Below are 51,286 nucleotides of genomic sequence, written 5' to 3'. Positions count from 1 at the left end.
CAGCCAGGGTCCGCTGAACGCAGGCGCCCTGCTGCTTCAACCGCTGACCTTCAACAATGAGTGAACACAGAAACAGAGAAAGATGCGACATCTGTAAATGGCTGGCAGGACGACATCTGTATCTGGCGGGGACATTCGATGTTACGGCTTTTTTGAAATGTCGTGTTCGGTCGCGCGGCCGAACGTCTGGGTCTGACCGTGCGACAGATAGAACGGCTTGTGATCCGGTACCGGGAATCCGGCGTGTCGTGTTGACCAGCAGCTGCGCGGCCGTCTACGGCGACAACGCCGATCTCAACACTTCACCAAACGGCGTGTTCACCGAGGCGATCTGGAATAACAGTTCCTCTCTGGTGTTGGGCGACGCATGTCGAACCTTCGACGAGCGCGTCGTGAAGGCGCTCCAGGTGGACACAACACGACTTGCAACAAACGTCGAAAACGCACTGTTGTCGGTTACGGCGCTCAATCCCGTGCTTGGCTATGATGCCGTCGCGCGGATAACGAGGCTCGCGCTACAGGAAGGCATTACGCCGCGCGCAGCGGCGTTGTCGCTAGGCCTCATCGACGCGGACCAGTACGACAGGATCGTCGATCCCGCGCGTTTGGCGGGTGTATGGAATGCCTCCGCGGATGCCGGCTCGATTTGACAGGAACTTATCCGAAGTGTCGATACTAGGCGGGTACGACCGCTGTGGCCGCATCGCTTGTTGCGGCTTTCAGATAGTTGTAGAGGCACTCCACCGCAACGGGAAACTCCGTACGTCCCCTTAAAAGAACAAGGTCAAACTTCGGTAGTTTCGGAAAACCCTCCTCCTCGCCAAGAGTCCTCCACCCTGCGGGAATCATATTGTCGGCGACCACTGTCACCGCAAGCCCCGCCGACACCGCTATCTCTCCACCCGCGTAACCTGGCCCACAGTACGCGACCCGTCACTTTTTCCCGATAGCCGAAAGCGCACGTAGCGCCTGCTCGCGAAACACGAACCCAACCGGGAAAAGCGCAAGGGGAAGTGGATCTTCAAGATAGGCGTAACGATCTCTCGCACAGACCCAGACTAGTGGTATCGACGACACCACATCCCGGAAGCCAAGACTTAGGCAAAGACGAAGTACTTGCGCACCGTCTCCACCACTTCCCAGGTACCCTTCATGCCCGGTTCAATAACGAACACATCGCCGGCCTTCAGGTGCACGGCCTGCTCGCCTTCCGGAGTGATGATGCAGTAGCCGTCGAGAAAGTGGCAGAACTCCCATTTCTCGTAGTTCACCTCGAACTTGCCCGGGGTGCAGATCCAGGTGCCCATGATCTTGCTGCCGTCCGTGGAAAGGTAAGCGTTGAGGTTCACGGTGTGAGGGTCGCCGCCGATGCGCTTCCACTTTGTGGCATCAACGACTGGAGTCGGGCAGGTTTCGCGCAAAACGGTGATGAAGTCGGACATTTCAGCTCCAAACGATCTAATAGAAACCGGGGGCTTTCCCAGTGATCAGGTGAGACTCGCGCTCTATTGCGGAAGGCTCAATGTGGCCGTCCGGCCGCCGTCAACCGTCCATACCTGCTCGGTGATGAAGCTTGATTCACCGGACGCATGCAACGAGACTGGCAACCCGTGCCCCATCTGCCGCTTGAGCAACGCCAAAGGACGTTAGTAAGTTTCATTGCGCGGCGTTGCCGCCTAACGAGATTGCTCAACAGTTAACCAGAGCCAGGAATCCGCTGATAGAACAAAAGCGGCATCGCCATAGGACACCTTCGCCGAAAGGACCGGCGTTGCGAACGTATCTCAGGCCTGCGATACGCCTGATGAAGGGCTCGTCTCGAAGCGGAGGCGTCGCGAAATTGCCACTGCGCTCGCGTCCCTTAAGGAACGCGTAAGCGCGCTGGAAGTACTGTACGCGCCGTACAAACCTACCCTGCATCGAAGCAATGAATCGAACTATGAAGCGATCAGCGTTGCTCGCCATCGTCAGATCCGGGCTTTCCTTATGTGACAACTTGAGCCTTCGGGACGCGAAGATCATCGTCACGGCAGGACTTGGTAAATTTTCACTACAATAATAAGGATTACATATTAAAATGTCGATAATTATATCTATGTCAATTCAGGCGCGAAAATAATAGCCCGCACGCGGCGGGCCTTGTTCTTGACTCCAGAGGCGGGGCGCCATCGAGGCCAGAGCTCGGTGGACATTCAGCAGTTGAGCTAACCGGTCCCTTCTTTCAACCCAATTAGATGTTCCCAAAACAGACGTATTTCGGCTCCAGGTATTCTTCCACTCCTGAATGCGCTCCCTCACGGCCGATTCCCGATTCCTTTATCCCACCAAAGGGGGCGACTTCGTTGAAGACCAGACTGTCGTTTACACCCACAACGCCACATTCAAGTGCCTCAGTGACCCGGAATGCCCGCCGGATATCCGTTGTATAAAAATACGCAGCAAGGCCCGTCCGAGTATCGTTTGCAAGGGCGATCGCCTCGTCATCATCTCTAAACTGAAGCACGCTCGCGAGCGGCCCCAGGACTTCATCTCCGCACACTCCCATCTCCGGACGGACGTTAGTCAGTACAGTCGGTTGAAAGAAGTTGGACCCGATAGTCAGGCGGAAACCACCAAGGGCAACAGTTGCCCCAGCTTGCACCGCATCGTCCACCAGCCTTTCAAGCCGCGCAACTGCTGACTCACTGATGAGCGGGCCGATCTGTGCTCCCTCGGCCATCCCGTCACCAAGCTTGAGCGCTGAGACCTTCTCCACGAGTCGACTTACAAAGCGCTCGTAGACGTCCGCGTGTACGAGGAACCGGTTTGCGCACATGGCTGCCTGCCCGGAATGTCGAAAACGCGCGTCGATGGCGCCTTTGACCGCCAGGTCAATGTCTGCATCGCCGAAAACGATGAATGGGCAGTTGGCGCCCAGTTCGAGCGAGACCTTTTTGACCGTGGCAGAACATAGCGCCATCTGCCTTTTGCCTTCCTCTATGGAGCCCGTGAAGGATACCTTCCTGATGCCCGGATGTGAGACCAGAGCGGACCTTATCGAATCGCTTTCCCCTGTCAGAACTGATAGCGCTCCGCGCGGCAGCCCGGCAGCCTCCCCAAGGACACAAAGCGCCAGCGCCGAAAAAGGGGTCTGCGGATCAGGATGCAGTATCACAGTGCACCCCGCAGCCAGAGCCGCCCCGATTCGCCTTGCCACCATGGACGACGGAAAGGTCCAGGTGGTCATCGCCGCACAAACGCCGACGGGTTGATGCAGCACCCGGATTCTCTGGTTACGTCGAGGCGCCGGAATATTGTCGCCATAAATCCTTCGCGCCTCTTCGGCGAACCAGTCAAGGTAATTTGCGGCTTGCGTGATTTCCGCGCGAGCCTCGTGGAGTGGCTTCCCCTGTTCACTGCACAAAACAAGGGCAAGGTCGTCGCGATGGGTTTCGACCAGGCGCCCCCATTCCCGCAGTACGAGCGCACGCTCGCGGCCGCTCCATTCGCTCCAGTCGTTGAAGGCTCTCGTTGCACAGACGACCGCCTCATCGACTTGCTGGGCCGTCACGTTGGGCACCGAGCCAACAACCTCGTGAGTCGATGGATTACTGACCTGTATCCTCGGCAATGACGTGTTGTCGACCCACGCGCCACCAACATATGCTGATTGTTCGAAAAGACTCGGACACTGTAGTTTCACGACTGACCCTCTGTATTAAGCGCTAACAATGCTTCGAAGGGGTGGGACAAACTCATCAGGTTCGAAAGCCGGCACGGTTAGTTCGAGTATTCCAAATATCAATCGCGCCTCAGATCTTGGTACTCGATCCCCGGTGCATACAACATGTAAAGAACTACTCGCCGCGCACGCGAAGAAATACCTCGTCAACAGCGTACAAACAGTGCAGCTTAACCTATCACACGGGATGAACAGATCTTCCCTATGACCGGTGTCGCGTGATATCTGTGAGGCACGCGAGCGCCGGACTGTGAAAGCCACGCTGTTCACGTAGTCCGCGTCCGGTCCTCGCCGAGGATCGACGGGCATAGTGGCTCAGCCGGCGCTGGAACTTGGCCGATCGGTAGAACCGGTTGGCGTGCTTTTGCCTCTCATGCGCTCGTGCGTGAGTTCGGCATGCAGCCTTTCGTGAATCGAAGCGAAATCGCCTTTTATCAGACCACCCGGCGAAGAAATTTACGATTCACTCAAGGGCAGCTCACGCGACCAACACTCCAGGTTCTCTTCAAGTCGAAACACAACGCCGCTAGAAAGTTCAGCGTTCTTATCTAACGTGCATCGCTTCGATTTTTTTTTCGAGGACAACGCATTTTTTTCTGGTAGAAAGCTATATGTAAGGAACGAGCGGCGCCGCCGCTCGAATGGAGCCACGACCCATGAATCTTCCGAAACGTATGCTCGTAGCCAATGTCGCCTGGGCTCAGGAAATCGCCCGCCGCGATCCGCAGTTCTTCAGCGCGCTTGCCGCCGGGCAGAAGCCGCAGGTGCTCTGGATCGGCTGCTCCGACAGCCGCGTGCCAGCCGAAAGTGTCACGCACTGTGCGCCTGGCGACTTGTTCGTTCACCGCAACATCGCCAACCTGTTTCACCCCGACGACGACAACACCATGAGCGTGCTCGAATACGCCGTGCGTGTGCTGCGGGTCGCGCACATCATCGTATGCGGGCACTACGGCTGCGGCGGCGTGCGAGCCTCGCTACTGCCGCCCGCCGACGCGCTGCCCCACGTGAACCGCCGCATCGCGCCACTCTGCGCGCTCGCGCACCAGCATCGCGCAGCGCTTGAGCGCCTGCCTTCGGAAGAGGCGCGTGTGAACCGCGTTGCCGAACTCAGCGTGATCGAGCAGGTGCGTCTGCTGCGCGAGCATCCGCTCGTGCGCGAGAGCGCGCCCGCGCCGCTCGTGCACGGATGGATCTTTTCGCTCGGCGACGGCCAGTTACGCGAACTCGCGTCGGGCTACGACGCGCAAACCACGGTGGCCATCGCCGCGGCCTGAGCCATCCGTTGTCAATTGCCTGGCACACGTATGCCGTGCGGCGCAGAGCGCCGTTCGCGCATACGCTGCCGTCGAATCCTCTACCCTTCTTTCTCTACGTGCTTTCGTCATGACTTCGAGAACTTCTCTGTCCGCGCTTGCGCGTGACCTCTGCGCTGGTACCGTCGTCTTTCTCGTCGCCCTGCCCTTGTGCCTCGGCATTGCCAGAGCATCCGGTGCCGAGCCGCTGGCCGGGCTCGTCTCCGGTATTGTCGGTGGCATCGTCGTGGCCGCGCTCAGCGGCTCGCGCCTGAGTGTGAGTGGTCCCGCCGCGGGACTCGTTGTGATCGTCGTGGATGGCATCGCGCGTCTCGGCAGTTTCTCAGCATTCCTCATTGCCGTGCTGCTGTCGGGCGTTCTGCAGTTCGGCTTCGGCATGCTGAAGGCCGGGCGGCTCGCCTCGTATGTGCCCACGCCCGTTATCAAGGGCATGCTCGCGGCCATCGGCCTGCTGCTGGTCATCAAGCAGGTGCCGCTCGCGCTCGGGCTGGGCTCGGGCAACTACACCGAATCGTTGACGAGCGCGCTTGCCTCGATCTCGCCCGTCGTCTGGGCCGTTGCCGCGCTCTCGCTCGCGATTCTCGCGGGTTGGGAAACACGTGCATTGAGGCGCTTCGCGCTCGTGCGGCTCGTGCCCGCGCCGCTTGTCGTCGTGGTTGCAGGCGTAGGCGCAACGCTGGTTTGCGGCGCGCTTGGCCCCGTGTTGGCGTTGCCGGTCGAACAACGCGTGGCGCTGCCTGCCATCGAATCGTTCGCGGCGCTCGGTGCCGCCTTGCAATTCGGCGAGTTCGAGCTGAGCCTCGCGCGTTTTGCCGATCCGGATATCTGGATCGTGGCGTTGACGCTCGCCGTCGTCGCCAGCCTCGAGACGCTGCTGAGTCTCGAAGCCGTCGAACAGATCGACCCGCAGCGGCGCGCAGCGCCACCGAATCGCGAACTCAAGGCGCAAGGCGTCGGCAATATCGTGGCGGGCGCCATCGGCGGGCTGCCCATCACGTCGGTCATCGTGCGCAGCTCGGCGAACGTGCACGCAGGCGCGCAAAGCCGGCTCTCTGCGATCGTGCACGGCGTGCTGTTGCTGGTTAGCGTCTTCGCGCTCACCGACGTGATCAACCTGATTCCGCTTGCCAGTCTTGCGGCCATCCTCATTCACACCGGCATCAAGCTTGCCAAACCCTCGTTGTTCATCGCGCTCGCGAAACAGGGCGCGGCGCCGTTCGCGCCATTCATCGTCACCATCGCCGGCGTGCTCGCGACCGATCTGCTCACCGGCATCGTGCTCGGCGTGCTGTGCAGCGCGGGGCTCGCGCTGTGGGCGAATCTGCATCGGCCGATCGCGCTCGCGCGCCACGACGACCATTTCCTGGTGTCGTTTCGCAAGGATGTGTCGTTTCTCGGCAAGGTGCCGCTCAAGCAGATGCTCGCCCATATTCCGGACCGCGCGACGGTGATCGTCGACACCACGCGCGCCGACTTCATCGATCACGACGTGCGCGAATTGCTGGACCGTTTCGTTGCGGATGCGCCGCTTCGCTCGATCGCGGTGGAAGTGCGCCATGCCGCAGGCGTCCTTCCGCCCGCAACGCGTTCAGGCGCCTAAGAGCGTCAACGCTACCGAAGTATCGCGGGGAACTTCGCAACACTGTCTCTCGCTCGTCCGTCAGCCATAGCTGGCGCGGAGCAAACGTGGAGGTGATTTGAACGCGGCCGCAAATGGGCAGAGGGACTGCAAGCCACTCGGGAAATTCGCACAGAACGCGTGGTTTAGATAATTCTTATTATCACAACATGTCGATCTATTAACTAAACATCAAGACGCAACAATCGCCCTCACGCTTAACGCCGCCAGTACACTCGGCGATCAACATCTCTGCGCATCGCTCGAAGTGTGCGCAAGGCCTGGGCACTCAACCCTGCCCAGGCCGTCCACACCTCAGTGCATATCGCCAACGGTAACGCGTGCAGACAACGCATTCGTATCACGCGAGGACGACGCTGCGCGGATCTCGTAGCTTCCGCCATGCACTTGCCACTTGTGCGTCGTGACGTTCCATGTCGCGAGGCGGCGCGCCGGGATGACGACATTCACCTGCTGCGACTGTCCAGGCCGCAAGGCGACCTTCGCCCAGCCGACCAGGCGTTGCGGCGGCTCGCCCAGACCCGGCGGCAGCGTCGCGTACACCTGAGCAACTTCGGCCCCGGCACGCGAGCCTGTGTTGGCGACGGTGAAACTGGCGATCACGTTGCCTCCCTGATCGGTACGCGTCCTGAGGCCCGAGTACGAGTACGTCGTATAGGAAAGACCGAAGCCGAACGGGAACAAGGGATCGATGTTCTTCGCGTCGTACCAGCGGTATCCCATCAGGAGTCCTTCGCTATAGACAACGTTGAGATTGTTGGGGTCGATGGTCGGTTGCGGCAGATCGGCTTCCTGTCGGGGGAACGTGATCGGCAGCTTGGCGGACGGATTCGCATCGCCGAACAGAATGTCCGCAATCGCCTGGCCGCCTTGCACACCCGGATACCACGCTTCCACTACGCCGTGAACGCTGCTGAGCCACGGCATCGTGACGGGACTCCCGTTCTCCAGCACGACGATGATCCGCTTGGCCTTCGCGGCCACCGCGTTGATCAGCGCATTCTGGTCGTAGAGCTGATTGCTCGGGTCCGCCTTGTTGTCCGGCAAGGACAAGTTCGCCAGGTCCGTGCCCTCGCTCTCCCACTGCGTGGCGAAGACGATCGCCACATCGGCGGTAGCGGCTGCGCTAGCCGCCGCCGAAGCGTTCGTGCCGTCAACGTACGTCACCGTGGCTTGCGGCGCCTTGGCCTTGATCGCGTTGTACGGCGAAGACTTGTACCACGTCGCGCAACTCGAAAGCAGTGGGTTGCCGGACTGGCATCCCGACACCGCATTGCCGTCCGCCGCGGGCACGCCTCCCGACCCGCCTCCGGACAGCACGCCAACATCGGCATGTCCTCCAATCACGACGATCGAATGCAGGCCGCTAGCCGCGAGCGGAAGAACCGGCTGATTGCTGCCAGATGCCGCGCCGTTCTTTAGCAGAACGATCGACTCGTGCGCCACAGCCAGGGCGTCACGGTTGCCTGCCGTCTGGTCGACTGAGCCGCCGGGAGTGGGCGGGTTGTCCATAACGCCAAGGGCGATCATGGTGCGAAGCTTGCGAAAGACCATGTCGTTCAGACGCGAAACCGGCACGCTGCCGGCCTGGACCGCGGCCTTGAGCGCGCTGCTGAAATAGGACTGAATGCCGAAGCCCGCGCCTGCCGCCCCGAGATCGCCCGGCTGCTCCTCGTCGAGACCCGCCATCGCAGACGCGACGGTGCTATGGTTAGCCGTCCAGTCCGACTGGACTTTGCCCTTGAATCCCCACTCGTTCTTCAGGATGGTTGTGAGGAGTTCCGGATTCTGGCAGGCGTACACGCCGTTGACCAGGTTGTACGAGCACATCACATTGCCAGGATGCCCCTCGCGCACGGCAATCTCGAATGCGAGCAACTCCGTTTCCCGCATTGTCCTTTCATCGACCACCGAATTGCTCGTCATCCGGTTCGTTTCCTGGTCGTTCATCGCATAGTGCTTCACCGTTGCGATCACGTTCTGCGACTGCGTTCCCATGGTACGCGCGGCGCTCATCGTGCCGGTCAGGACGGGATCTTCGCCCATGTACTCGAACGTGCGGCCATCGCGCGGTTCACGTGCGAGATTCACGCCGCCGCCCAGTCCTTCCGCGTAGCCGAGCACGCGAAGCTCACGTGCAATACGCGCCCCGTAAGCACCCGCGAGGGCGACGTTCCAGCTCGAGGCGAGCCCAATCGGTGCAGGAAAAGCCGTGGCATGGGCGTTCTGCACATTCACGCCGCCAGCCGAATCCGCTGTAGCCAACGGGGGAATGCCCAGACGGCTGACACCGGGGATGTAACCGGCGCCCTGCACCCACGAAGGAAACGGGCCACCGAGACCGACTGTGGGGATGCCCGTTCCGTGCACCAGCTGGATCTTTTCGTCGAGCGTCAGTTGCGATACCAGCACTGCCGCGCGCCTGTCGGCCTGGTCGCCCTTCTCTTGCCAGTCGACGGCTGGCTGTGACGCAGCCGAAGCATGGGAAAAGAACTGCGACACAATCGAAAATGGGCTGTCGCCCCATGTGTTGCTGGTGGCGGCTTGATCCGCGTACGCCACGGAGCCGGCACACAATGCGCCGGCGACCGCAACCGCTATTTGTTTCGCATTCCTCACGGTGTCTCTCCTGTTTTGCCGATTGCTTGAGCGATGACCCGCAGGATTGCGGGGCCGTAATCGGACTACATTTTTCTTCTTCTTTTATGTTGAATTACCCTACGTAGCGAGATGACGATATCACCCGGAGAAACGTTTGCGCTTATCGTGCCGTCGCAGAACTTAACCCTACGTCTCGCCATCAGGGTTTGCCTTAACACCGCGTTCTCTGCCATTGCGCCGTTACCTTGCGAGCAGATTACGGTTTCGGTGCACGGGCTCGGGCATATGCGCATCGGATCATGCCGATTCGATATTCGAACGCATCAGGCCGTTTGAGGTTTGAAGCAAGGATGCTAAAGTCACCTGCTACAAGCGGTTAGCCGAGGCGACGTTTCCCCGTTCCATGGTGTCTCCCATGACGATCGATCAAAAGACCGTTTCAAACGTCCTTGCCCAACTTTCGCTCAAGTCCGCTGTTGAACACGGCATGTCGCCGCACGATTTCACGCGCCTCACCGGCATCACCGAGGCCGAACTCGCGCATCCGGACGGACGCATACCCGCTCACAAGCACATTGCCATGCTCAATCTGCTCGAACCTGGCTACCAGGCTTCGGAGCGGCTGGAAATTTTCTCGAGTTATTCATTTCGCGCGCCCATTAGCACGTTATTGGCGATCGTGACGAATAGCCCGACGTTGACGAAGGCCTTTGACCAGTTCCTGCGCTACCGGGTTTTGATCGGCAATGTCGACACCGTGAAGGCCAGGCGCGCTGGGCAGACCTTCGAATTCGAATACGTTCTGGACGGTGCGGGCAGGAGTTCTTCGAGCGCTTTCTATAACTTTCTGCTGCTCATTCGCCTGGCCGATCAGTACAACGACAATGAACCGTATCCCACCCAGATCGAGCTGACCGGAGAATCGTTTGCGCCCGTCTCCCAGCTATCGCACCTGTGCGGCGCGACGGTGAAATTCAGGCAAAACCGCAATCGAATGGTGATGAAAACGGGGGCGCCGGACACGCCGTATTGCAAGTACAACGAGATCACCGAAAACATTCTCTGCGGGCAGGCCGATGCCGACATCAGCCGCTTTCTTCTCGGCCATTCCTTCTCTTCGAGGATCGAAGAATTCGTGACGAAGCTGATTCGCGAGGCGCATGCCGGCCTGCCGTTTTCGAATCCCATGGAGGAAGTCTGCGGTCGCCTTGGCATTTCACGCTCGACCCTGCACCGGCGCTTGCAAAGTGAAGGGACGAACTTCCAGGCAATCCTGTCCCATGCGCGGCTCGAGGAGGCGAGGCGCTTGCTGCCTCTCGCCGATTATTCGGTTGCCGCGGTGAGCGATCTCCTCGGCTTCTCTTCTCCTTCCGCGTTCTCGCGTTTCTTTCTTGAGAATAGCGGCAAGTCCCCTTCGCGCTACAAGCTCGAAAATTGCAGGTTCTAGTGAGCTTTCCGGACAGACTGTGCTTGCGCTGTCCGCCCTCGAACCGCTAACCGGAGGGCGGGATCGATGCGCGGTCTACGATCGCACTCTCCGGGACAATCATAAAAAAATGCCACGCGTTTATCTGGAGCCTACGAGGCAATGAGTACTTTCCCCTTCGCTCCCCTTTCCGGCGAAAAAGCGGGCTACGACGCGCTCATTGGCGAGGCGCCGGCGTTTCGCCAGCTGATCAGGATGATCGATCGCGTCGCGCCCACCGATCACACGTTGCTCATCATCGGGCCAACCGGGTCGGGCAAGGAACTCGTTGCGCGCCGCGTGCACACGCGCAGCCTGCGCCGCGATCAACCGTTCGTCGACGTCAACTGCGGTGCGATTCCCGAACATCTTGTCGAAGCGGAACTGTTCGGCCACGTCAAAGGCGCGTTCACTGGCGCCGGCGAGACCCGTCCGGGGCTCCTGCAGCAGGTTGGCAAAGGCACGCTGCTGCTCGACGAAATCGGCGAGCTGCCGCTCGCGCTGCAGCCCAAGCTCCTGCGCGCACTCGAAACGCGGACGTTCCGGCCGGTCGGCGCCTCGTCGAGCCTGCGCTTCGAGGGGCGCGTCGTCGCCTCGACACATCGCGATCTACGCGAACTGGCGCACCAAGGGCTGTTTCGCGAGGACCTGTTCTACCGGCTCGCGGTTTTCGTGCTGGCCGTGCCCGGACTCGAGCAGCGCGCGGAGGACATTCCCGCGCTCGCCGCCCATTTCGCCTCGCAGCAGGAGCGTCGCATCGAGTTCGAGCCGGCTGCACTGCGGCGGCTCGGCCGGCATGCGTGGCCGGGGCACATCCGGCAATTGCGCAACCTGATCAGCCAGTTGAGCGTGCTCGCCGAAAGGCCGCTGATCGATGAGGACACGCTCGAGCCATTTCTCCTGAGCGAAACGGCCGGATCGGTTTCGCGCGCCACGCTCGCGGACATGCTGCTGCAACTCGAGGGACGCGACAAGCTCGCTGCCGCCGAGGATCTCCTCATCGATCGCGCGCTGGAACGCACCGCCGGAAACAAGAGCGCCGCCGCCAGCTTGCTCGGCGTCGGGCGCAAAACAGTCGAGCGCCGTCTGAAGTCGCGCGAGGAACACCATCGCGAAGCGCACAAGAGTCTCGAACACGCGAGCGCGCTGATCGATGCGTCGCGCTTCGCCGATGCCATTCCGCATTTGCGGCGTTGCCTCGACGCGCTGCAAACAAGCCGTGACGAAGCCAGCGCGCGGCGCACCCAGTTCGACGCCTACCGGCTGCTCGGCATGAGCCTGCGCAGCGTGCACGGCTGGCTGTACGCAGAGGCCACGGCCTGTTATGCGGCGGCGCTCGAAATCGGGGAAGGGATTTGCGAGCCCGGCGAAATCGCGGCGATCCAGTTCGGCATCTGGACCACCCAGTTGACGACGCTCCAGCTCAAGCAGGCGCGCGGCACCGCACAGGAGATGCTGCTGCGCGCGCAGAACAGCGGGGACCGCGTGTCGCTCGACGAGGCGCACGTCGCCATGGCCAACACCCTGTACTGGCTCGGCGACAGCGAAGAAGCACTGGCCTGCCTCGCGCGCGGCAATCTGCTCGGCGTGACGAGAGACGATGTGCGCACGGGCTCGCAGGGAATCGATCTGGCGAGTCTCGCGTTGACGTTCGAAGGCCTGGCCGCCTACCAGATCGGCGAGTTCGCGCAAGCCCGGCGTGCAATGGAAATGCTGATCCTGCGCGCCAGCGAGCCGGGACCGCACGCCCTGGCGCACGCCGTCAATCTGCAGGGCGCCGCGTGGCTCGCCAGCCTTTTCGACGATTCGGCGCGGCGCGGGCCGCTCGCAAGCGAACTCGAATCGGTGTCGATCGCCAACGGCTTCGCTTTCTATCGCGGCATGGGCCAGATATTCCGCGGCGTCCATCTCAGCGCGCAAGGCCTGAACGCGGAAGCCGAAGCCATCATGCTCGAAGGTTACGACAACCACGTGGTCTGCAACGGCGGCGCGCTGTTCTATTCCTTCAAGATGTGGGAGCACGGCGAACTGCTGCTGCGATCCGGCCGCGCGGAACAATGCGAAGCGATGCTGGCCGCCGCGGTCGACGAAACCCTCGCCCGCCAGGAGCGCGCCCACCTAGGCGAACTGCTGGTGACCCGCGCGCGTGCGCAATGGGCGCTCGGCGACCTGATCTCTGCCGAGCAGGGATTGCGAACCGCCCTTTCAACGGCGCTCGCGTTCGGTTCGGTGCCCGCCCGCGTGGATGCCGCGCGTTATCTCGCGGACCTCTTGCGCTCCACGGGGCGCCGCGCCGAAGCGATCGATACGCTTGCTCGCGCGTTGCGGGACCAATCGGCCGAATCGACCAGCCGCATTGCGGGCGCAATGGCGTTGCTCGCCGAACTGCGCCACGAAGCTTCTCCCGGAGCGGGCGGCCAGGGGGCCGCCTTAGGCCGCTAAGGCCGCCAAGGCCGTTATCAGCCACGCCAGCAAGCCTTGCCGGGAATTGGACGAAATCGTCCACTCCCGGCCTTATCTCCGGACGAAAACGTCCTGCGCCGCCCTCTCACACGCTGCCATAGCCCACCACCACGGGGCCGCGCGGCGCTGGCACGATCGCTGCTTACTCTCCGATATTCGAGGCCGGAAAGAAAAGCAACACGCGCACCGAAATCACGACGGGGTCGCGATGCAAATCGCAAAACGCAAATAGCCATTCGCGCGCGTGGCAGACAATATTCGAAGGCAAGGCAAAATAATGATAATTGCAATTGAACAAGAAACATTCGAGCGGCCGAAGCGCGCCAATCAGGGCACGTTGCGTGCAATGACACGCCAGGACGCTAAAACCGGCGCTCGGGGCGAAAGCGCCTATACGGCGAAGAATCTCGATGGCGCCATCACGCACCTCGAAATCGCCATTGCCGTCGATGACAACATCGACGTGTTCGGTCCGCGCTATTGGCTCGATCGCGTACAGCGCGTTGCGGCCACCCCGGAAATCATGCCTGCCCAGGCCCGACGACTTCGGCATTTGCTGGACCGACTCACGAACGCATGAGGGCCCGCCGCGACGAAGGCGTCAGTGCGCAGGGCCAAAGAAAGCCTGCGCACCTTCCGATGGCGACAATCCGGCCGCGAAATAACCTTCGAGTCGCTCGGCCTTGGCGTCGTCGAGCAAAAACGGCGGACGCACGAGCCCTTGCGCCACGGCGTGGTCGTACCACCGGCTCATCCAGTCGCGTAGCTTCGTCTCGTAGTGGGACGGCACCTCGTCCGGCGCGATCTCTTCCATGTGCAATCTCCGCTCGCGGCCGACCTGCCGCTAAATTCCTGTTACTACGCGAGCCGCACCCATCGAAGGACGCAGGATGTCGGGGGGAAACACTTGCCATCCACGGTCGGGATGGCGGAAGAAAAACAAGGCGCGCGGTCCGTCCGCTGTCTGCGCCTCGATGAACACACTCGCTATCCGCCCGGACGGAGCGCGATGCACCGTCACGACCCGCACTGTCTGCCTGCTGGTGGGGTTCAGCCACTTCACGACTGCTGCCCCTAACGACTGCCGCACCGCCATCGCCGCCCCCCACGCTTCACGTGAAAGCATCGTAGGCAGCCGTAAAAACGGCCGCCATCGGGACGGGTAGATAGTTCCCTCGGGAATGGCTGCTTCGCGTGTCAGGATTTCCTTCACCCCGCGCGCGGCCGCCCTTCACTCGCCCACCAGGCCATGCCGGATCGCATAACGGATCACCTCGGCGTTATTGCCCAGCCCGAGCTTTTGCATCAGCCGCATCTTGTGCGTGCTGATCGTCTTGGCGCTGAGCGCGCACGCATCGGCGATATCGTTGATGCTCTTGCCCGACGCGAGCATCTGCAGCACCTGGAACTCGCGGTCCGAGAGCACCTCGTGCGGCGGGACATCGCCCGAATGCTTCTCGAACACCATGGCGTCGACGAGCTTCGGGTCGATGAAGCGGCCGCCGTCCGCGAGCTTGCGAATCGCGGCCAGCAGCACCTCCGGATCGCTGTCCTTCGTCACATAGCCCGTGGCGCCGGCCCGCAGCGCGCGCGACGCGACCTGCGCCTCGTTGTGGATGCTGAGCACCAGCACCGGCAACGCGGGCTCCTCGGCGCGCACGCGGCGGATGAGATCGACGCCGCTGATACCCGGCATCGTCATGTCCAGCAGCAACAGGTCGACTTCGCAGGTCCTCAGCTTTTCGATCACCTCCGAACCTTGGCCCGCCTCCGCCGTCACGACCATGTCGGCCGTCGTCGCGAGGATCTGCTTGAGTCCGCCACGCACGATGGCATGGTCATCGGCGATGAGTATCCTGATCATGGGTGTCTTCTAGCGGAACATGGATCGAAATCGTGGTGCCGGACGCAATGCCGATGGTGGGATCTTTGCAAGGCTGACTGTCGATTCTCAACGTACCACCAATCAGCCTTGCTCGCTCGGTCATGCCAAGCAGACCGTATGCGTACTTTGCGTGCGCGCCAGCCACGTCGAATCCGCGGCCGTCGTCGCGAACACGCAGGTCGAGCGAGCGCGGCCCGGTGGTGAGCACGACCTCGACGCTCTGCGCCGCCGCGTGGCGCGCGACGTTCGTCAACGCAGCCTCCACGATGCGAAAGAGCGCCGTGGCCTGCATGTCGGACAACGCGGGCTCGCCGTTTGCAATGTGCAGTTCGCACGGAATGGCGTTGTGCCGGCTCCATTGACCGGTCAGCCACTCGAGCGCCGAAACGAGGCCGAAGTTGAGCGCGGCGGGCCGCAGATGGCTCGCCACGTTGCGCACCATCCAGATCGTGCCTTCGACCAGTTCGCGCATGTCGTCGGCTCGCCCGATCGCCTCGGGGTCGTCGGTAAGCCGCATCCTCAGCAGCGAGACATCCATTTTCAGCGCAGTCAGCAACTGGCCCAGTTCGTCCTGGATCTCCAGCGCGCTGCGCTTGCGCTCGTCTTCCCTGATCCCTTCCAGGTAAGCCGACAAGGCGCGCTGCTGCTCGCGCGAGCGCACGAGTTCATCCTCCACGCGCTTGCGGCCGGAGATATCATGCAGGCCCACGTAAATGGCGGGCGCGCCGTCATAGTTCGACAACCGCGCGGTCGCCATGGCCCAGAACTGCGTCCCGTCCGGCCGGCGCAGTTTCACCTCGGCGTCGCCGAAGCTGCCTTGCGCAGCGAGACAACGCACCAGTCGCTCGCGCTCCATCGGATCGACGTAAAAGTCGACAATATCGACGTCCATGCACGCCGCTTCATCGAGCCGAAACAGTTCGCGAAACCGCGCGTTGGAATAAAGAAGACGGCCGTCGGGCATCGAGGTGATGCCCATTGCCACCGGACCCGACTCGACGATCGCGCGAAAGCGCGTTTCGCACGCGTTCAGGCTGCCCTGTTGCGTGGCTAGCCGCCGGTACGCCGATCGCAACGCGACGTGCGTCCGCACTCTGACCATCAACTCCGCCAGTTGCACGGGCTTGCGCACATGGTCGGCCGCGCCGGCCCTGAAACCATCGGCCAGGTGCCGATGATTGCCTGCGGGCATCATGAGCACCACCGGAATATCGCGCGTGCGCTCGTCTGACTTCAGGCTACGACAGGTGGCGAACGCACCCACGCTGGCGGCCTCCGCGTCCAGCAGAATCAGTTCCGGCTGAGAGAGGCACGCGCGCTCCAGCACTTCGCGGCTGTTGTTCGCGGCGAGCACCTGAAAGCCTTCCCATACGAGGTGGTCGGCGATCAACCGGGTCTCGTTCGGCGTGCCGCCTGCGACCAGAATCGTGCAGGGGATCGTTGCCGCGGCCTGCGAGTCAATCATCATGCCCATGGTTGCTCCGGCCCTGGTTCCTTTGTTTTGTCCTTGTTGCCAAAGCCATGGCCCTTCGGCCACCCGTTATCACGTATGCGGGTAATACGGATTCGCGCGCCCCCGTTAGCCCTGCGTGCGCTGCATGGCGAACGACTGCCTCGCGGGCGTGTACGCACGGTCGATCAGTTCATCGAGACTGCGCGCGAGTTCGCCGAGCGCCGATAGCGCGTACAGATCGAGTTTGTCGGCGTGGTTGCGGCGCAAGTCTTTCATGCTTTCCTGCAAACGCCGTATCGTGCCCGCGCGGCCGTCCGATAGCGGCCAGCAGTGCATCAAATAAGCGAGCGGCGTGACGTTGCGGGATTCGCACCACGTATCGAACAGCCGCATGCAGATCGTATTCACGTGCTGAACGCGCGCCAGACCTTCGCCCCACTCGGAAATCATCGCGCGTCGCCTCTGAAGCGTCGAAGTTTTGCTGACGTCATGATGATCCCGCCAAAGTTCGCGTGCAGTCGTCTTCGACTGCAAACGGTAAAGGGGAATCCTGAATTTCGTGTCAGGAAATCCTGAATTCCGGGCTTCGATCGGCAATCGCACCCTTGAATTCCAGCTTGAATGACTCTCCTCGCCCGAAGTAACGCCGATTGTCGGCGAGATTACGTCGCGTTATGCTGCGCGCGACTGCCCCTTCGGTTCCACACAATGCCCCGCGTGGCATACGCTGATTTCGTATGAACAGAAGACAGATGATCGCGCATTGCGTCGGCATAGGCGCGAGCCTCGTGACGATGCGGGCGACCATGGCGTTGCCGCTCAGCCGCCCGCCAGCGAGCGTCGTGTTTCTGAATCCGGGCGAAAGCGTCGAACACGATACGGGCCAACACTGGCAACTCGTTTCGCGCTTCATGGCCACGACAGCGAGACGTTTCGGCATGCGGCTCGAGGTGCTCTATGCGGAACGCGATCATCTGCTGATGCTGCGCCAGGCCGAATCTGTGGCCGTGCGCGCGGAGCCGCCCGACTACGTGGTGATCGTCAATGAAAAGATGGCCGCGCCCCAGATGCTGCAAACGCTGGCGCGCTCGCCTGCCAAGGTGCTGCTGATCCACAACGATCTGACCGAGGCCGAGCGGACGCAAACGGGCAACGAGCGCGGCCGGATCGCGAACTGGATCGGCACCGTCACCGCCGATGCCGGGCGCGGAAGCTTTCGTCTCATGGACTACCTGAGCCGTTTGAACGGCAGTGGGCCCGCACGCGTGATCGGCATTACCGGCGACCCCGCCACGCCGGTTTCGGCGGAGCGCGCCGCCGGGGTGCAGGCCGCGCTGGCGCGCCGGCCGCAGGACCGTATCGATCAGCTCGTGTATGGCGACTGGAGCTTTTCCGACGGCCGCGACAAGGCACGCGTGCTGCTCTCGCGGTATCCCGATGCGAATATCCTTTGGGCTGCCAACGATTCGATGACGCTTGGCGCATTGAGCGCAGTGCAGGAACGGCATCTGTCCACCATCGTTGGCGGTCTCGGTGCGCTGCCCGAAGCAGTGGCTTCGGTCATTCGCGGCGAACTGGCTGCGATCGTGGCCGGCGACCAGTTCATCGGCGCCTGCGCGATGGTCCTCCTTCACGACTACCACTATGGCGCGGACTTTGCGCAAGTCGGCGGACCGCGCCAGCGGCTCGACTACCTGAAAGTGCTCGACGGCAGCGACGCCGGGCGTTACGCCGAGGTTGCATTTGAAGGCCGCACGTCCCCCGACTTCAGCGGCTTCTCGCGCATTCAAAGCCGGCGCGCAGGCGCTTATTCCTTCAATCTCGACGCCCTGCTCAATTCCGCTTCGAAGGCCGCGTGATGTTGCAAACCCCGTTGCATTTCCTTTCGCGCGCCCGCTTCCCACGCAGCCTGCATGCGCAGCTCATGCTCTCGCTGCTGGTGCTCTGTACGCTGGTGGCGGGCACGTCGGCATTCTTTCTGCTGGAGCATGCGCGCGAACGCCGGATCACGGAACTCGACGACCGGGCGAACCGCATTGCCGATCTGCTGAGCCAGTCGCTTGCGCAGCCGCTCTGGAATGTCGATCGCGAGGCGATTGCGCGGCAACTGAATGTGCTGAAGCCGAATCCGGAGGTGGTGAGCTTCACCGTGACCGCGACCAATTATGGCGTGCTCGCCGACGCGAGCAATGCGCCCATGCCCGACCCGCAGGCGCGCGTGGTTCGCGTGCGGCCGATAGAATTCACGCCACCCGGCAATGCACCCCCCGAAAAGATCGGCGAGGTCCGCGTGGTATTGACGAGAGCCGCTGCCGACCGGGGCTTCGAGGCCGCGCGCGCAGCGGTGCTGGGGACACTGGCGCTGGTGCTCGCCGTGGTGTACGTCACGACCTTTCTGCTCATCAAACATCTGGTGCGCGAACCCATACGACGCCTGGAGGAAATGGTCGACCGCATCGCATCCGGCGATCTGGACAGCCGGTGCGCCATCGAATCCAGTGTCGAACTCGGCCGCCTCGCCGCGCGCGTCAACGTGATGGCGGAGCGGCTGAGCGACTCGACGGCGTCGCTCAGGGAGAGCGAGCGCAAATACCGCAGCATCATCGAAAATTCACTCGAAGGATTCTTCGTACTCGATCGCAACGGCAGACTCTGCGACGCCAACCCCGCGATGGCCCAACTGCTCGGCTATCGCGACGTTCAAAGCATGATGTCGGTGCTTCGCGATAGCGCGCGCGCAGTTCAGGCTCCGCCACCGCCATTCTCCAGCGGGCATACGGCGCAATTGTTCGCGATGCTGCAACTGGCGGGCAAGATCGCAGGCCTGGAAATCGAGCTGACTCGTACCGACGGCAGCGCGGTATGGTGCCAGCTCAACGCCCGCGGCATACGCTACGACGGCGCAGGCGCCCAATGCCTCGAAGGACAGTTGACCGATATCTCCGGCCGCAAGCAAGCGATGGAGATACTCACACGCCATCGCGATCAACTCGAGGAGGAAGTCCGCGAACGTACACGAACCGAGCAGTTGCTTCGGCATTCGCGCGAACAGTTGCGGCAGCTTTCGTCGCACCAGGAATCGATCCGGGAAGAAGAGCGGCGGCAGATCGCGATGACGATCCACGACGAACTGGGCCAACTGCTCACCGCAATCAAGATCAACGTTTCCCTGCTCAGGCTCGCGCTGAACCAGGGCGCCGAGTGGCAACAAAAGGTCGGCGACATCGGAAGTCTGGCCGAACGCACCATCGACATCGTGCGCAACGTCGCGAGTCATCTGCGGCCGGCGGCGCTGAATTTCGGCCTCCTTTCCGCGCTCGAATGGCTCGTTCAGGACTTCACGCGGCACAACGCGACGGTTTGCACGTTCCGGCTCGAAGGCCGTGAGCCTTCATTGAGCGACGATCGCGCGACGGCTGTTTTCCGCATCGTACAAGAGGCGCTCACCAACATCAGCCGGCACGCGCAGGCCTCGCATGCTGAAGTCGTCCTGCGTTGCATCCACAACCATTTCGAACTCGAAGTCCATGACGATGGAAGCGGGTTCGATGTGGCGAAAGCGATTCGTGGCAATTCGTATGGACTGCAGGGCATGCAGGAGCGCGCGCGCATGATCGGCGCGCAGTTTCATATCGAAAGCCGGGGCGGCCCGGGATCGACGGTTCGCATCGTGTTCAGCGAATCGCCCGAATGCGTCAACCGGGCGCTGCCCGCCGACAACGCGCTCAGGTAGTCATTCCTCATCCGCCTGGCGCTTTTCGAGCGCGCGCAGCATTTCGTTGGTCTTGTCGAGAAAGGCGGCGTGATAGGCGCCAGGCAGCGTGACGTCGTCCATGACCGACATGACGTCTTCCAGCACTTGCCTGAGCGACCCATGAATCTCGCCGCATTGCGCGGGCGTGAGTTTCGGCAACGCCAACTCGATGAACTTCTGCATGACCAGCGACCTTGCCGCGAGATGCGAAATCCTGGTGGTCGTTTCCGCTACTTGTGACTTGAGCACGCTCAGCAGGTCTTTACTGTCCGTCATGATCGCGCGTGTTCCGGGTGCATGGCATGGGTACGCATTCGCGTCGTTCGTTCGTTTGCATCATGACTGGCATAACGGCACGAGTACGGCGCGGCTACATACGATTAAGCCGTAAATTGGCGCGCGGGTTTGCTGAATTTTGGGTCAGGAAATCCTGATTTGCCTGGCCGGCCTCATGTCCCGGCGCCCTAATCCGGCTGCGCGAGCCGCCACGCAAGATTGGCGCGCGCGGCTGCCTCGCAATGTGAGTGAAAGAAGTCGGTCAGGTAGATGCGTGGCCGTGCGAGCATGCCTTGCAGCATCTTTCGCTCCTGCATGGCGTACGCATGGTCGTCGAGGTCCGGGCGTTCGGCTCTCAGGCGTATGCCGTTGTCGCGAAACTGGCGGCGCGGTGCGCCGAGCGATGCCAGATCGATGTCGCAAGCGAAGCGCGCATCGAGGTCGTCGGGAATGTGGGTGTGCCGGGTCGCGAGAATCGCTTCGCATATGCGCTCGCATGTGGCGATGCGATCGTCTGCGCAACGCCGCAGCCAGTCCGCACTGCGCTGTTCGTTATCTCTCGCGCCGGGCACATAGATCACGTCGTGGCACCACAACGCCAGTTCCACGAGATCGCCATGCGCAATCGCCCCGCGCGCCAGGTCGAAATCGCGCAGGCAGCGGCGCACGTGGCGCAACGTGTGATAGTGCCGCCCCGGTTCCGCATAGTGACGCGCGAGATCGGCATAGACAGCCTCGCCGCGCGCGCCCCCGTTGCGCGACCATAACTCGACGAAGCGCCCCTGCGTGCGATTCACCGCTCTCTCCTTTGCGCCCTGCGCGATGCTCAGAGAAATTCCTCGCGAATATCGATGCTCGAGCGCTCACCGATATCCGCATAATGCTGCGTGAGCCAGGCATCGGCTTCCTTGCGGCCGTTGTCGCGCAGTTCGCACAGGAATTCCCAATCCGCGTTGTACTTGCTCGACACGCTGAGCGCGCACATGGCGGCGTCGGATCGGATCGAATGGATCAGCATTTCCTTCATCTCGTCGCGAGCGAGCTTGCCTTGCTGGATCAGTTCGGTGACGAAGGCAATGGCGCGCATTTCACGCATGAGCGACGAGTTGAAGCTGATCTCGCTGACGCGGTTCAGAATGTCCGCCGCCGTGACCGGGACGCCTGGGCGCACGAGCGGGTTGATGTGGACGATCACCACATCGCGCGACTTGCAGTGATAGATCAGCGGATAAATGGCCGGGTTGCCCATATAGCCGCCGTCCCAGTAGTGCTCGCCTGCAATCGTGACGGCATGGAACAGCGTGGGCACGCAGGCGGAGGCGAGCACGGCGTCCGCGCAGACGTCCTCGCCCGTGAATATCCGTATTTTTCCCGTCTCCACGTTGGTCGCGCACAGGTACAGCAGAATTGGGCATGCCTTGCGCAACGCGGCAAAGTCGACCTGACTTTCGAGCACCTGGCGCAGCGGGTTCACGTTGCCCGGATTGAACTGGTAAGGCGAGAACACGCGCAGCATGATGTCGGCGACCGCATAGAGCGGCGAATGATCGAGCCCGAAGCTGTGCGAGCCCTTGAGCCACGGCACCCAGCGCAGGGGGTTGTGGCGCTCGGCCGAGTCGGCCACCGCCAGCCAGAAGTCGTGCAACGCCTGGCGCGCACCGCCCACGCCGCCGTTCATCAGCCCGTACGCGAGCACTGCGCCGTTCATCGCGCCGGCGCTGGTCGCGCTCACGCCTTCGATCGCGAGCCTCTCGTCTTCGAGCAGGCGGTCGAGCACACCCCATGTGAACGCGCCGTGCATCCCGCCCCCCTGCAACGCCAGCGCGATCTGCCTGGGCGCCGCGGGATCGTGATCGGTTTTCTGGCTTCTTGTTCGCTTCGTCGTCATGAGTCGCCTCCTCGGGCGGTACGCTCATTCACGCACGTTGTCGATCGCTCACGCATCTTCCATGCGCCTTTTTTACGCGCCGTTTTCACGCTTCACTCGATGCGAGTGCGTCCAGCAATGTCCTGGCCTCTTGCAGGTCCGCGGTGTCGAAACCCTCCGTGAACGTGTCGAAGACTTCGGATAGCACTTGCCTCGCCTCGTCTGCCCGACCTGCACGCTGCAACAGCCTCGCCAGACTCGACGCCGCGCGCAACGCCAGCGACCTGGCGCCCTGCGCGCGAGCCACCGCAATCGCTTTAAGAAAACACGCTTGCGCCTCCTCGCTCGACGCGCCCAGCAGCATGACGCCCTTGAGCCGATGCAATTCGGCCTCGTAGAAGCGCTCGCCGATTGCGTCCACGATCGCCATGGCTTGTTCCAGCGTGAGCAGGGCGCCTTCCACGTCGCCGGCGCGCCACTGGCAGTCGGCGAGCATGGCCAGAAAGTATGAGCGATGTTCCGCGCCGCCAGCGGACTGTTCGACGTGCAAGCCTTCGCGCAACTGGGCGATCCCGTCCTGCAGACTTCCCGGTTCGGTGCGCGCCCAGCCCGACAAAATGATTCCCCAGGCGAGCCAGTACGGCAAACCGTGTTCGTTCGAGACGGCGACGGTCGCTTCGGCGCGTTCCCGAACCAGCGGCACCTCGCGCCGCCACTGATGCAGTTCGGCCGCGTAAGCCAGCGAGAAGGCGAGCGTCGGCCCGTAGCCGAGCTTGTGCGCGAGTTCAAGCGCTTCCCTGCTGCGCTCGCGCGCCTGATCGGGATAGCCCTGAAGCCAACGGATCAAGCTCAGGAAGTTGAGCGCCCGGCTGCCGGGATCCACACCGTGAGCGAACACATGGGCCTGGTGCCGCTCGGGATCATAGAGCGCGAGCGCCTGTGCCTCGTGCGCGGCGGCCTCGTCCAGTTCGCCCTGCAGGAAGAGGCACGCACCGAGTGCGCCGTGGGCCTCCAGGAGCCAGTCCAGATCCTTCGCATCCTGCGCCATGCGCAGCATGCGCTCACCCAGTTCGCGCGCAACCGCGTACTGCGCGCGCGTCATGTTGTGGATTCTCAGCCCGAGCAGCGCCGCAAATAGCTGCGACGTCTCGCCGAGCTGCTCGCCCAATTGCCGCGCGCGCGTGTAGGTCGCCGCGACTTCGGGCGCGCCATAGCCGCGCACGTTCATCAAGGCCGGACCGAGCGTCAGCAGCAAGGTCAGCTCGCGCGACGCGCGCGCGGGCGTATCGGGCAATCGCTCGAGCAGACCCAGGGCGGCGCCGAGGTGATGCATCGCGTCAGGATCGGCGCCATGCCGCAGCGCCTGCTGCCCGGCGCGGTGCAGGTATTCCACCGCCTTGGGAATATTGCCGCTCAGGCTGTAGTGATGCGCCAGCTCACTGCAGTAATCCGCGATACGTGTGGGGAACAAGGCCTCGATCGCCTTCGCGGTGCGCTCGTGCAAGGCGCTGCGCCGCTCCGTGAGCAGCGAATAGCCCGCCACTTCCTGCGTCAGCGCGTGCTTGAACGAGTACTCGACCTCCGGGTAGGCGGGCCGCTCGTAGATAAACTCCGCGGCGCCAAGGTGCGCGAGCAACTCGCGCAGATCGTCGTCGGTGCGCGCGAGCTGGCCGCCGCAAATGCGCTGGATCAGGCTGAACGGGAACTCCTTGCCGATGACCGCGAGCGATTGCAGCAACTCCTTCTGCGCGAGCGGGAGCCGGTCGATACGCGCGGCGAGCACGCCCTGCACCGTGGTCGGAATGTGCAGCGCGGCCGGTGTCCGCTCGAGCCGGTAGCGGCCCGGCTCGCCGACGAGCGAGCGCTCCTCCGCGAGCGTCTGCACCACTTCCTCCATGAAGAAGGGATTGCCCTCCGTCTTTTCGAGGACGCGCTGCTTGAGCGGCAACAGCGAGGCATCGTCGCCGAGCAGAACCGTCAGGAGTCCCTGGGCCTCTGCCGGACCGAGCGCTTCGAGCCGCAGCTGGCTGCATTCCCATACAGGCCGATACTCCGGCCGGAAGTTCACGAGCAGCAGGATACGGGTTTCAGGCACGCGCTCGACGAGATAGACGAGGAACGCCTCGGTCTCGCGGTCCAGCCATTGCAGGTCTTCGAACAGCAGCTCGATTGGCTGGCTTTGGCTCTCGCGCGTCAGAAGTTGCGTGATCGCGTCGAAGGTCCGCTCGCGGCGAACCTTCGGGTCCATGTCCGCCAGCGCTGGAACGGAGTCGCCGGTGCCGAGCAGATAGAGCAGGTACGGCACGAGGTCCTCGAAACTGCGTTCGAGCGTCAACACCTTGCCGACGACTTTTTCACGGCAACGCCGCTCATCGTCTCGCGCGGTGATCTGAAAATAGCTCTTCAAGAGCTCGATCAGCGGCAAATTGGCAAACGCCTTGCCGTGCGAGACCGAAAACGTTTCCAGCACCAGGCACCCTCGCCGGGAACGCTCCTTGAATTCGTGAAAGAGCCGCGACTTCCCGACACCGGCTTCGCCGACCACGCCGACGACCTGTCCGCGCCCCGCCCGCACTATTTCCAGCGCCTCGTGCAGGTGGGCCATTTCCGTCTCGCGCCCGACGAAGCGCGCGAGGCCGCGATGTGCAGCCAGTTGCAATCGCGTACGCAGCGCACCGGGGCCCAGCACCTCGTACACCTGGAGCGGGTCGGGCAGGCCCTTGACCTGAGCGGCTCCCAACGCCTTGAAATCGAAGTAGCCTTCGGCCAGCTTGTGAGTCGATTCGCTCACCAGGATCGACGTGGGCGTGGCGATGCCCTCCATGCGCGACGCAATATGGATCGTGTGGCCAACCGGGTCGTAATCGGTGTGCAGGTCGTCGGTGCGGATCGAGCGCACGACGACCTCGCCGGTGTGCACGCCCACGCGAATCTGCAGGGGAATGCCTTTCTCCAGGCGGATGCGGTCGCCGTGCCAGCGCATGGCCTGCTGCATGCGCAGCGCCGCGAACAGCGCGCGTTGCGGATGGTCTTCGTGGGCGATCGGCGCGCCAAACAGCGCGAGGATGCCGTCACCCAGCGACTTGGCGACGTAGCCCTCGTAATAGTGGACGGCTTCCATCATCAGCGCGACGACGGGTTCGATCAGGTGATGCGCCTCTTCCGGGTCGAGTCCGTGAATCAGGGCCGTGGAGCCGGCCATGTCCGCGAAGAGCGCGGTGACGGTCTTGCGCTCGCCCGCGGTCTCGCCTCTTGCCTCCATGGCGACGTGCTCGGCGCGGATGCGCTCGGCGAGGTGATGCGGCGTGTAATGAATTGGCGCGGGCGCAGGCTCCGGCGCGGATCGCGCAGGCTCCGGGACCTCGTCGAGTTGCGCCCCGCACTCGTTGCAGAATCGGGCGGCTGCCGCAGCCTCATGCCCGCAGCGGGGACACGCGCGCGTCAGCAGGGTCCCGCATGCTTCGCAGAATCTGGCCTTGCTGAGATTCTCGAATCCGCAGTTTGTGCAGCGCATACAACCTCGTCGCGGCCAGGGGCCAACATGGGCTCATTATGCGCCGCATGCCCAGCGGGAACAGCCCCGATATTCACCTGGCATGGCGTTAGAAAATCGATGCAAACGTATACTCCCTAGCAGTATTCGCCTATACTGCCCCACAGTATCCTCAATCGACGCTGTCATGCCTCATTCCCCCGAAGAAAAGAAGCGCGTGCTCACGCGAGTTCGCAAGGTTCGCGGCCAGCTGGACGCGCTCGAGCGCGCGCTGGAGGAAGGCGCAGACTGCGCGCCGGTGCTTCAGCAACTGGCGGCGATTCGCGGCGCGATCAACGGCGTGATGGCCGGTGTGCTCGAAAGCCACCTGCGCGAAGAATTCACCCACCTTGCAGGATCGTCGGAATCCCCGGGATCGATCGATGATGTCGTGACCCTCGTTCGAACCTATTTACGCTAGCTCGCCGCGGGATTTCCCGCCCCGATCTGGCTGAACCCCTTTTTAACAGGACTACTATGAAATCGCGTGCTGCAGTTGCGTTTGCGCCGGGCAAGCCCCTCGAGATCGTCGAGATCGACGTCGAACCGCCCCGCAAGGGCGAGGTCCTGGTGAAGATCACGCATACCGGCGTTTGCCACACCGACGCCTTCACGCTTTCGGGTGACGACCCCGAAGGCCTCTTCCCCGTCGTGCTCGGCCACGAGGGCGCGGGGATCGTCGTGGAAGTGGGCGAAGGCGTGACGAGCGTGAAGCCCGGCGATCATGTCATCCCGCTCTACACCGCCGAATGCGGCGAGTGCCTGTTCTGCAAGAGCGGCAAGACCAATCTGTGCGTGTCCGTGCGCGCCACCCAGGGCAAGGGCGTGATGCCCGACGGCACGAGCCGCTTCAGCTACAACGGCCAGCCGCTCTACCACTACATGGGCTGCTCCACGTTCAGCGAGTACACCGTGGTGGCCGAAGTCTCGCTCGCCAAGATCAATCCGCAAGCCAATCCCGAGCAGGTGTGCCTGCTGGGCTGCGGCGTGACCACGGGCCTCGGCGCCGTGAAGAACACGGCCAAGGTGCAGGAAGGCGATAGCGTCGCCGTATTTGGCCTCGGCGGCATCGGTCTCGCCGTGATCCAGGGCGCGAAGCTCGCCAAAGCGGGCCGCATCATCGCTGTCGACACCAATCCGGGCAAGTTCGACCTGGCGCGCGCCTTTGGCGCCACCGACTGTGTGAATCCAAAGGATCATGAAAAGCCCATTCAGCAGGTGATCGTCGACATGACGGGCTGGGGCGTGGACCACAGCTTCGAATGTATCGGCAACGTCAACGTGATGCGCGCGGCGCTCGAATGCGCGCACCGCGGCTGGGGCCAGTCGGTCGTCATCGGCGTGGCCGGCGCGGGTCAGGAAATCTCCACGCGCCCGTTCCAGCTCGTGACCGGCCGCCGCTGGTTGGGCACAGCCTTCGGCGGCGTGAAGGGCCGCTCGCAGTTGCCGGGCATGGTCGAAGACGCGATGGAGGGCAAGATCCAGCTCGCGCCGTTCGTCACCCACACGATGCCGCTCACGGGCATCAACGAAGCCTTCGACCTGATGCATGAAGGCAAATCGATCCGGAGCGTCGTTCACTACTGACACTGAACTGACACAGAAGGAAGGAGAGAGACCATGGCCTCAGCCATTCACCCCACGGTTGACCGCGGCATCCAGAAAGGCGCGGAGAACTTCGCAGGCGGCACGCTGCGCTGCCAGTGCGCGCAAGACCCCGTCGAAGTGCGCATCGATTCGCAGGTCTTGTTCAACCACGCCTGCGGATGTACGCAGTGCTGGAAGCCCACAGGCGCGCTGTTTTCTGTGGTGGGTGTCGTGCCACGCGACAAGGTGACGGTCACGGCGCACGGTGAAAAGCTGAAGGTCGTGGACGACAAGGCCACGATCCTGCGCCACGCCTGCACGGCCTGCGGCACGCACCTTTATGGCCGCATCGAGAAGAAGGACCACGCGTTCTACGGCCTCGATTTCATTCACACGGAGCTTTCGAAGGATGCGGGCTGGGACGGCCCAGGCTTTGCGGCCTTCGTCTCCTCGATCATCGAAAGCGGCACGCCGCCTTCGGCCATGGCAGACGTGCGCCAGACGCTGCGCGACAAAGGCCTCGAGCCGTACGACTGCCTGAGCCCGGTGCTCATGGACCTTCTCTCCACCCAGGCCGCCAAGGCCAAAGGCACTTACCGGGAGGCCTGAAACGCTTATGGAGCGCATTGAAAAACACGTCAGTCACGGCGGCAGCCAGGAGGTGTGGAAGCACGCCTCCTCCACCGTTGGCGGCGAAATGAAGTTTGGCATCTACCTGCCCGAGGCTGCGTTGCGCGGGCAGAAATGTCCCGTGCTGTACTGGCTTTCGGGCCTGACCTGCACCGAGCAGAACTTCATCACCAAGGCGGGCGTGCAACGCTACGCGGCGGAACACGGGATCATCGTCGTTGCGCCGGACACCAGTCCGCGCGGCAGCGATGTGGCCGATTCGCCCGACTACGATCTCGGCCAGGGCGCGGGCTTCTACGTGAACGCCACGCGTGAGCCGTGGGCGAAGCATTTCCGTATGTACGACTACGTGGTTTCCGAGTTGCCGGCCGTCGTCGAGGCCGGTTTTGCGGCGAGCGAGGCGCGCTCGATCAGCGGGCATTCGATGGGCGGGCACGGCGCGCTGGTCGTTGCGCTGCGCAATCCGGGCCGTTATCGCAGCGTTTCCGCGTTCTCACCAATCGTCGCGCCGAGCCAGGTGCCGTGGGGCGAGAAGGCGCTCACGGCCTATCTCGGCGATGACCGCGAAACGTGGAAGCAGTATGACGCGGTAGCGCTGGTCGCTAATGCTGGCAAAAGCGCGAGCGAAAAGTTGCCGCTACTCGTGGACCAGGGCGGCGGCGACGACTTCCTGAACACGCAACTACGGCCGGAACTGCTGCAGGCGGCCTGCGAAAAAGCAGGGCAACCGCTGGAGCTCAAAATTCGCGAAGGCTACGACCACAGCTACTACTTCATCGCCAGCTTTATCGGCGAACACATGGCCTTTCACGCGAAAGCGTTGGCTTGACGTCGCGTACGGTGCCCGGCTGCTTGTTTTAGCGGCCGGGCCCGTTGTTCATACTCGAGGTGCCGACGCCTCGCTCAACAATTTGCCCTTGGTCTCCGGCGCCAATACGAGAGAAACGATTCCGCCGACGAGGCTGATGGCTGCGGCAATCAAAAGCGCTGCGCCAATTCCAAGCGAAGCGATAGCCACCGGCAACAGGAAGGTCCCCATCGCGGCGCCCACGCGGGAAACGGCGGTCGCGAAGCCAACAGCCACGCCACGGATTTCGGTCGGAAACACTTCACCGGGATACACGCCCGTCAGCGCCGTGGAAACGGCGTTGAACAACGAGAATGTGAAGAACGAGACGAGGATGATCGCGGACGAAACGTGCGCGAACACCGCGACACACGTCAGCGCAATCGTGGAAATAAAGAACGGCGGAATTGCCAGCTTGCGGCGCCCCACCCGCTCGATAAACGCCACGGCGACGATCGTCCCCAGTACGGCGAATGCGTTCAGCACCAGACCGCCGGTCAATCCCTCCTTGAGCCCGAGCTTCTCGAGTACGATTGGCGCGAATGCACCAATCGCAAAGTACGGCGTCACATTGCAGACCCAAAACACGGAAACGAAGACCGTCGTTTTGAGGTAGCCCGGCGAAAAGAGGCTGCGAAAACCGAGCTTTTCCTTCGACGCGGGCGTTTGCAGATCGCGCTGTTCTTCGTACCCCATGTATTGCGCAGCGAGCGCGTTGGCCTCGGTCACGCGTCCCTTGCTCATGAGCCAGCGCGGCGACTCGGGCGTACCCAGCCGCAGGAGAAAGACGATGGCGGACGGCACCGTACTCAGGCCGAGGATGACGTGCCAGCCCGCCGTAGCGGAGACGGTCAGGCCCCAGCCAACCGCATAGGAAACGAGGTAGCCGACATACCAGACCACTTCGATCATGGCGAGCAGCTTGCCGCGCATGCGCGCCGGTGCGAATTCGGCGAGCAACGGCCAGCCGATCGAATAGTCGGCGCCGATCGCCACGCCCATCAACACGCGGACAACGAAGAGTTGCCACGCCTCGGTCACGAAGAACTGCGCAGCGGAGCCCACGAGAAACACGGCGAGGTCCACGGTGAACATCGGCCGGCGGCCCACCTTGTCGGCCAGCCATCCGCCCAGCGGGCCGCCGATGAAGATTCCGATGAGCGCAGACGCCCCAATCAAACCCTGCCACGTCAGCGAGAGCTGCAGGTCCTGCGTGATGGCCGGCATGACGATGCCGATGCAGCCCAGAATCAAGCCATCGATAAACATGCCGCCGGAAATCACGCCGGTGAGCTTCACGATGAACCGGCGTTGTTTGCTGGACAGCGCGGCCGCGGAAACGTCGGGCGTAGCAGCGGTCTGCGAGAAAGCCTTTGACATGGTGATGTCCTGAATGGGCGCCGCCTGGGGTGCGCCATCCACACCGGCGCGCCCTTTGAGCGCGTATCTCGACTATAGAGTGTTATGCCCGAAGCGCGCGCGGTCTTGAACCGCGCACGCCGGTCAAGTATGCGCGCCGCCGCGCTTCATGAACAATTGCGGATAGCCCGGGAATTCGGGCCATCCGCACCTGACTGCGCCACCTTTCGGCGCTTCAGATTCCGTGCGCCTTTAAACGCGACGCGTACCAGCCAACGAACTGGTCGACATAGGTTTCCGTGAACGGCGAATACGGCCCGGGAATGTAGCCGGGGTCTTGCGCGCCCCGGTGATTGATCGCGACGAGACTGGCGTCCTGCGCGTTGGTGGCGACCCAGACTTCGGTCAGCTTGTTGACGTCGTAATCCACGCCTTCGACGGCATCGGCGTGGACGAGCCACTTCGTGCGCACCAGCGTCTTTTCCGGGGAGAGCGGAATGATGTACGAGATCATGGCGTGGTCGCTCATCACGTGGGTCCATGAGTTGTGGGTCCACATGTGCGTATCGCCCAGGTCGCGCCGTGACGAAACGCCCAGCAGTTTCCGGCACGCCACCTTCGTGTCCATGGTCTGCGATTCGCCGCACCCGGCAATGACGAGGCGTTGCGTGCGGAACTGCGTGGCCACGTCGCCATCCAGTTCCTCCACCGGCGAGCACAGCAAGCCGTCTTTCTCCCAACCCGCCTGGCTGGCGGCATTGCGCTCGTGGTAGTCGTCGAGCGCGCGCAGTGATTCCTCAGTCATTTCGTCGGTGCTGAAACCGAAGTCCTCCGGCAGAAAGGAGACCGTCAGCTCCGGGTGCCCCGCTTCGCAGTGATAGCACTCGCGGTTGTTTTCCATGACGAGTTTCCAGTTGCCGTTTTCGATGATTTCGGCTTCGTGTGCGATCTTCGTGTTGCGCAAATCGTACGGGGCAAAACGCGGCGTCATGGTCGCTTCAAGCCTCGCGATATCGGCGGGCGGTTCGTCAGCGAGACAGATGAACACGTGAGTCGCGACCACTCTGACATGCACCGGCAGCAAGTTGCGGCACGTCGCGTCGAAATGCTTACCCATGTGCTTCGTATGGCACAGGCTTCCGTCGAGGTCATACGTCCACTGATGGTAGGGACAAACGAGCTTGCCGACCGTCGACTTCCCTGCGTCCTTCAAGCGCGCGCCACGGTGACGGCATACGTTGCGGAAGGCGCGAATGTCTTCGTCGTCGTCCCGCACGAGAATGACCGATGCCTTGCCGATATCGACGACGGAAACGTCGCCCGGCTCTGGAATGTCAGCCGTCACGCCGACCAGAATCCAATGCTTCTGGAAGAAAACATCAACGTCGGTTTCAAATACATCCTGCCGGATGAAAACCTCGCCGGGCAATCCGCACCCTTGCTCACGGCTGCGGATCAGCTCGCCAAGGGTCTTCAACTGAACTTCAGACATTGCCTCTCTCCAACGTTGATGGGGATTGCGGGATTTCGAATGTTTCCGCTTGAATGGCAGTATTGAAGTGCCAAAAAACAGCGTCAATGCGCTTTATTTTCGCGCACGCATAACTTCAGATTATGGATTGTGTTTCTCTGTTTTCGGATCTCACGTCATCCTTACTACCTGCGCACGACGACGTGCCTCCCGCAGCGCTTCTCAGCAACTCCATGAGCGTTTGAATGGTCGGCGTGACAGTTCGCCCGTGAGGGACGACCAGGTAATAGGCGTCGCGCAGCGGCAGCGAAGCGTTCGTGAGGCGGACAAGCTCGCCGGATGCCAGATGCTCGTGGAGCAGCCTTCCCCAACCAAGCGCGACGCCCTGCCCCAACCGTGCTGCCTGAATGGCATCCGTGTAAAGACAGGTGCGCACGCCATAATTGAGTCTGGCTGGCTGCGCGCCAATCGCCCTGAACCATTCCGCCCAGGTTAGCCAGCCCTCCGACGTTGGGTCGTCAGCAATGAGCGGCATGTTCGCCAACTCATCGATCGATTCCGGCACGCCGTACTCGTCTTTCCACGCAGGCGAACACACTGGAAAAACGTACTCATCGAACAACAGATACGAGGTCCCATCGCTCCATTTTCCGTTGCCCCAGCGCACCTCGGCATCGACTTCGTTGTGACGAAGGTCGCCTGTGAACATCGTCGTGGTGAGGCGAAGACGCAGTTTCGGTTGCAGGCGTCTCAGTCGCGCAAGACTGGGCATCAAACGGAAATGCGAGAACGCAGCGGTCGTTGCGAGCACAAGTTCCTCGTTGCCCTCGACGCCGGTCGAGAGGCGGTCGAACATGCCCGCGATCTTCCCCATCGCTTCCGAGACGACTGCGTACAACGCCTCGCCCTCGCTGGTGGGCAAAGTCGTGCGGTGCAGCCTGTCCAGCAAGCGCACGCCGAGCAACTCCTCGAGCAGCCTGATCTGCCGGCTCACGGCGGCCTGCGTCACACCGAGCTCCGAGGCCGCATGCGTGAAACTTCTCAGGCGCGCGACCGCTTCGAATTCGACAAGCGCCGTGAGCGAAGGAATGAGCCGCCGATAGCCCTTCGCACGCTCCACCGTAGTTTTCATCGTGAGATCCTGTCGCTCGCGAACGGCTTTACAGCGATGCCTTGATTTTCTCGGCCGCGGCCGGCGTGACCCACTTTGTCCAGACATCCTGCTTCTCTTTGAGGAAGCGTTTCGCGCCGTCCTCGCCGGTGGCCTGGTTGTCGGTCATCCACACCATGATTGCCTGAAGATCGGCGGTCTTGAAGGTGCGCGTGTCGAGATACTTCATGACTTCCGGGCTCGCGTGGTCGGCGAACGGCTTCGCCACCAACGTGTACAACTGCCCAACCGGCCATGCCGTCGGCTTCGGGTCAGGGCAGCTTGCTACTGTCGTGCACCGCTTCCATTCGGCCTCGTCGACAGGAACGCCGGCTTCGAGCTTCACCATCTTGTACTTGCCAAGAAGTGAGGTCGGCGACCAGTACACGCCCAACCACCCCTGCTTGCGTTCGTAAGCCTTGGCAATCGACCCATCCAGTCCGGCAGCAGAGCCCGTGTCGATGACCCGGAACCCGTCGCTGGCGGCGTTGTACGCCTTGAACAGTTGCGCGGTGTTGACCGTCATGCCCCAACCCTGCGGGCCGTTATAGATCGCGCCTTTGCCGGGATTCTCCGGATCCGGGAAAAGCTCCGGGTGTTTCAGAGCATCGGGAATCGTTTTGATTTCGGGGTGCGCATCTGCAACATACTTGGGTATGTACCACCCATAGACCGCGCCTTCCTGAATGGTCTTCGCCCCCTTGACGATCTTCTTTTCGTCGAGCCCTCGCTGCACGATTGCGGGCAGCAAGGCGATGGCGCCTTCCGAAACGATGTCGGGCTTACCCTTGTCGACCATGGAAGTGATCGTCGGAACCGTGTCTCCTATGACCATATTCACTTGACAGTCGTAGCCCTCCTGCAGGATCACCTTGTCCACTGCGGATTCGAGTTCGGCGCTTTGCCAGTTCATGCTGGCGATCGTTACGCCTGCGCAACCAGCGGCATTCGCTTGCGAGATGCCGCAGAACATGCCGACTGCCACAAGCGTTACTGGAAAGTTCAGTTTCATTGCAGTTCCCTAAAGAGTTGCCGGACTTTATCCGGTACGCGTCGGCATGAGCGCCGTCCATCTTCCAATTTATATCGGATATCTAACTATTTCTTACGGTGACTAACATCCACGCGTGCAACCACGATGCCTTAGAGGTAAACCGGGAAACGCTTCGTCAGCTCGGCGACCTGCGCACGCGCGCGCTCGATCGTGGCCGCGTCTTCCGGATTGTCGAGCACGTCGGCAATCAGGTTGCCCACCTGCTCGGCTTCCTTCACGCCAAAGCCGCGCGTCGTCATCGCCGGCGAACCGAGGCGAATACCGCTCGTCACGAACGGCTTTTCCGGATCGTTCGGAATCGCGTTCTTGTTCACCGTGATGTGCGCGGCGCCCAGCACGGCCTCAGCCGCCTTGCCGGTGATGTTCTTGGCTCGCAGGTCCACCAGCATCACATGGCTTTCCGTGCGGCCCGAGACGATGCGCAGACCGCGCTTGACCAGCGTTTCGGCCAGCACGCGCGCGTTTTCGACCACGTGCTGCTGGTAGGTCTTGAACTCCGGCGAAAGCGCTTCCTTGAACGCCACGGCCTTGCCCGCGATCACGTGCATGAGCGGACCGCCCTGGATGCCCGGGAAGATGGCCGAGTTGATCTGCTTCTCGAACTCCGCCTTCATCAGGATCGCGCCGCCGCGCGGGCCGCGCAGGCTCTTGTGCGTGGTCGTGGTGACGAAGTCGGCGTGCGGCACCGGGTTCGGGTAGACGCCCGCGGCGATCAGGCCGGCGTAGTGCGCCATGTCGACCATGAAGTACGCACCGACGGCCTTCGCAACCTTGGCGATGCGCTCGAAGTCGATACGCAGCGCGAATGCCGACGCGCCCGCGATGATCAGCTTCGGTTTGGTTTCGTGCGCGCGCTTTTCGAGGGCTTCGTAATCGATGTCCTCGTTGGCGTCGAGGCCATAGCTCACGACGTTGAACCACTTGCCGCTCATGTTGAGCGCCATGCCGTGAGTGAGGTGACCGCCTTCGGCGAGGCTCATGCCCATGATCGTGTCGCCCGGCTTGAGCACGGCGAAGAACACGCCCTGGTTGGCCTGCGAACCGGAGTTCGGCTGAACGTTCGCGGCTTCGGCGCCGAACAGCTGCTTCACGCGGTCGATCGCGAGCTGCTCGACGATATCCACGTATTCGCAGCCGCCGTAATAGCGCTTACCAGGGTAGCCTTCGGCGTACTTGTTGGTGAGCTGCGAACCCTGCGCGGCCATGACCGCGGGCGAGGTGTAGTTTTCCGACGCGATGAGCTCGATGTGCTCTTCCTGGCGGCGGTTTTCCTGCTTGATTGCCTTGAGCAAGTCGGGGTCGACCGCTTCAAGCGTGTGTTCGACTCGGTTAAACATGGTTTTCCATTCCAGAGTTGACGTGTTGCTTATGCGCGGGAAACGGCTGCGGGCCGCTCCACGAACGCGCGTGCATTGGCCGGCACGTGACCCATGTCCGGCGCCTCGTCCGGCGTGGTCAGCGCGCACGCCAATTGACGGAGATTCACGGTGCCAAGCGCCTGATTTCCCGCTCCGACTACGGTCAATTGATCGAGGCGCGCGTCATGCGTCAGGATCGAAATCGCATCGTCAATCGTCGTGCCAACCGCTACCTGTTCGCCGACTACCGTGACGCCCGAGCGCAATGGCGACATGACCGCCTCGACGCACACCACGCGGCCGCGATTCACCTGCTTCACGAAGTTCGTCACATATTCGTCAGCCGGGCGCATGACGATGTCCTGCTTCGTGCCCTGCTGGACGATGTTCCCGTCGCGCAGAATGGCAATCTGATCGCCCAGCCGAAGCGCTTCGTCGAGATCGTGCGTAATGAAAACAATCGTCTTGCGGATTTCCTTCTGAAGGTCCAGCAGCACCGTTTGCATATCCATGCGGATGAGCGGGTCGAGCGCCGAGTAGGCTTCGTCCATCAGAAGCACGGGTGCGTCCATGGCCAGCGCGCGCGCCAGGCCCACGCGTTGCTGCATCCCGCCAGACAACTGGTTCGGATAGCGCTGCTCGAATCCTTTGAGGCCCACACGCTCGATCCATCGCATCGCCGTCTCGACGGACCCTTTTCGCGCGACGCCGCAGATTTCGAGGCCGTAGATGACGTTGTCGAGCACGTTGCGATGCGGGAGCAGCGCAAACTTCTGAAAGACCATGGCAGTTTGTCGCCGGCGAAACTCGCGCAAGTCCTTTTGCCTCATCTTGCACACGTCGACGCCGCCGATCAGCACCTCGCCGGCCGTGGGATCGATCAAGCGATTGATGTGCCGGATGAGTGTCGACTTGCCCGAACCAGAAAGCCCCATGATCACCTGAATGGATCCCGCGGGAATATCCAGATTGATATTGCGCAGGCCAAGCACGTGGCCGGTTTGTGTGAGCAGATCGGCCTTGCAGAGGCCGCTCTTCACCGCCTCGACGTACGACGCGCCTTTAGGCCCGAAGATTTTGTACAGATTGCGGATCTCGATACCGCCGGCGTTGATGTTATCCATGGACGACCTCCTGATGCTTTTGGAGCCGCTTTCCATATGCCTGGCTCACACGGTCGAAGATGACCGCGATGCCCACGATCGCGAGGCCGTTGAAGATGCCGAGCGTGAAATACTGGTTCGCAATGGCCTTGAGAACGGGCTGCCCGAGACCTTGAACGCCGATCATCGCGGCCACGACTACCATCGCCAGCGCCATCATGATGGTTTGATTGACGCCTGCCATGATGGTCGGTAGTGCGAGCGGCAACTGAACTTTCAGAAGCCGCTGCCAGCCCGAAGAGCCAAATGCGTCGGCAGCTTCAAGAATGTCCTTGTCGACGAGGCGAATGCCAAGATTGGTCAAGCGAATCATTGGCGGGATCGCGTAGATCACGACGGCGATCAGGCCGGGCACGCGCCCGATACCCAGCAGCATCACCACCGGAATCAGATAGACGAAGCTCGGCATGGTTTGCATCACGTCCAGCACCGGATCGACCAGCTTGCGGACGCGGTCCGATTTCGCCATCAGAATGCCGATGGGCAGCCCGATGACGATGGACAGCACCGTGCAGACGAAGATCATCGATACGGTGCGCATCGTGTCTTCCCACATGTCGAGATAGCCGATCGCTGCGAGCGTGACGAGACACCCTGCAACGATTTTCCAGTTGCGGCTCGCGACCCACGCGACGGCGAGTACGAGCAGCATGATGACGGGCCACGGCGTGCGCGTCATGAAATGCTCTGCCGCGACCAGGAAACGTTGCAGCGGATCGAACGCTGCATCGATTGGGTCGCCGTACGCGGCTGTGAAGGCCCGAAAGCCATCGTCGATTGAACGCTTCACGTGCAGGAGTACGTCATCCTGCATATGTGGAAACTTGGTTATCCAGTCCATTTGCTCCTCCTTCTCTCCTGTGCCCTACTCCATGCCCGCGGACCATTCCTTGACGCTCAGATTCGCCGTGGCGCCAATCGTCAGGAACGGTTGCGGCGGAAGGGACTTCGGTGTCGCGAAGCCCCGGAAGACCTGCACGAGCCATGAATCCATGCCGAGCGCTGCCTCGGCAGCAGCGATACCCGAAGCAGTGGCTTTCGTGGCGCCAACGCCATTGCATGCAATCGCCGCGAAGATTCCGGGCTCGACTTCCCCAAATGCCGGAACCCCGTTCCACGTGAGCGCCATGGCGCCTGCCCATCGGTACTGCATTTGCAGCCCCTTGAGCATCGGAAAGCGCGCCTCGAACTTGCGATCGTGTATGCGGCCGGCGCGCGTGATCGCCCCGTCGCTCACTTGCATTCGCGGGTTGTACGTGTAGCGCGAGCGGATCAGAATGCGGTCGCCTTCGCTCTGTTCGCCACGCACTCGGCGTACCGTCGTTCCCATCGGGAAGGCAGGCGTTGCGCCCCATGAGCGCTGGCCGCCGAGCCGAGTGGGGTCGAAGGCCTCCGTCATCGAGGCGTACGTGTAGACGTGCAGCAGCACGCCGCGGAAAAGACCGAAACTCTGCGCGTGCCCGTTATTCGCGAGGATGATCTTCCCCGCACTCACGGCGCCGTTGGGTGTCTTGATGCGCCACGATGCACCTTGCCGGTCGAAAGACAATGCAGGGGTATGCTCGAAGAGCTTGACCGAGCCGCTAAAAGAATCGGCCAGGCCCCTAATATACGCGGCGGGCTGGATGATCACGGTGCCTGGCGTGAAAATCGCCGAGGTGAAGGAGCGTGTTCCGGTTACTGCACTGATCTCGTCTGAATCGAGCAAACGGTAATCTTCCTTCACGCTGTCCAGTTGCTTCGCGTAGGACGCGACATGCTTGTCGCCCTGCGGACCCATCGCGACGTTGTACTTGCCGCACGGATCGAATATGTCTTTGCCCCAGCCCTTTTCAACCGCCAGTTCGCGCGCAAGCGCAATCGCCATGCGATGAATCTTGATGTCGTGCCGCCGCTCGTCGCTATCTGTCCCACCGTAGTCTTCGGACGAGACTTCGTGAGGCAAGTCGATGATGAAGCCCGAGTTGCGCCCCGTGGCGCCCTCGGCAATTTCCCCGGCCTCCAGGATCACGACCTTCAGTGCGGGATCGAGTTGCGACAGACGCCTTGCCGCCGAAAGCCCAGCGAATCCGCCGCCGATAATGGCAATGTCGGCGTTTACCGTGCGGTTCAGCGAAGGACGAGGTGTCCTCGTGGGCAGCATAGCGACCCAGCCCGACTGGTCGAGTTGCTGCGGGAGTTTGCTCGCTACGAACATGATTTTTCGTCCAGTTCGTTAGTGCGCGAGCCGTTCGCGCTCGACCAGTTCGCCGATCGCCGAGCGCAGGACATCGCTCTTCGCAGCCGAAAGGCGCGACAAGGGGCGACGCGGATTCCCCGCGCCATAGCCCGTCATTGCCGACGCTGCATAAACGGACTGCACATAGTCGCCCTGCCAGATCAGCGACATGGCGGGTTCCAGCACGCGCCAGATCTCGCGAGCGTCGTCCCATCGACGTTCTTGCGCCGCGGCGACCAGTTCGACGCACGTCTTCGGTGCGAAATTCGCGCCGCCCCAGATCAGGCCGCTCACGCCGGCATACATCGCATAGGGCACGAGCGGGTCCGCGCCATTCATCACAGGCAGTCCGGTACGGACTAACGCCGCTTGTTTCGACAGATCGCCGCTGCTGTCTTTCACGGCGAGGAATTCGGGAATTTCGCACAGCCGGCGCAGGAGCGAGGGCGTGATTTCCACGCCAACGGCCTGCGGTACGTTGTAGCCGATAATGGGCAGGCCAGCACGCGCGACCGAAGCATAGAACTCGAAAACTCCATCATCGTCCGCCGGTCCTTCGAAGAACGGCGGCAGCACCATGACCGCTCCCGCACCGCAGTCCGCGGCATGACGGGTGCGCTCGACGACATCCTCGACGAGCAACGCCGACGTCTGGGCGATGATGTTTGCGCGGCCATTGATGACTTTCGCGCCGAATGCCACGAGTTCCTTCGACTCCTCCTGCGAGAGGTAGACGTGCATGCCCGTTCCCGAACTCAGGACGAAGCCTCGAACGCCCGCCGCCAGGTAGCGCTCGATCAGCTTTTCCAGCCTCGCGTAGTCCACTTTGCCATCGTCATTGAAAGGAGTGCTAATTGCCAGATTGATGCCAGTGAAGGAAAAATTGCTCATGTCTTTACTCGTCGTCCGTTTCGTTGTCGTTCAGGTCTAGCCAGATCGTTTTCAATTTGGTGTACTGATCATGGGCGGCGAGAGAATTGTCGCGTCCGCCGAAACCCGACTGCTTGAAGCCGCCAAAGGGTGTCGTGATGTCCCCTTCGCCAAACGAGTTCACCGTGACGGTGCCCGCCCGAATCGCCCGGGCCGCACGCATCGCGCGCTTGCCGTTGCCGGCGAAGACCGAAGCCGCAAGGCCATAGTCGGTGTCGTTTGCAATGTCGATGGCTTCCTGCAGGCTGTCCACCGTGATGACCGAGAGAATCGGACCGAAGATCTCTTCGCGGGCATGCTTTACGTCGTTGCTCTCGACATCGATGATAGTCGGGTGGACGTAGCGCCCTTCGCTCGTTTTCCCGCCATAGAGCACGTGCACGTCGCCGGTGAGATAGGACGCTACTTTCTCGTAATGCTGTTGCGAAACCAACGGCCCGATCCGATGCGCGGGATCGAGCGGATCGCCAACGCGCCATTCTTCGGCGAGCGTCGTGATCTTGTCGAGCAGCGTCGCCTTGATATCGCGATGAACGATGAGCCGCGAAATGGCCGAACAGTTTTCGCCCATGTTCCAGAACGCGCCATTCACGATATGGCCTGCCACCGCATCCAGATCCGTTGCGTCGGACATCACGATGCAGGGATTCTTGCCCCCCATTTCGAGCACGATTTCCTTGAGATTGCTTTCAGCCGAATAGGTGAGGAAGCGTCGCCCCGTTTCGGTCGAACCGGTGAACGACACCATGTCGATGTCGCGATGGCGGCCGATCGGCTCACCCACCGCAGGCCCACTGCCGGTAACGACGTTGAAAACGCCAGCAGGAATGCCTGCCTCGAGCGCGAGTTCGGCGATACGCAGGGTCGTGAGCGAGGTTTCCTCGGCGGGCTTCACGACGAGCGAACAGCCTGCCGCAAGCGCAGGGCCGATTTTCCACGCCAGCATGAGAAGCGGAAAATTCCACGGCAACACGAGACCGACCACGCCGACCGGCTCGCGCACGATCATGGCGATATGGCTATCCGAAGCCGGCGAAACCTGGTCGTAGATCTTGTCGATCGCTTCGGCATGCCAGCGCAGCACGTTGATCGTTTCGGGAATGTCGACCGTCTGGCAATCGAATATCGTCTTGCCGCTATCGAGGCTCTCCATTACGGCAAGCTCGAGTGCGTGCGCTTCGACGAGATCAGCGAGCTTGAGGATCGCCTGCTTTCTGGCGGCTGGATGCAACTTGCACCAGCGGCCATCGGCGAATGCAGCTCGCGCGCTGGCGGCGGCCATGTCGACGTCCTGCTGCGAGCACGCCGGAAGGTCGGCCAGACGCTCGCCCGTCGCCGGATTGAACGTCACGAAGGTTTCGCCTGATGCAGCCCCGCAGGCCTTGCCGTCTATGATCGCCTGGACCGGCAGTTTCATTTCACGAGCAATCTTTTGATACGTATTGCTGGACAGCAAGTCTGTCATGTCAGTCTCTCAGTGGCGCGAATATCCGTGAAACACCGAACCGCGTATCCGATTCGGTGCGCTAAAACTCGAAAGGTACGCTCACGCCCTCCGGCGCAACGTAGGCCGCCATGTTTCGCCGCGCCAGATTGACGTGTGCGAGCACGACTTCCCCGGCAGCCTCGACATCGCGGCGTTGAATGGCATCGATGATGTCTTCATGCTGCTGCACCGCGATCGCGAGTTCGGCTTCCATTTTCTCGTTGCTCGGCTGATAGAACGTCTTGCCGAGCCTTGCGTGGTCAATGAGCAAACGGCACAAGCTTGGCAGCAGGTACGCATTGCGGGCCATCTTGCCGATTGCGAGGTGGAACTGGTCGTTCTCGAGTACACGCTCATCGACCGTGGTGCCCTCCACCGCTGCACGAAAACGTTCCTGGATGCGTTTCAGAACGTCGATGTCCGCCTGCGTCGCCTGCGCGGCAGCGAGTTTGGTCGTCGCAACGTAAATCAACGGGGCGGCAAGAAAATAGCTGCGCAGAGAGTCGTAGTTCATGGAGGCCACGCGCGCTGCGCGATTCGCCTCGAGTTCGATATAGCCCTCGGCCGCCATTTGCCGCATCAACTCGCGAACGGGAGGACGCGAGAGCCCGAACTCTTCGGCCAGTGCCACTTCATCCAGCGTCGCTCCCGGTGCCAACTCCATGCTGAGAATGCGTTGCCGAAGGGTCTGCCCCAAGGCGGTCTTGCGATCCAGCGACGGAGTTTCCTCCCGGTCGATTTCAACGATGTTCGACTTCATGTGCTCTCCTGTTGAATCCATTGTGAGTCTACAAATTGTATAAAGCAAGACGACAATGTGTCGGCTCCGGGAAGTCACTAATACGACTGAAGATTTGCCGGCGCGAATTTTATGCGCGCCAGATCAAATACCGTAAGCAAGCCGGCACCGCATCCTACGCATAACCCAATGTAATGCGACCGGGAAAATAAAGCGCATTGACGCTGTATTCCCCGCACACCAATACTCGACGCACAGTGAAGGCAGTCCAACACCGCAGACGACAATCAGAAAGACGCCCACGCAGCCGCGCTACGCCGCGCCGCCTTCGCGATATCCGAAATGCACGTTGAGCAGTTCACACGCTGGCGAACAGCCCGTTGAAACCGCACGGCGTCCTAACCGATTTGATGCTATGAATTCGATGGAAAGCATGTTTTCCCCGGCGCCAGAAGTAGAGGATTCGTTTTCAAACGCGAGCACATGGGAACGTGGCGGCCACCTCTGGGCAAGTAGCGAGCAGCGCACGCTCACGTGCTGTCGTGTGGTTGACGAGACGCACGACGTCAAGAGCTTTGAATTCCGCGTGGGTGATGGACTTCCCGTTCGTTTTGAACCCGGTCAATTCATGACGGTGTCGGCAATCGTGCAGGGACAAGCGGTCGAGCGGTGTTACACGATCTCCTCGCCACCCACGCGTCCCTGGCTGGTGTCCATTACCGTCAAGCGCGTGCCAGGCGGCGTGATGTCGAACTGGCTTCACGAGCATATGAAGCCGGGCACCCTGTTGCGTGCCTATGGCCCTTCGGGCAGTTTCACGCCCACCGCGGCGCCAGCCGCGAAGTCGCTTTATTTGTCTGCAGGCTCGGGCGTGACGCCGTTGATGTCCATGACGCGCGCAAGCATCGACCTCGGTCTCAACCGCGACGTCGTATTCGTGCATAGCGCGCGAACGCCCGCGGACGTCATTTTCCGCAATGAGTTGCAGCGCCTCGTTGAGCTTGCTCCGCGTCTTCGTACTCATTTTGTCTGCGAAAGCGCTGGCGATGAAGGCTGGTCGGGGCCGACCGGCCGGCTCAGTCTGCAGCTTCTTTCCCAATGGGTGCCGGATTATGCCGAGCGCGAAGTCTTCACGTGTGGTCCTGCGGGCTACATGAACGCCATGTGCGAACTGCTTCGCGAGGGCGGGCACGACCCAGCGCGATACCACCAGGAAAGCTTCGATATCGGCGCGGGCGTCGCCGCTGAACCCGCGGCCCCGGATAACACTGCAACTCACGACACATTCACCGTGAAGCTCGCACGCTCATCGAAGGCATTCGCGATGAGCGCTTCCGAAACCGTGCTCTCGGCTGCGAGAAAGGCAGGCGTCGCCATTCCGTCGTCGTGCAGCCAGGGCGTATGCGGCACATGCAAGACCAAGGTGCTCGAAGGCACAGTCGACATGAAGCACAACGGCGGCATTCGCGAGCGAGAAGTTCAGAAAGGATTCCGTCTGCTCTGTTGCAGCCGGCCGACGTCGGACCTGGTGTTGGAGCTTTGATCAGCCGCACATATTCGACGCACACAACATAAAAGCCATTCCAGGAGAAAGAGGATGACGAGCGCCCCGCTTTTCGATGAGGCACGTAGCACGATCGAGCCGACCAGCAAAGACACAATCTTGCGGGATGTCCGGGCCTGGCGGCTCGCGCGCGTGCAGGAGCAATTGCGCAAACATAACGTGCCCGCCATCCTGCTGTACGACCCGGTGAACATTCGCTACGCGACCGACACGTCCAACATGCAGGTATGGGCCGGCCGCAATCCCGCGCGATACATCATGGTGTTCGCAGACGGCCGCGTCGTCGCCTGGGAGTTTCACAGCAGCGAGCATGTCTGGGACGGCCTGGACCTCGATGTGGAATTGCGCGGCGCACTGAGCTGGACATTCTTCAACGCGGGCCACGAAGCGGAGCGCCGCGCGCAGGAATGGGGTGCCGAGATCGTCGACGTATTGCGCAAGCACGCACCTGGCGAGACCGTGCTGGCCGTGGACCGGCTCGATCCCTTCGGCGCTGCCTGCCTGGCAAAGCACGGCATCTCGCTGCTCGACGGTCAGGCCTTGATGGAGACGGCACGGTTGATCAAGTCGTCCAGCGAACTCGTGTTGATCGGTGAATCGCTGCGCACGTGCGAGCTGGGCATCGAGCGCATGAAACGCGAGTTGCGCCCGGGCATGACCGAAAACGACCTGTGGGCGAATCTGCATTACGAGAATATCCGGCATGGCGGCGAGTGGATCGAGACCCGGCTTCTTGCCTCCGGCGACCGCACGAACCCCTGGATGCACGAGTGTTCTTCGCGCGTTCTGCAGAAAGGCGATCTTCTTGCCTTCGACACGGATATGGTGGGACCGAACGGCTACTGCTCGGACATCTCCCGCACGTGGCTCGTTGGAGACGGGCGCCCTTCGGACGAGCAGCGCAAGCTCTATGAGTATGCGTATGCACAGGTCCACTTCAATATGGACCTTCTGCGGCCAGGCATGACGTTTCACGAGTTCTCGGAAAAAGCGTGGAAGATTCCGGATCAGTTCGTCAAGAACCGGTACTGTTGCCTTGCCCACGGCATCGGCATGGTCGATGAATACCCTTCGATTGCCCACCAGGTCGATTGGGACAGCGCGGGCTACGACGGCCGCTTCGAAGTGGGCATGACGGTGTGCGTCGAAAGCTATATCGGCGCAGAAGGCGGTACGCAGGGCGTCAAGCTCGAACAGCAAGTCGTGCTCACCGAAAACGGCTGCGCTTCCTTGACCGGTTGCGCATTCGAGACCGACTGGTTGTGACTGGTGGCGCGCGGCGTTCAGAGCCGCGCTACATCAGGCAACGGCGCATCCGGCTCTGGCAAGCCCAGTAGCGCCTCATGGGCACTCGGCAGCCGCGTCGTGCGATATTCGTTGGGCGACTCGCCAAACTCCTTGCGGAACTCGCGGCCGAGATGTGAGGCATCGGAAAAACCGCACGACGAAGCGATATCCGCAACGGTGCGGTCCGAACTCGTCAGCAGCCACGACGCCATGCGTATGCGAATCTGCCTTGCGTACGCACCCGGAGATTTGCCCGTTTCCGTAGTGAAAAGACGTTCAAGCTGGCGAACCGAAACATCGAGCCGATGCGCCAGGTCCGGCAGACTCAGCGGCTGGCCGACGTGCTGCTCCATGAGCAGAATTGCGCGCCTGACCTTGGGATGCGTGGCGGGCTCGAGGCCCGGAGGATGCGGTTGCGGCGCGTTGCCCTTTTGCGCGTCGTCCACGAGCAGAATGCGCAGCGCTTTGCGCACGATCGTGGCCTCGACATGGCGCAACAGAATCGCCGCGGCAACGTCGATCGACGCACGGCCACCAGAACACGTAATGCGCCTTCTGTCGATCACAAAGAGCCGGTCGGCAACGAGGTCACGCTCATCGACCTGCGGAAAACGCTCGACGAAATCCCAGTAGTGGAACCAGCTCACACAAATTCGATATCCGTGCATCACGCCGGCCCGTGCGAGCGCGAACGCACCCGTGCAGAGTCCCACGAGCGTGGCCGGTGTTTCGGCCATGGCGCGAATGAAGGCGATTGTCGCGTCGCTGGCTGGCGGCCCGGAGTGCAGCAGTCCGCCTACGATCACGACATAGTCGAACGCCTCGGCCTCATCGAAAGTTGTCCACGGCGTGATCTGGATTCCGCAACTGGCGCGAACCGGAACGAGATTCTCTCCGACAATGGTCCACGAGCACCGCACCGGGCGGCTCATGTCGCCTTCGTCGCTCGCGAGCCTCAGCAGGTCGACGAAGCCTGAGAAGGCGGTCAACGTGAAGTTGGGCAATAGCACGATCCCGAAACGCAGCCGCCTCGCGGCCGTGCCTTCGCCGTCAATCGTGTGCTGAACCATGGGGACCGCCTTAGCCCGTGACCGCAACGCCGGCGTCGAGCCAGTCGTGCATCATTGCACCGGCTTCTTCGCTGAGCCAGTTTCGGAACTGCAGATACTCGGTGCGAGGCCGCGCATTCCGATGCGTAATCAAATAGTGATAGCGGTCTCTAAAGACGAGCGCATCTGGAACCGGCCGTATCAGGCGTCCTTGTTCGACCTGAAGATGCAGAAGATGATGCCAGCCAAGCAGCGTCCCTTCGCCGGCTTCCGCCTGCGCGACGAGCAGCCGATAGTCGTTGCTCTCCAGATGCCTGTTGTCAGTCAGTATGTCCGTGCCGTCGCCCTGCTGAAACCAGTTGCGCCACACGCGCCAATCCACGTGTTCGCAGACCTGGGCTCGCCCGAGCAACGAGAGATTCAACGTGGGTTGTGCAAGCAGGTCGAGCGGCTTGAGTTTCTTGCCGCGAAAATGGCTGTCGTAAAACGTCGGGCTGCAAACCGGATAAACGACATCATGAAACAGTGGCTCGACCTCGTATTCGGGCTCGCGAGGCGGATTCTTCGTGATGATGATGTCGGGCTCCATGAGTTCGTCCAACTCCATGAAGTGCTCGGTGACCATCACATGCAGCCGGATATCGGGAAAGCGCGCGCGAAACGCCGGCAGGCGCTGCGATAACCAGAGCGCCGAGAACGTATGCGAGACGCAAATGGTCAACGCCTGCCGGTCCGTGCGACGCACGGCCTCCGCCGCTTCGGCGATATTCATGATGGAGAGATACGACGCGTTGTACAGAATGCGTCCGGCATCGGTCAGCGCGATATGCCGCCCGGTGCGCTCGAACAGCGCGACATCGAGCGAGTCTTCAAGCTCCTTGATTTGTCTGCTGATTGCGGCCTGCGTCACGCATAGCACCTCCGCCGCCTGAGTGAAGCTCTCGTATCGCGCCGCTGTCACGAAGCATCGGAGCGCCCGGAGCGACGGCATCTGGGCGAGGAGTCTGTCTGCGAATAGCTGCTTCTTTAACATGGCTTGCGCTCTTTAAACGGGTGCCCGCATGACGTGATGAACCGCGCCACGAACCGTAAAGGGATTCGGATGAGAATAGTTTGCGAGTCCGTTTGCCCGGTGGCAAGTGAGGTGTTCCATAATAAGGGTCTTATTTATTTCCCCTGGTTTACTTTCCGCCGACAACCCGTTTCAAGACCCTGTCGAGCGCCACTTCATAGTGCGCATAGTTGCCGCGCTCCGTTAGCTCGGCGTGCAATTGCGCGTTGAGGCCGCCGGGCGTCATGCAGTGCTCGGCCAGCGACAAGAACGATTGCGTCGTACGCGTCGTCTCGTGGGCCAGGCCGACGCAATAGCCGGACAGGAACGCCCTTGCGTCCTCATACGGAATGCCTTGCCGAACGAGCCAGGCCGCCTGACTTTCCAGCACCGCATAGAAGCTCGCCATGGTCGCCGTAACGGCGGATATCGCGTTGAACTTCTGCTCGTCTTCGACTTCGACGGCCTCTCCCATAGCGCAGAACAGCGCTTTCGCGATCGCATCCGGCGGGCAGATTGCCGTGCTGCCCTTGCCATCTGCAACGGCGGGCAGCGGAATCGTCCGCACGACCTTCGCGGCGGGACGAACGAGGCTCGCTATCTTGTCGACCGACATTGCAGCGACGAAGCTGATCACGTGATGGCGCGAATCGAACTTCAACTCGCTGAGTACATCGGCGGCGATTTGCGGTATGACGGCGAGACACACGATGTCCGACGCATCGAGCACGTCCTGATTGTTCGCGCCTATGCGGATCCGTTCGTCGAGTACCGCCAGTTCGGCAGCCGTTTGTTCACCGCGCGGAGAAAGCGTGATCCGTTCAATTGGCATGCCCGAGCGCAGCAGCCCGGTCACGACGGCCTTCGTGATTGCACCCGTTCCTATGAATCCGATACGCATCTGCATTCAAGTTCCATTCAGGTGTGGCGCGAGCGCGCCACGCAATGCGAGCAGGGCCTAATGGCCCGCTCGCGCGCTTTACCGCCGCCGGTTCAAGCGAGTTTCAACCAGGTGGTCTTCAACTCGCAATACTGGTCGTGTGCATAGACAGACTTGTCGCGGCCGCCAAAGCCCGATTGCTTGAAGCCGCCGAATGGCGTCGAAAGGTCGCCTTCGCCGAAGCAGTTTACCGTGACCGTGCCCGCACGGATACGCGAAGCGACCTTGTGCGCGCTGTTCACGTTATCCGTCCACAACGATGCCGCCAGGCCGTAGCATGTGTCGTTCGCGATGCGGATGGCGTCCTCCACGTCCTCGTATTCGATAAAGCAGACGACCGGCCCAAACACTTCATCCCGTGCAATTGCCATATCCGGCGTGACCTGGTCGAAGATCGTAGGCTCGACGAACCAGCCTCCGGTTTCGGTCAGCGCGGCTCGTCCGCCGCAAATCAAACGCGCGCCTTCCTCCTTCGCCTTCTCGATGTGCGCAAGCACCTTCTCATAGTGCTTCTGTTCGATCAGCGCGCCGAGCTTTGCATCCGGGTCGAGCGGATCGCCCGTCCTCCAGCCCGCGAGCACAGCCTGCACTTTCTCGACCAGTTCCGCCCGCTTGCTGGAAGGCACGAGAATTCGCGAGCCGGCGCTGCAGTTCTCTCCCATGTTCCAGAATGCAGCGGCCACGGCCTGTTCGGCGACTGCATCGAGATTCGCGACATCGGGAAGAATCACCTGCGGATTCTTGCCGCCGCATTCGAGCACCACACGCTTGAGGTTGGTATCCGCGGAATAGTGCAGAAAGCGCTTGCCGGTAGCAGTCGAACCGGTGAACGCGACGAGATCGACATCGGGATGGCGACCTAGCGCCTGTCCCGCGCTGTCGCCAAATCCCGTGACGATGCTGAACACGCCCGCAGGCACGCCAGCTTCGAGGGCGAGATCGGCAATGCGCAGCGTCGAGAGCGACGTTTGCTCAGCAGGTTTCACGACCACGCTATTGCCAACCGACAAAGCCGGACCGATCTTCCAGGCCAGCATCAGCGCGGGAAAATTCCAGGGCAGCACCGCGCCAACCACGCCAATCGGTTCGCGCGTAATCATGCTGACGACGTCCGCGCCCGATGGTGACAGCGCATCGTAACGCTTGTCCGTTACTTCGGCATGCCAACGAATACACGCTGCCGATTCGGGAATATCCAGAGCGAGGCATTCGCTGATCGGCTTGCCCGCCTCCAGCGCTTCGAGAAGCGCCAGTTCGTCCGCATGCTCGTCGATCAACTGCGCAAGGCGGAGCAGGACCGCCTTGCGATGCGCCGGCGCGGCCTTTGACCACACGCCGGATTCGAATGCATTGCGCGCAGCGGCGACAGCGTGATCCACATCCTTTTCGCCGCATTTCGCCACTTCCGCCAGCACCTTGCCCGATGCGGGATTGAGCGTAGCGAACGATTCGCCCGACGCCGCCCTACACCGCTCTCCGGCGATGAATGCGCGCCCGTCCAGCGACAATGCCGCGGCTTTCTGCTTCCATTCCTGATGCGTCGTCATTCTCGTGTCCTTGGTTAATTACAGCTCGGCTCCCGCCGACATTTCCTTTGCCCAGATCGTCGCCGACACCGCCATGTCCACAATGGGCCGGACTGGCAGCGAGCGAGGATGCGGCTGGTTCAGAAGCTGTTGTACAAGCTCGTTGGTCTGGCCGAGCGCGTATTCGGCGATCAGCTTGCCCGACGAAGACCCTCTGCTCAGCCCTAGCCCGTTGCATCCCACCGCTTCCAGAATCCCATCGTCGCGGCGGCCGAACAATGCGCCGTTGTTCGCGGAGAGGCACAGCGGACCGCCCCACGTGTATTCGAGCTCGACACCTTTGAGCATGGGGAACCGGCGGTCGAACGAGCGTTGATGCAACGCTTTCGCCTTCGCGAGATCGGTTTCCGACACCTGCAACCCCGGTCGGAACGCGAAATGGTTGCGCACGCAAATACGGTCAGTGGCGAGACGGCGCACCGTCGTGCCCATCGGGTCCGCGGGAATCAGCGCCCACGATCGCGTGCCGCCCAGCTTTGCAACCTCGCCGGCATCCATGACGCGAGTCATCGATGCGAACGTGTAGACGGGCAGCAAGCCATTGGGATGGATGCCAAACGTCGCCGCGTAAGCGTTCGTGCAGAGAATCACCTGTTTGGCGACGATCTTTCCTCTGGCGCAATGCAGGACTTTCTCGTTGCCGCGATGTTCGATTTCCGTCACGGCGCTCGACTCGAATACCGTCACGTTTTCCGGCTGCGTGGCTGCCAAACCACGCATGAGCGCAGCCGGCTGCACCGTGCTGCAGCCCGGCGTAAACAGTGCGCCCTGATAAAAGTCCGTTCCCGTCACGGCGCGAATGGCCGATTGATCGAGCCATTCGAATGCTTCGTCGATGCGCGTCAAGCCCTGCGCAAAATGCGAGAGCGCGTCGAGCCCCTTTTTGTTGACGGAGGCGTGAAATTTGCCGTCGTCGCGCCAATCGCAATCGATGTTGTGCTGCCTTACGATCGAGCGCACATAGTCGATCCCGTGGCGTTGAAACCGCACGTCAGCCTTGTCCTCCGCCACGCTGCGCGAATAGCTTTCACTGCTGATGTCGTGCGGCAAATCGACGAAGAATCCGGAATTGCGCCCGGCTGTCGTGCGCCCGATGCGATCGGCCTCGACAAGCGCAATCGATGCATCGGGCGCCAACTCGGCAAGCCGGCGAGCCGCGCAAAGCCCGGTGATGCCACCGCCAACGACAACCCAGTCGTATCGATGCTCCGACGACACGGCGTTGGCAGGCCCCGCTGGCGGGAGGCTCTCCCACCACCCGTTGACGCCATCTGGCGCAGGAAAGCGCGCGAATTCCAGGTTCGAGACCATTTTCTGTTGTTACTGGGCGTTGCGAATAAGCGGCTTCACAAGCTGCGCAAACGCGCTGCGCTCCTCTTGCGTGAGCGAACCAAGCGGTGCGCGCGCGACGCCAACCGGCAGCCCCACCAGTTCGCAGCCGTAGCGCACGTACTGGATGAACTTGCCGCTGCGCTCGAGCAGCTCGAGCACCGGCAGCAATTGCGTCATCAGCTCGCGGCCCAGAACGAAATCGTTCTGCTTGACGCACGCATCGAAGAGCGCCGTGTGCGCTTCCGGCAGGAAGTTGGATGCGCCACCGACCCAGCTCTTCGCGCCCCACGCGAAGAATTCGAGCGCCTGGTCGTCCATGCCGCAACTGAGCACCAACCGGTCCTTGAAGTGCGTGACGAGGTGATGCAGATGCGAAATATCGCCGGTGCTCTCCTTCATGGCGATAAAGTTCGGACGCTCGAGCAGCGTGGCCAGTACGCCATCGCTGATCTCCGTTCCCGTGCGCGCCGGAAAGTTGTACAGCATGATCGGCATGTCGAGCGCGTCGTCCAC

Annotated in this window: 42 protein-coding genes (1 of these 42 running past the window's edge); 13 read left to right on the top strand and 29 right to left on the bottom strand. The window is 61.9% G+C overall.

Annotated features, from left to right (window positions below):
- The first annotated feature begins 248 nt into the window (after positions 1–248).
- Positions 249–650: a hypothetical protein gene (locus tag VSR72_RS18135; protein ID WP_342953721.1), complete on the top strand. Its 402-nt coding sequence runs from the start codon at positions 249–251 to the stop codon at positions 648–650.
- 447 nt (positions 651–1,097) lie between these two features.
- On the opposite strand, the gene VSR72_RS18130 is transcribed toward VSR72_RS18135, so the two are convergent.
- Both VSR72_RS18130 and VSR72_RS18125 read right to left on the bottom strand, forming a co-directional pair.
- A complete protein-coding gene (locus tag VSR72_RS18130; RefSeq protein ID WP_342953720.1) occupies positions 1,098–1,442 on the bottom strand; it encodes a cupin domain-containing protein in 345 nt (114 codons plus the stop codon).
- Positions 1,443–2,230: 788 nt separating this feature from the next.
- Positions 2,231–3,682, bottom strand: coding sequence for an NAD-dependent succinate-semialdehyde dehydrogenase (locus VSR72_RS18125; protein ID WP_342953719.1), 1,452 nt, complete (start codon positions 3,680–3,682; stop codon positions 2,231–2,233).
- Positions 3,683–4,377: 695 nt separating this feature from the next.
- Between VSR72_RS18125 and VSR72_RS18120 the strand changes: the two genes are divergently transcribed.
- Together VSR72_RS18120 and VSR72_RS18115 are read left to right on the top strand one after the other, a co-directional pair.
- The gene (locus VSR72_RS18120; protein ID WP_342953718.1) at positions 4,378–4,998 is read left to right on the top strand and encodes a carbonic anhydrase; all 621 of its coding nucleotides are present in this window, start codon (positions 4,378–4,380) and stop codon (positions 4,996–4,998) included.
- A 109-nt stretch (positions 4,999–5,107) separates the two neighbouring features.
- On the top strand, positions 5,108–6,637 hold the full coding sequence (locus VSR72_RS18115) for a SulP family inorganic anion transporter (RefSeq protein ID WP_342953717.1): 1,530 nt from the start codon (positions 5,108–5,110) through the stop codon (positions 6,635–6,637).
- Between the two features lie 333 nt (positions 6,638–6,970).
- Here the strand turns inward: VSR72_RS18115 and VSR72_RS18110 are convergent, their stop codons facing one another.
- Positions 6,971–9,295 carry a glycoside hydrolase family 3 C-terminal domain-containing protein gene (locus VSR72_RS18110; protein ID WP_342953716.1) on the bottom strand — a complete coding sequence of 775 codons (2,325 nt, stop codon included), beginning with the start codon at positions 9,293–9,295 and terminating at the stop codon, positions 6,971–6,973.
- Between the two features lie 385 nt (positions 9,296–9,680).
- On the opposite strand from VSR72_RS18110, the gene VSR72_RS18105 reads away from it, so the two are divergent.
- Positions 9,681–10,724 carry a helix-turn-helix domain-containing protein gene (locus VSR72_RS18105; protein WP_342953715.1) on the top strand — a complete coding sequence of 348 codons (1,044 nt, stop codon included), beginning with the start codon at positions 9,681–9,683 and terminating at the stop codon, positions 10,722–10,724.
- Positions 10,725–10,865: 141 nt separating this feature from the next.
- Positions 10,866–13,184 (top strand): sigma-54 dependent transcriptional regulator, encoded by a 2,319-nt coding sequence (locus tag VSR72_RS18100; protein WP_342953714.1) that lies wholly within the window; start codon positions 10,866–10,868, stop codon positions 13,182–13,184.
- A gap of 163 nt (positions 13,185–13,347) precedes the next feature.
- Here the strand turns inward: VSR72_RS18100 and VSR72_RS18095 are convergent, their stop codons facing one another.
- The 5 genes from VSR72_RS18095 to VSR72_RS18075 form a co-directional block, all read right to left on the bottom strand.
- The gene (locus VSR72_RS18095) at positions 13,348–13,758 is read right to left on the bottom strand and encodes a hypothetical protein (RefSeq protein ID WP_342953713.1); all 411 of its coding nucleotides are present in this window, start codon (positions 13,756–13,758) and stop codon (positions 13,348–13,350) included.
- A 48-nt stretch (positions 13,759–13,806) separates the two neighbouring features.
- Positions 13,807–14,019 carry a hypothetical protein gene (locus VSR72_RS18090; RefSeq protein ID WP_342953712.1) on the bottom strand — a complete coding sequence of 71 codons (213 nt, stop codon included), beginning with the start codon at positions 14,017–14,019 and terminating at the stop codon, positions 13,807–13,809.
- A gap of 417 nt (positions 14,020–14,436) precedes the next feature.
- On the bottom strand, positions 14,437–15,069 hold the full coding sequence (locus VSR72_RS18085; RefSeq protein WP_069263858.1) for a response regulator transcription factor: 633 nt from the start codon (positions 15,067–15,069) through the stop codon (positions 14,437–14,439).
- Positions 15,044–16,564 carry a histidine kinase gene (locus VSR72_RS18080; RefSeq protein ID WP_342953711.1) on the bottom strand — a complete coding sequence of 507 codons (1,521 nt, stop codon included), beginning with the start codon at positions 16,562–16,564 and terminating at the stop codon, positions 15,044–15,046. Before VSR72_RS18080 ends, VSR72_RS18085 begins: the two co-directional genes overlap by 26 nt.
- A gap of 105 nt (positions 16,565–16,669) precedes the next feature.
- Positions 16,670–16,993, bottom strand: a complete 324-nt coding sequence (locus VSR72_RS18075; protein ID WP_342953710.1) for a hypothetical protein — start codon at positions 16,991–16,993, stop codon at positions 16,670–16,672.
- A 287-nt stretch (positions 16,994–17,280) separates the two neighbouring features.
- Between VSR72_RS18075 and VSR72_RS18070 the strand changes: the two genes are divergently transcribed.
- Both VSR72_RS18070 and VSR72_RS18065 read left to right on the top strand, forming a co-directional pair.
- On the top strand, positions 17,281–18,402 hold the full coding sequence (locus VSR72_RS18070) for an ABC transporter substrate-binding protein (protein WP_342953709.1): 1,122 nt from the start codon (positions 17,281–17,283) through the stop codon (positions 18,400–18,402).
- The gene (locus VSR72_RS18065; protein ID WP_342953734.1) at positions 18,402–20,276 is read left to right on the top strand and encodes a PAS domain S-box protein; all 1,875 of its coding nucleotides are present in this window, start codon (positions 18,402–18,404) and stop codon (positions 20,274–20,276) included. Before VSR72_RS18070 ends, VSR72_RS18065 begins: the two co-directional genes overlap by 1 nt.
- On the opposite strand, the gene VSR72_RS18060 is transcribed toward VSR72_RS18065, so the two are convergent.
- From VSR72_RS18060 to VSR72_RS18045, 4 genes are all read right to left on the bottom strand, one after another.
- Positions 20,277–20,573 carry a hypothetical protein gene (locus VSR72_RS18060; RefSeq protein WP_342953708.1) on the bottom strand — a complete coding sequence of 99 codons (297 nt, stop codon included), beginning with the start codon at positions 20,571–20,573 and terminating at the stop codon, positions 20,277–20,279.
- A 188-nt stretch (positions 20,574–20,761) separates the two neighbouring features.
- Positions 20,762–21,370: a hypothetical protein gene (locus tag VSR72_RS18055; RefSeq protein WP_342953707.1), complete on the bottom strand. Its 609-nt coding sequence runs from the start codon at positions 21,368–21,370 to the stop codon at positions 20,762–20,764.
- 29 nt (positions 21,371–21,399) lie between these two features.
- Entirely contained in the window at positions 21,400–22,461 is a 1,062-nt protein-coding gene (locus VSR72_RS18050) for a patatin-like phospholipase family protein (protein ID WP_342953706.1), read from the bottom strand.
- 85 nt (positions 22,462–22,546) lie between these two features.
- A complete protein-coding gene (locus VSR72_RS18045; RefSeq protein WP_342953705.1) occupies positions 22,547–25,954 on the bottom strand; it encodes an adenylate/guanylate cyclase domain-containing protein in 3,408 nt (1,135 codons plus the stop codon).
- A gap of 166 nt (positions 25,955–26,120) precedes the next feature.
- On the opposite strand from VSR72_RS18045, the gene frmR reads away from it, so the two are divergent.
- Genes frmR through fghA form a run of 4 tightly spaced genes read left to right on the top strand, consistent with a single transcriptional unit; the run spans position 26,121 to position 29,018 of the window.
- Positions 26,121–26,393 carry a formaldehyde-responsive transcriptional repressor FrmR gene (gene frmR / locus VSR72_RS18040; protein WP_342953704.1) on the top strand — a complete coding sequence of 91 codons (273 nt, stop codon included), beginning with the start codon at positions 26,121–26,123 and terminating at the stop codon, positions 26,391–26,393.
- A 56-nt stretch (positions 26,394–26,449) separates the two neighbouring features.
- Positions 26,450–27,559 carry an S-(hydroxymethyl)glutathione dehydrogenase/class III alcohol dehydrogenase gene (locus VSR72_RS18035; protein ID WP_342953703.1) on the top strand — a complete coding sequence of 370 codons (1,110 nt, stop codon included), beginning with the start codon at positions 26,450–26,452 and terminating at the stop codon, positions 27,557–27,559.
- A gap of 33 nt (positions 27,560–27,592) precedes the next feature.
- Complete coding sequence (gene gfa / locus VSR72_RS18030; RefSeq protein ID WP_342953702.1) at positions 27,593–28,168, top strand: S-(hydroxymethyl)glutathione synthase; 576 nt, start codon at positions 27,593–27,595, stop codon at positions 28,166–28,168.
- A gap of 7 nt (positions 28,169–28,175) precedes the next feature.
- Entirely contained in the window at positions 28,176–29,018 is an 843-nt protein-coding gene (gene fghA, locus VSR72_RS18025; protein ID WP_342953701.1) for an S-formylglutathione hydrolase, read from the top strand.
- A 48-nt stretch (positions 29,019–29,066) separates the two neighbouring features.
- Here fghA and VSR72_RS18020 read toward each other — a convergent pair whose 3' ends face one another.
- The 11 genes from VSR72_RS18020 to VSR72_RS17970 all read right to left on the bottom strand — a co-directional run bounded on the left by VSR72_RS18020 (position 29,067) and on the right by VSR72_RS17970 (position 41,985).
- Positions 29,067–30,416, bottom strand: a complete 1,350-nt coding sequence (locus VSR72_RS18020) for an MFS transporter (RefSeq protein WP_342953700.1) — start codon at positions 30,414–30,416, stop codon at positions 29,067–29,069.
- A 214-nt stretch (positions 30,417–30,630) separates the two neighbouring features.
- Positions 30,631–31,887 (bottom strand): aromatic ring-hydroxylating dioxygenase subunit alpha, encoded by a 1,257-nt coding sequence (locus tag VSR72_RS18015; protein ID WP_342953699.1) that lies wholly within the window; start codon positions 31,885–31,887, stop codon positions 30,631–30,633.
- A 115-nt stretch (positions 31,888–32,002) separates the two neighbouring features.
- Positions 32,003–32,998 carry a LysR substrate-binding domain-containing protein gene (locus VSR72_RS18010; RefSeq protein WP_342953698.1) on the bottom strand — a complete coding sequence of 332 codons (996 nt, stop codon included), beginning with the start codon at positions 32,996–32,998 and terminating at the stop codon, positions 32,003–32,005.
- Positions 32,999–33,026: 28 nt separating this feature from the next.
- Positions 33,027–34,028 carry a glycine betaine ABC transporter substrate-binding protein gene (locus tag VSR72_RS18005; protein WP_342953697.1) on the bottom strand — a complete coding sequence of 334 codons (1,002 nt, stop codon included), beginning with the start codon at positions 34,026–34,028 and terminating at the stop codon, positions 33,027–33,029.
- 131 nt (positions 34,029–34,159) lie between these two features.
- Positions 34,160–35,407, bottom strand: coding sequence for a serine hydroxymethyltransferase (gene glyA, locus VSR72_RS18000; protein ID WP_342953696.1), 1,248 nt, complete (start codon positions 35,405–35,407; stop codon positions 34,160–34,162).
- A gap of 29 nt (positions 35,408–35,436) precedes the next feature.
- Positions 35,437–36,552, bottom strand: coding sequence for a glycine betaine/L-proline ABC transporter ATP-binding protein (locus tag VSR72_RS17995; protein WP_342953695.1), 1,116 nt, complete (start codon positions 36,550–36,552; stop codon positions 35,437–35,439).
- The gene (locus VSR72_RS17990; protein ID WP_342953694.1) at positions 36,545–37,432 is read right to left on the bottom strand and encodes a proline/glycine betaine ABC transporter permease; all 888 of its coding nucleotides are present in this window, start codon (positions 37,430–37,432) and stop codon (positions 36,545–36,547) included. Before VSR72_RS17990 ends, VSR72_RS17995 begins: the two co-directional genes overlap by 8 nt.
- A 24-nt stretch (positions 37,433–37,456) precedes the next feature.
- Positions 37,457–38,788 (bottom strand): FAD-binding oxidoreductase, encoded by a 1,332-nt coding sequence (locus VSR72_RS17985; protein WP_342953693.1) that lies wholly within the window; start codon positions 38,786–38,788, stop codon positions 37,457–37,459.
- 18 nt (positions 38,789–38,806) lie between these two features.
- A complete protein-coding gene (locus VSR72_RS17980; protein ID WP_342953692.1) occupies positions 38,807–39,700 on the bottom strand; it encodes a dihydrodipicolinate synthase family protein in 894 nt (297 codons plus the stop codon).
- Between the two features lie 4 nt (positions 39,701–39,704).
- On the bottom strand, positions 39,705–41,204 hold the full coding sequence (locus VSR72_RS17975) for an aldehyde dehydrogenase (protein WP_342953691.1): 1,500 nt from the start codon (positions 41,202–41,204) through the stop codon (positions 39,705–39,707).
- Between the two features lie 61 nt (positions 41,205–41,265).
- Positions 41,266–41,985, bottom strand: coding sequence for a GntR family transcriptional regulator (locus tag VSR72_RS17970; RefSeq protein ID WP_342953690.1), 720 nt, complete (start codon positions 41,983–41,985; stop codon positions 41,266–41,268).
- 394 nt (positions 41,986–42,379) lie between these two features.
- On the opposite strand from VSR72_RS17970, the gene VSR72_RS17965 reads away from it, so the two are divergent.
- Positions 42,380–43,507 (top strand): hybrid-cluster NAD(P)-dependent oxidoreductase, encoded by a 1,128-nt coding sequence (locus VSR72_RS17965; RefSeq protein WP_342953689.1) that lies wholly within the window; start codon positions 42,380–42,382, stop codon positions 43,505–43,507.
- A gap of 54 nt (positions 43,508–43,561) precedes the next feature.
- The gene (locus VSR72_RS17960; RefSeq protein WP_342953688.1) at positions 43,562–44,794 is read left to right on the top strand and encodes a Xaa-Pro peptidase family protein; all 1,233 of its coding nucleotides are present in this window, start codon (positions 43,562–43,564) and stop codon (positions 44,792–44,794) included.
- A gap of 17 nt (positions 44,795–44,811) precedes the next feature.
- Here VSR72_RS17960 and VSR72_RS17955 read toward each other — a convergent pair whose 3' ends face one another.
- The 6 genes from VSR72_RS17955 to VSR72_RS17930 all read right to left on the bottom strand — a co-directional run.
- Positions 44,812–45,885: a GlxA family transcriptional regulator gene (locus VSR72_RS17955; protein ID WP_342953687.1), complete on the bottom strand. Its 1,074-nt coding sequence runs from the start codon at positions 45,883–45,885 to the stop codon at positions 44,812–44,814.
- A gap of 10 nt (positions 45,886–45,895) precedes the next feature.
- Positions 45,896–46,897 (bottom strand): LysR substrate-binding domain-containing protein, encoded by a 1,002-nt coding sequence (locus tag VSR72_RS17950; protein WP_342953686.1) that lies wholly within the window; start codon positions 46,895–46,897, stop codon positions 45,896–45,898.
- Positions 46,898–47,045: 148 nt separating this feature from the next.
- Positions 47,046–47,816: a pyrroline-5-carboxylate reductase gene (locus tag VSR72_RS17945; RefSeq protein ID WP_342953733.1), complete on the bottom strand. Its 771-nt coding sequence runs from the start codon at positions 47,814–47,816 to the stop codon at positions 47,046–47,048.
- A 92-nt stretch (positions 47,817–47,908) separates the two neighbouring features.
- Positions 47,909–49,402, bottom strand: a complete 1,494-nt coding sequence (locus VSR72_RS17940; protein WP_342953685.1) for an aldehyde dehydrogenase — start codon at positions 49,400–49,402, stop codon at positions 47,909–47,911.
- A gap of 18 nt (positions 49,403–49,420) precedes the next feature.
- A complete protein-coding gene (locus VSR72_RS17935) occupies positions 49,421–50,752 on the bottom strand; it encodes an FAD-binding oxidoreductase (RefSeq protein ID WP_342953684.1) in 1,332 nt (443 codons plus the stop codon).
- 9 nt (positions 50,753–50,761) lie between these two features.
- Positions 50,762–51,286, bottom strand: the 3' portion of a protein-coding gene (locus tag VSR72_RS17930; RefSeq protein WP_342953683.1) for a dihydrodipicolinate synthase family protein. It continues 363 nt past the right edge of the window; 525 of the gene's 888 nt are visible here — the last part of the coding sequence; its start codon lies off the right edge, out of view — the gene reads right to left on this strand; the stop codon is at positions 50,762–50,764.

This window comes from Paraburkholderia sp. JHI869 (genome assembly GCF_038900775.1).
GTDB lineage: Bacteria > Pseudomonadota > Gammaproteobacteria > Burkholderiales > Burkholderiaceae > Paraburkholderia.
This window is presented reverse-complemented; position numbering and strand designations above follow the sequence as displayed.

Bases quoted from the DNA above. Each gene is read 5' to 3' on its own strand.
- VSR72_RS18130 (WP_342953720.1), bottom strand. From the start codon at position 1,442: ATGTCCGACTTCATCACCGTTTTGCGCGAAACCTGCCCGACTCCAGTC.
- VSR72_RS18120 (WP_342953718.1), top strand. From the start codon at position 4,378: ATGAATCTTCCGAAACGTATGCTCGTAGCCAATGTCGCCTGGGCTCAG.
- VSR72_RS18115 (WP_342953717.1), top strand. From the start codon at position 5,108: ATGACTTCGAGAACTTCTCTGTCCGCGCTTGCGCGTGACCTCTGCGCT.
- VSR72_RS18105 (WP_342953715.1), top strand. From the start codon at position 9,681: ATGGTGTCTCCCATGACGATCGATCAAAAGACCGTTTCAAACGTCCTT.
- VSR72_RS18100 (WP_342953714.1), top strand. From the start codon at position 10,866: ATGAGTACTTTCCCCTTCGCTCCCCTTTCCGGCGAAAAAGCGGGCTAC.
- VSR72_RS18095 (WP_342953713.1), bottom strand. From the start codon at position 13,758: ATGCCGAAGTCGTCGGGCCTGGGCAGGCATGATTTCCGGGGTGGCCGC.
- VSR72_RS18090 (WP_342953712.1), bottom strand. From the start codon at position 14,019: ATGGAAGAGATCGCGCCGGACGAGGTGCCGTCCCACTACGAGACGAAG.
- VSR72_RS18085 (WP_069263858.1), bottom strand. From the start codon at position 15,069: ATGATCAGGATACTCATCGCCGATGACCATGCCATCGTGCGTGGCGGA.
- VSR72_RS18080 (WP_342953711.1), bottom strand. From the start codon at position 16,564: ATGGGCATGATGATTGACTCGCAGGCCGCGGCAACGATCCCCTGCACG.
- VSR72_RS18075 (WP_342953710.1), bottom strand. From the start codon at position 16,993: ATGATTTCCGAGTGGGGCGAAGGTCTGGCGCGCGTTCAGCACGTGAAT.
- VSR72_RS18070 (WP_342953709.1), top strand. From the start codon at position 17,281: ATGAACAGAAGACAGATGATCGCGCATTGCGTCGGCATAGGCGCGAGC.
- VSR72_RS18065 (WP_342953734.1), top strand. From the start codon at position 18,402: ATGTTGCAAACCCCGTTGCATTTCCTTTCGCGCGCCCGCTTCCCACGC.
- VSR72_RS18060 (WP_342953708.1), bottom strand. From the start codon at position 20,573: ATGACGGACAGTAAAGACCTGCTGAGCGTGCTCAAGTCACAAGTAGCG.
- VSR72_RS18050 (WP_342953706.1), bottom strand. From the start codon at position 22,461: ATGACGACGAAGCGAACAAGAAGCCAGAAAACCGATCACGATCCCGCG.
- VSR72_RS18045 (WP_342953705.1), bottom strand. From the start codon at position 25,954: ATGCGCTGCACAAACTGCGGATTCGAGAATCTCAGCAAGGCCAGATTC.
- frmR (WP_342953704.1), top strand. From the start codon at position 26,121: ATGCCTCATTCCCCCGAAGAAAAGAAGCGCGTGCTCACGCGAGTTCGC.
- VSR72_RS18035 (WP_342953703.1), top strand. From the start codon at position 26,450: ATGAAATCGCGTGCTGCAGTTGCGTTTGCGCCGGGCAAGCCCCTCGAG.
- gfa (WP_342953702.1), top strand. From the start codon at position 27,593: ATGGCCTCAGCCATTCACCCCACGGTTGACCGCGGCATCCAGAAAGGC.
- fghA (WP_342953701.1), top strand. From the start codon at position 28,176: ATGGAGCGCATTGAAAAACACGTCAGTCACGGCGGCAGCCAGGAGGTG.
- VSR72_RS18020 (WP_342953700.1), bottom strand. From the start codon at position 30,416: ATGTCAAAGGCTTTCTCGCAGACCGCTGCTACGCCCGACGTTTCCGCG.
- VSR72_RS18015 (WP_342953699.1), bottom strand. From the start codon at position 31,887: ATGTCTGAAGTTCAGTTGAAGACCCTTGGCGAGCTGATCCGCAGCCGT.
- VSR72_RS18010 (WP_342953698.1), bottom strand. From the start codon at position 32,998: ATGAAAACTACGGTGGAGCGTGCGAAGGGCTATCGGCGGCTCATTCCT.
- VSR72_RS18005 (WP_342953697.1), bottom strand. From the start codon at position 34,028: ATGAAACTGAACTTTCCAGTAACGCTTGTGGCAGTCGGCATGTTCTGC.
- glyA (WP_342953696.1), bottom strand. From the start codon at position 35,407: ATGTTTAACCGAGTCGAACACACGCTTGAAGCGGTCGACCCCGACTTG.
- VSR72_RS17995 (WP_342953695.1), bottom strand. From the start codon at position 36,552: ATGGATAACATCAACGCCGGCGGTATCGAGATCCGCAATCTGTACAAA.
- VSR72_RS17990 (WP_342953694.1), bottom strand. From the start codon at position 37,432: ATGGACTGGATAACCAAGTTTCCACATATGCAGGATGACGTACTCCTG.
- VSR72_RS17985 (WP_342953693.1), bottom strand. From the start codon at position 38,788: ATGTTCGTAGCGAGCAAACTCCCGCAGCAACTCGACCAGTCGGGCTGG.
- VSR72_RS17980 (WP_342953692.1), bottom strand. From the start codon at position 39,700: ATGAGCAATTTTTCCTTCACTGGCATCAATCTGGCAATTAGCACTCCT.
- VSR72_RS17975 (WP_342953691.1), bottom strand. From the start codon at position 41,204: ATGACAGACTTGCTGTCCAGCAATACGTATCAAAAGATTGCTCGTGAA.
- VSR72_RS17970 (WP_342953690.1), bottom strand. From the start codon at position 41,985: ATGAAGTCGAACATCGTTGAAATCGACCGGGAGGAAACTCCGTCGCTG.
- VSR72_RS17965 (WP_342953689.1), top strand. From the start codon at position 42,380: ATGAATTCGATGGAAAGCATGTTTTCCCCGGCGCCAGAAGTAGAGGAT.
- VSR72_RS17960 (WP_342953688.1), top strand. From the start codon at position 43,562: ATGACGAGCGCCCCGCTTTTCGATGAGGCACGTAGCACGATCGAGCCG.
- VSR72_RS17955 (WP_342953687.1), bottom strand. From the start codon at position 45,885: ATGGTTCAGCACACGATTGACGGCGAAGGCACGGCCGCGAGGCGGCTG.
- VSR72_RS17950 (WP_342953686.1), bottom strand. From the start codon at position 46,897: ATGTTAAAGAAGCAGCTATTCGCAGACAGACTCCTCGCCCAGATGCCG.
- VSR72_RS17945 (WP_342953733.1), bottom strand. From the start codon at position 47,816: ATGCGTATCGGATTCATAGGAACGGGTGCAATCACGAAGGCCGTCGTG.
- VSR72_RS17940 (WP_342953685.1), bottom strand. From the start codon at position 49,402: ATGACGACGCATCAGGAATGGAAGCAGAAAGCCGCGGCATTGTCGCTG.
- VSR72_RS17935 (WP_342953684.1), bottom strand. From the start codon at position 50,752: ATGGTCTCGAACCTGGAATTCGCGCGCTTTCCTGCGCCAGATGGCGTC.